We start from the raw sequence: 57,112 nt of genomic DNA, 5'->3' as shown, positions 1-57,112 counted from the left end.
CGACTGGTCATCGGCTGGTGTATGCCATGCAGCTGACGAAGGTGCTCGTTATGGACGAATACTTCAGCCAATTCCCTGAGAAGCATCCCAATCCCTACGGCAGTATCGAGCAACAGTACGGCGACAACATGTACTTTCGCGAGAATGGTCGATGGTTGCGTTTGCCATCGGCTGAGCACAATAGCGTGGAGTCCTTTCGGCAGGATCAGGGCCGCCGTGTTTATCTGGCGCAAGGCGAGAATCACTTTTGGTATTTTGGCGCAGCCAATCCTCTACCTGACCTCTTTGGATTTGCCGATCAGTTTCCATGGCTTATTCAGGGTCAACAGGGCTTTGGATACATTCATGATGCGGAGCGTATACCAGTATTCACTACATGGCTGTCATCACTGGGGCAAAGCGGCCTGCGGGGACAGCCGCGCGATCAGCAAGCTATTTCGACAGATCGCCACCTGATATCAATTGATCCTGAGCCTACCTGGCGCGATGCGCAATCGAATGTGGATCAAAACCAATCAGCCGTGGCCTGTTGCAAACGCATTGCTGCCCGTCCGAGTGTCACCAAGCGGGGCTGTTGAGCAACGTTAGATTGGTGAGTACATCGAACTAGCGCGATGTTTCAGCCGATACACTGCTACTTTTCACACCTCTGAGGTTGTTCGTGCCTCATATAGAGCTGAACACTCGCTGTCCGGTGGATCTGGCACGCGAGACTAGAATCGGTCGATTTGTGCACGTAGTGATCGGCAGGAGTCGGCCAAAAGCAGACTTCGCAGAAGGATTGAAGTTGGATCGTAAGACGCTCGCTTAGCAATCTTCAACCGTGTCACCTTCTGCATTGTTTTTTCTCGCCGTCGCGCTAATCTGAGTTCATCCAGATCCCAGCACATAAAGGATTTCATCCATAGGAGTAACAATGTCAAAACCTCGTGTCTTCATCGGCTCATCCGTTGAGGGACTCAGTGTCGCTTATCCGGTACAGCAGAACTTATTGCACGAAGCGGAAGTCACCATCTGGGATCAAGGAGTTTTTGAGTTATCTCAGACTACGATGGAGAGTTTGACTAAGGTCCTTTCGGAAAGTGACTTCGCTATATTCGTATTTTCACCGGACGATTTGATCCGGATTAGGAATTTAACTGCACCTGCAGTTAGGGATAATGTACTTTTTGAGTTCGGCCTTTTCATCGGAAAACTAGGACGAGAGCGAGTTTTTTTCATTCTGCCATCGGATGGTGATCTACATATCCCTACTGATCTTTTAGGAGTTACGCCTGGTAGATATGAGTCAACACGCGAAGATGGCAGCATGCAGGCGGCTACCGGTTCTGTGTGCTACCAAATCCGGCTCCAGATGAAGAAGCTCGGGATTGCTCCTGGTCGGATTATCGTAGAGGAAAGCACAGAAGGCGGCATAGTAGAGGAATTGGAAAGGCGCGATTGGTTATTCGACTTTGTAGAAGAAAAGTATGACCAAGCCAAGGCTACGCTCCAGAGTGAAGTAGAGAGCATGTCGGGAGAAGCTGCGCTTACCAGAAAAGCTTGGATTCTTTACTGCGAGTTCAAGCTAAGTAACGATGACAACATCGATGCATTAACAAACTACGCCAACGAGCACTTTGAGTTTTCAGGTGTTCAATCCATTGTCGCAACATTCCTTCGCTGGGAAGGCAACGCCAGCAAAGCAATCGAACTCTTGTCTGCCGTCCAGGAAACAAGGCCGAAGGATTCCGAAATTGCTATGGCGCTTACGCTGTGTCATTCGGATGAAACTGACAGTGCTAATGCAATCGCTGAACTGCAGCGTATTGGACCGGATGATTTTCCAGAAGTAGCCATCCGTTTGGCTGAGACCCTTGAGCGAGAGGAAAACACGAACGAAGCATTATCAGTTATTCTGCGTTGCTACGCGAAGCACCCAAGCCACAAGGGGCTTCGATTCAAGTACGCCCGCTTGGCTCAGGAGCTTGGCCAAGATCATATTGGGGCACACTTACTTGATCGCCTGACACATGAGGACCCCAGCTCAATTGAATATTGGGGATATCTTGGGAACTCCTGCCTCCAACTCGACCTATACGATAAAGCGCTATATTCCTATCGTAGAGCAGAAAAGCTAATGAATGCAGAGAGCTCTTCGCAGTGGATAACCGCTAACATAGGTAACTTACTGATTAATAAAGACCTGCCAACTGAGGCGTGTGAATACTTGGAGCGTGCAGTCAAGTTTGAGCCTCACTCTGAGTACGGCCATGAAAGATTAGCTTCTGCTTTAAGAAAAAAGGTTTCCGAGGCCAAAGAGTTCAAGAAGAAATGCACCGAAGGACAACGCCAGGTGCGTGAAGCTATAAAAAAGGTTCTCAATCCTTCGGCTATTGAATCCGATGCCCCGCGCGGCCTGCTGAGCAACTTGCTTCTGACTAGCTCACCTCCCTCAAAATGACTGCTCTGGGTCGATTGCTGCTCTCCCGATTAACCGCAATTGGCTGATTACCGTCGCCCACGAATGACTGCTTTCGGCCATATCCTTCTGGTAGCGGTACAACGTACCCGCGCGATAACCCAGGTATAATCACGAATTGGGTGTGGTTGCCGATTATAGAAATGGGTGATGCAGTGAGTGAAGCGAAAAATGAATAGTTATATGAATTTATTAAGGGCTTCTATATGGAAGCTGCATTAATCGGGATGATTGGCGTGATCATCGGGATATTTTTTAATGAGTTTATAAGAAGAGCAAATCGAATTGAAAGTTATGCCCAAAAGACGTTCGACAAACGTCTTGAAATATTTAATGAGCTTTATCAGCGTGTTTCCGAGTGCGGATCCCTCGGCCAACGAGTAATCAGCGAAATTGAGTTGCCTTCAGAAGAGCGATATGAGTTGATAAGTGATGCGATTATAGAATTTGCAGGATGGTGCGACAACCATGGTCTATATTTGCCCGAAGAGGTAAGCCTTCATTGCATGACACTGCTGATGGGGGTAGAAGAAATTCCGGACATTGAAGACGAGAATCAGAAGCTGGAGCGAATTAAGAATTTCCAAACGCAATTGCGGTATGCGAAAGAAATGATAAGAAAAGAATCGGGCATAGAGGATATAAATAAAACATTCGCATCCATGACCAAAGCCAAATATAGCAGCCCAATAATCGAATACTATCGTGCACAAAAGAAAGCAATGCTTAAATCAAAACAGCAAAAAAACATCAAGTGATGGATTTAATTATAAAAAACTAATCACCGCACACTATTAGGAGAAAAATATGATTTACGTAGACTCATCGGGGCGGATTACAAAAGGCAATTCAGAGCTCGAGCGTATTCTTTTAGAAAAATCTGACTGCAAGTACATTGAGGATGCACTTCCCAAACTAAAGTACCATCCAGCGATAAAAATCGGGAAGGAATTCGTGGCATTGCTGGAGCTTTTCATTCACGAAGATCCGGAAGACAGTCTTTCGGCCATTGCATTTGTGACTCTAGGTGAGTTCTACGAAACATATTTCATCGAGACTCGCCATGCCGCACTACTTTTTTTAAAAGAATTCACCCCAACTATCAAGTCCGTATGTGAACTAAGCAGTGGCGATGAGGAGTTAGAGGATTAATTCACTGTGGGGAGGCAGGTTAGGAGGAAGTAGCCTGATCCTAAAAAAGTAAAGGCGCCTTCGGGCGCCTTGTTCTTACTTATCCTACATAGTTCTATATCAATGGGCTTTGTCGCTGCTGGGTATGAATCGCCCCGGGTTTCGTAGACACTTCTAAGCCTCAACATAGGCCTGCTAGGGCACCCTTTGCAACAACTGCTTTGACAGCTAGCGCTCACTTGCAAGCATCCGCTTATGGCGAAAGCTGACGGCCACGGCTGACCGATATTGGCCGGATACGGTCGTTCCTGAGCGGCCCCCATCAGCCAAAAGCAGCGTCATTTCTTCTTTCCTTTTCTGGTATTTATGAGTGAATTTCGCGACTTCTTAAATTGAAACTTTGCACGAGGAGTAATGCGAGAAATGTTCTTTTTTGAGTTTTCAATATGGTTACGCACGCTAGAAGAGAAATCCTGAATAACCATATTCATAATTAAAAGATCGGCGCTTTCTGTCTCTACGCAGAGTTCCGCAATCAATGTTGATAGAGACCCTGCGACATAGTCTATCGCTACTTCACATCCGAATGCAGGTGAAACCTCGCCAACATATTCAATATCCATCCCCAAACTAATTCTCGTTAGGGCAGCTAGCGCGCCTCCGTGATTTGCACTGCTAGCATGCTGATAGCCTTTCCTCAACATTCCCATTTCAGCAAAATCTTCAAGCTCTCGAAAGGTCACTCTTGTGCGACCTAGCTCTACTGCTGCCCACCCCAGGTCTTTAGCAAAAGATGGGCCGAATATTTCTACTAGTTGCGACTTCTGCTTTTTTAGCGAAATTAGATATTGTTGGTCAGCTTTATTATTGGTTTTGTGAACCCCCTCCCTGCTACCTGACTCAACCAATCTTAACTCTTCAATTATGCTGTGTGCTAAGTACATTTGCGCACACTTATCAGATTGTTTGCTCAAGAAAATCGCAATAATACAAATTTCATGAATCGTTCGCCACCTCGCTAATGCACCATCAGCATACCCAGCGCGAGCCAGTGCGATGATTTCACCAACCACACTATATAATCGTAAAACTATTCTATTCAACGCGAGCGCGGTATTCACATTGGCGTATGGCCCGCTCTTAATTCCAAATGCAGCTCCGTCCCACTCAACAACTAAGTGTCTTAGCATATTTAATTGATTTACAGCTTTCTTCCAAAGTTTTTCAACTGTGCTTGCGCGCAACTCCTGAATTTTATCAAGATATTCAGTGTGCTCCACTGCTTTGTTCAGTAGCTCCCCGCCAACTAAGTCGGCCATTTTTTCCAATGTAATCTGTACCGCCTGCGGCAAAGCTTCAGTTATCTCAGTCCCAACTTCTTTAATTGTACATTTTAGATCATCAAAAATCGTTGTGATCGTGGATTGTACGTCTTCCTTCGTCGTGCCAAGTGAGCATGGGATGTCTAGATCAATATTAATCTCGCCATGCTCTGAATTAATAACGGCATTTATTAACGCCTTCAGATCCGACTCATCACAATTCAAGCCCAGTCGTTCAACTGACCTAGACATAGCCAGCGGCAAAATATTCTCGGGAGCTACGGTTTGCTCTATCGCCTTATCAAATTCGTCCTGCATTCCAGACGGTTTTTTCACTGTCGACTTCCGTTTCAAATAAGAATAATTCATTGCCCCCAAACAAGCAGAAAGGGCGCACTCACCCGTCATGATGACGATAATGACGGTGAAGAGTCCACGGCTATTGAAAATCCACGTCCACAATTGGCCCGAAGGTTCCGCTCTCAAAGGTCCGCTTTTGGCCGATAGGTGCCCTTGGTCAAATGTCTTTACGGCCTGTGCAATCAAGTGACTTGCGCACAAAAAAACCACCTGTCCTAGAACAGGTGGCTCTTGGTAACAACGGAAAAGGCGGTCTCGTTAACGAATAAACGCGACCGCGGCGAAGAGAATCGCCATCGCGACGAAAAGCATCACGCCGATATTCATAAGAAGGCTTACCTCAACCCGGGATAGTTCTGCCCGAAATTGCGCTATGTCGGGCTCGGATTTTCCAGCAGATAAATGCACATGAGAGTCCATGGCTTGGATAACTGCTTCGATTTGCTGCTCAGGCACGTTGATAGCCTTCAGGGCTCTATACATTGCCAGTCGATTTTTCATCAAGGCCTCCAAAAACAAAGAAAGGCCTGCCCCAGGACGGGGGGAGGCCCGTCGTGGGTGGGATGGGGGTAGCTTGCTTCCTTCGACACTCATGTCGACTGTCCGCGCTGCCGGAAGCGATGCGGTCATTGGGCGGATCCTGCGGAAAACCGCAGCACCGTCTTGATGATCCTGACGGCTGGTATGCACTCGTGAAAGTGCTCCCACGAAAATTTTCTGTCAATTCACAAACCGGCTACCGAGTGTTCCCTGATGTTGGGTAATAGCGCCGGACATTTATTGATTTACAGGCGTCGAATGCGCGTCCTCTAGACAGGGCACGCCTGCCACCCTTTGCCTTTCATCACCTGCGCCGCCAGGTCTCCAGCGCCCCTAGGGCCGGCCAGGATTTCTCGCATGTTGGCAATGTGTGGCCGACCAATTTCGCGCCATGCCGAGCGCACTGATGGCTTCTTGAGCGCTTCTGCGCGAACGCGGGGTGTGGGCGGCATTGCAACTGGCTCGCCAGCCGGATGCTGTTTTTTGCGGCCGGCCCACAAGTGAAACTCGCCGACCAAAACACGCTTCACCAGGGCGAAGAAATAGGCGACGACATTGCGTACTGTGCCGCTTTGGCTGCGTGCCTGTAGTTCGTCCAGCACGTCCTGGCGATGGTGTGACGGCAACCGTTTCAAGGCCGCCAGCATGTCTCGTTGCTGGTCTGCTTTGGCGCTGACCAGGCATGGCGGCAATGCCAAGAGCGCTGATGGTGAATCGCTTTCCTCACGCGTATGCGCACGGTACGTACGTTCTTTTTTGTATAAATACGTCTTATACGTACGGTGTTGCTCTTGAGGTATCTGGCGGGTCTGTTTGGTCTGCTGTGTAACGGTCGATCTGTTTGCGGAAGCAGTAGGTGCGGATGTTCGATTGGACCTAGAACGCTTTCGCGATGGCGCGGAGGGCGGTTGTTCATCGTCTTTGCTCCGTTGCTCCCGAATGGCAATGGGGGGAGGCTCAGGCGTCTGCTCAGAAGTCGCTAGAACGTGCTCGGCAAGGTGCTTGATTTGTTTGTTCTCATGGCCGATGCAGGTAGCCATAAGCTCCTCCAAGCTGTCGTCGAGAGCACAAGCTTCATGGAAGCTTAGGGCGCGCTCATTGACCCGATACAGCACGCTTTGAACATTGCCAGTCAGGAGATCGCAATGGTGCCTTACGAAGCTGATCCATCCTGTAAGCCGCAGTACCGCTAAAGCGCGCCAAGCCGTGGCAGCGCCAGCTCGCTGCCCACAGGGAGTACACGTGAGGTAGCGGCGCAGCTGCCCCATATTCACTAGCGGACTGAGGCCATCAGTGGTGCGAAGCATGAGCAAGACCTGCCAGCCATTGCGCTCCAATGGGGTAAGGCGCTGATCGAGCGTGAGCGACATCAAGGTGGTGAGTAGAGCATTTTGGTCTTGCGAGTTTTGGTGAGTGCGTAGGTCTACCATGAGATGACTCCGAGGTATGGGCCACGACGGCCCGTTCCTCTGCATCTCATCGCGTATCAACCTTCGTGTAAGTCAACAATACGATTTGCATCACCACCGGGTTTATTGCTGTTTCGCATCAGCCGATGACTGTCCTTCATCAGCGTATGGCGACGACTTTCCGATCACTGCTTTCGATTGTTGCTGAGACCGAGAGATTGCCGGTAGCTGCTCCCTGGATGTGTTCACTCCACCACTGCATCATCGGTCGTCTGCGATCAATGTAGTCCGCTCGGTTATAGGCGCTACGTACCTCGTCCTTATCGACGTGGGCAAGTGCAACTTCGATCAGCTCTGGATCCCAACCCTTTTCATTGAGGATGGTGCTCGCCATCGAGCGCATTCCATGGCTGACCAGTCGCCCTTCGAAACCCATCCGTTTCAACGCCATGTTGGCGGTCTGGCTGTTGCAATGGGTGCGAGGATTACGGTCGGCGGGAAACACGTACTCCCGGTGTCCGCTGTAAGGCTTGATGGCTTCCAGGAGCGCCAAGGCTTGCTCCGTGAGCGGGATGATGTGTGTGCGCCGTTTCTTCATGCGCTCCGCTGGAATCGTCCAGATCTTCTTCTTGAAGTCGATGTCAGTCCATCGAGTGGTCGCAGCTTCTGCTGGCCGAGTCATCGTGTGGAGCTGCCATTCGATGAGGCACCGGGTGGTTCTTTTGATGCTGGCGTTGGCAATCGTCACCATGAGTTCATTCAGCTCATCGGGTGGCAATGCCGCCATGTTTTTCTTCTTTGGTTTTTTGAAGACCGATCGAATTCCGCTCAAGGGGTTGGCGTGAATGAGTCCGTAGTTCACCCCGTAAGTCATGATTTCGTTGAGGCGTTGGGTCAGGCGCTTGACCGTTTCCAAGCTGCCTTTGGTTTCAAGTGGCCGAAGCAACTTGATGACCTGAGGCGCGCTGATTTCAGAAATTGGGGTCGCGTGTAGATCCGGGAAGATGTGCAACGTGAGCGAGCGCCAAATGTCTTCAGCGTAGGCGGTTGTCACGGAATCTTTCTTCAGTTCAAACCAGGCTGTCGCGACGTTTTGAAAGGTGTGCTCTGTCGCAGCTTTTTTCGCTTGGCGATCTGCATCGCGTTGCTCTTTCGGGTCCAGTCCTTGGGCAACCAGCTCCCTGGCTTCAACCGTGCGTTTTCGCGCATGAGCCAGGCTGAGTTCTGGGAACGTCCCCAGTCCCATGTTGATCCGTTTCTTGGTCACGGGGTGGATGTAGTTGAAATTCCAAAGCCTCGAACCGTTGGTTCGGACTCGTAACTGAAGGCCGTCGCCGTCGGTCAACGTGTAGTCTTTATCCTTGGGCTTGGCGGCTTTGATTTTCAGGTCTGAAAGGCGTGTGGCTCGGGCTCCCATGGGTACTCCAGCGCTGTTTGTGTATTCCAAAATTTACCAGTCACGCGCTTGGAATACGCCTTGGAATACATTTCAAAATGGATCTGCCTGAAGCGCTGTGGAGCCCAATGGCCCTGAAACCCCCGTATTTACTGGATTTCAGGCACAAAAAAAGACGTCCGTGGACGTCTTTAGATGATGAAGTGGTGGAGCCGGGGGGATTTGAACCCCCGTCCGCCAGTGCTCCGCTGTCGGTACTACATGCGTAGCCGTGTCTATTAAGTTAACCCTCAGCGACCCGACGGGCAGGGTGCTTTGGGCGAGTTGTGTAAGTTTTAGCCGCTTCGTCCACAACGTACTGCACGGCGATTCTGTTCTATATGACAATCATTTCGGGTTTACAGACATCCCCTGATGATTGCTGGGCCCGAAGGCACCAGGAGTGCATGTCAGCTGCAATTAAGCAGCGAGAGCAGCACCGTATTGGTCGTCATTGGCAACTATAAGAAGTTGCAACAGTGGATTTACGACTTCTGTTACCAAGTCGGCATGCACCTAAAGTTTCGTCACCGGCGTCGAATCCTAATCGGCCCCGAACTCATTGCCCGGTACATCTGCTTGGGCAACAAGCCTGCGCAGTGTACGCCAAACGGCTGGCGAAGGCCAACCCGAAGGTTGGCCTTGCCGTGTCAGTTACGTGTCGGATTGCGAATCTGCATTTTCGTGATCAGCGACGAAGTGATCTCGACGCAATCCTTGTCGTTGCCCGCAGCCTGGGCGGCCTGGGCTTTTTCCTGGGCATCCTTGACGTTGTTCATGGACGACTCGGGAATGGACGGTTGACTGGTAACAAAATCCTTGATGGTTTGAAGATTCCCGGCACAAAGATCTTTGTCTGCCGCAAACACCGGCGACGTCAGCAGGGCACCAGCGATGAACAATCCAGCCATTGCAGAAAGCTTCATGGGTATCTCCTTGAACAGTTGGTCTCGGTGCTGCCGGACGATCTGGCGGCGATGCCGAGGTCGTAACAGGCCGCGTTCGTATCGCGCCTGATCAATCGACCGCGCCGGCGCACAGGAATTCGGTTTTTTTTACGTTGCGACCAAGCAAACTTGCGCTAAATAACGCCGACCCACAGCCTGAGCGACCCGCGGATTATTTCTTGGTGTCGCCCGTCGATTTCTCGATGAGCAGAAGAGTCTGCTGGGTTTCCGCCAGGCAGTCGTCAATCCGGCCCTGGGCCTTGAGGCCTTGGGCTTTGTTGAGGCTGGCGGAAACCCGCGAATTCAGCTCCGGTGACGTTTGATATTGCGTGCTGGCGCTTTGGATTTTTTGCAGGTTCGCTTCGCACAGGTCGGCAGGCTTGCCATCGGCGAACGAAGTGGACGCCATCATCGAGGCAGTAACGAACAGGCCTAACAGTACAGAATGCTTCATGAGTATCTCCTTGCACTGAGGAATCCAGACGTTCGCTGACCGTCACATCAGGCCAGCGAAAGGCGGAACAGCCCCGTGTGTTCGAGGCCTGTTCTGTGGACTGCCGTCGCGTCGAAGGGTTCTGTTTTTCTTCAGCAGGCCTTGGCCCGGGTCACCCGATCCACCAGGTAAACCAGACCGTGGTAATCGATCCCGCCATGCTGGGTCAGGCCGATTTCGCACGTGCGGCTGGTGGAAATTCCTTCACTGCAATGCTGCACCGCGTCCTTGAGCGTGCGCAGGGCGTGGCTGTTCAGTTCCGGCGTGGTAAAGCCCTTGTCGCCGGCAAATCCACAGCAGTGAATGCCTTCGGGAATGACCACGGTTTTGCTGCACTTGCGCGCCACATCGATCAGCGCCTGGCTTTCGCCCAGATGCTGCGTGCTGCATGTCACATGCACGGCAATCGGTGCTTCCTGAGGGGTGAATTCCAGCCGATCCAGCAAATGCGTACGAATGAAGCGCACCGGATCGTACAGATCCAGGCGGGTCTCTGCGACATCCTGCACCAGGCGCAACGTGCATGGACTGGTGTCGCAATAGATCGGATCGAGGCCGCCGCGACTGGCCTGCAGCAACGCGCCGATCAGCTCCTGCCGCTTGTGCTCGGCCTGCTCCGCATAGCCTTTGGAGGCGAAGGGCTGGCCGCAGCAGAGGTTGTCCTGATTGTCGGGAAACACCACCTGGTAACCGGCCTTTTCCAGCAGTCCGCGGGTTTTGTCATAGAGCGACATCTGCTCCTTGTCGCCCGCTGCCGGCCCCATGACCCGCGACACGCAGGCCGCCAGATACACCACACGCGGACGCTCGTCCGCCTCGCTCGGGCTGAAGCGAATGGCTTTTTCCGGCTGCGGCATCGCGTTGCTCCACAGCGGAACCTGGCCCTTGGACAAACGATTCAGGGTCGCGGTAAGTTTCGCCAGACGCGGCGCCCCCAACAGCATCCGCGCACCGTTGGCCACGTGCAGGGTGAAGCGTGCGCCTTGCAGGGTCGTGGCGAAATTTCCTTCGATCCAGTTGGCCGTTTTCGTATGCGTGGCGGTGCGAGCGCGGAGCTTTTTCACCAGCTCACCGGTATTGATGCCGACGGGGCAACGTTGCGCACACAGGCCGGTCGCGGCGCAGGTGTCGATGCCTTGGTACTCGTAGGCTTTTTCCAGTTCAGTGGTGTCGATGCCGGCGCGTTTGCGCGCCTGGATGTCGCGCCAGATCACGATGCGCTGGCGTGGACTGAGGGTCAGGCCTTTCGATGGGCAGACCGGTTCGCAGAATCCGCACTCGATGCACTTGTCGACTATCTCGTCGGCGGCCGGCAGCGGTTTCAGGTGCTTGAGGTGGATCTGCGGGTCTTCGCTGAGGATCACGTCCGGATTGAGAATGCCGTTGGGGTCGAGCAGGCGTTTGAGCTGCCACATCAGTTGATAGGCGTCGCTGCCCCATTCCAATTCCACGAACGGCGCCATGTTGCGCCCGGTGCCGTGTTCGGCCTTGAGCGATCCGCCGAACTCCACGGCCACCAGTTGCGCCACGTCGTCCATGAACGCCTGGTAGCGGGCGACTTCTTCCGGGTTGTTGAAGCCTTGGGTGAAGACGAAGTGCAGATTGCCTTCCAGTGCGTGTCCGAAAAGGATCGCTTCGTCGTAGGCATGTTTGTCGAACAACTCAATCAGACGATTGACGCCGATTGCCAGTTGTTCGACCGGGAAGGTCACGTCTTCGATGATCACCGTGGTGCCGGTTTTGCGCACCGCGCCGACGGCGGGGAAGGTGTCCTTGCGGATGGCCCAGAGCTTGGCGTTTTCCACAGGGTCTTCGCTGAAGTCGACCTGTTTTTCCACCGGGAAACTGCTGAGCGACGCCATGATCTGCGCCAGTTGCTCCTGCAGCAAGGTAGACGACGCGGCGCGGGATTCAATGAGCAACGCGCAGGCATTATTCGACAACTGCTGTACGAAATCCGGCATGCCCGGTTTGTCCTGCACCGAGCGCAGGCTGCGTCGATCCAGCAGTTCGACGGCCGATACCGGTTGGCTTTTCAGCACGGTCACGGCGTTGCAGCAGGTTTCCACATCAGGGAAAACGATCAGTGCCGACGCCTTGTGCGGGTGGTCGATCACCGTGTCGTACGTCACCGCACTGATGAAGCCGAGGGTGCCTTCGGAGCCGACCAGCAGGTGGCTGAGGATATCCACAGGTTCGTCGAAATCCACCAGGGCGTTCAGCGACAGGCCGGTGGTATTTTTCAGACGGTATTTGTGGCGAATTCTGGCAGCCAGTTCGGCATTGGCGCGGGTCTCGCGACCCAGTGTTGCCAGGCGTTGCAGCAGGTCGCCGTGGCTGGCGCGGAAAGCGGCGACACTGGCGCTGTCTTCGGTATCCAGGCGTGTGCCGTCGGCCAGCACCAGGCGAATCCCGGCCAAGGTGTGATAGGTGTTTTGCGCGGTGCCACAGCACATGCCGCTGGCGTTGTTGGCGACGATGCCGCCGATCTTGCAGGCGTTGATCGACGCCGGATCCGGGCCGATCTTGCGCCCGAACGGCGCGAGCCAGGCATTGGCCTGCGCGCCGATCACGCCGGGTTGCAGACGAATCTGCATGCCCTCGCCGCGAATTTCGCGGGCGTTCCAGTTGTCACCCAGCACGATCAGCACCGAGTCGCTGATCGCCTGCCCGGACAGGCTGGTGCCGGCGGCGCGGAAAGTCACCGGCACGCGGTCGCGCTGGGCCAGTTGCAGCAGTGCCACCACTTCGTCTTCGGATTCGACGCGGATCACCAGTTGGGGAATCAGCCGATAAAAACTGGCGTCGGTGCCGAAGGCCAGGGTCGACAGCGGATCGTCGAAGCGGCGATCGGCGGGAATCAATTGCTGCGCATCACGCAGGAAAGCGGCCGGTAAGGTCATTGGTCCTCCAGGATCAACACCACTAGGTCTTTCGGGCCGTGGGCGCCGTAGGCCAGCACTTGCTCGATGTCAGCGGTTTTCGACGGGCCCGACACCAGCAGCGCGTTGGTCGGCATGCCTTGCGCCCACTCGAATTCCTGCTGCACCTGATAGAAGTTGTCGCGGATCTGGCTGGCCTTGAGCAGGGCGAAATGCACCGGCGGCACCAGGCTCATCAGCCGTGGCTCTTCGCGGGTCGGCCAGAGAATCAGACTGCCCGTGGCGGCAATCGCACCGACGGTGCCGGTGAGGCTGGCCGGGGTGTCGTTGAACAGTTCGGCTTTCCAGTCTTCCATCGGCCGCTCGTAGGATTTCAGCGCCGGCAGATCAGGATTGTTCGCCCAGTGTTGTGTGATCAGCTGACCGTGAGGCGTGGTCGGTGCGATCAGCAGGCTCGGCAACTGGCGGTCGCGCAGCAACTGCGCGAGCAGCGCCGGCCAGTCTGCGCCGGACGTCAGGTGGATCTCGGTGTGCACCGCTTCCATCAGTTTGCGCAATTGCGGGATGCGTTGCTCGGCGCTGTAGGTGTATGGCTGCGTCACCAGATCGACGTCGAAGTTGTCGGCGATTGGCGTGGCGCCGGTCAGACTTTTCCGAAGCTTGGCGAGGATGTTTTGCTTGGCGCTCATCAGCGGTCTCCCTGTTTGGCCAGATGCTCGCGGGCCAGGTCATGCAATGAGCGGGCGGCGGGTTTCGGTGCACTGTGGTTTTGCGTCCACGGCCCGACATCGCTTGGCGTCAGGGCGCGCAGGCGCGTGGCGAAGAAGCCGAACAGGCGGTACAGCGTCGGCGAGCTGTTGAGTTTCGCCCAGGCGTTCCAGATGAAACGTTCCTTGCGCGAATACTTGCTGCCCTGGCCGCGCATCACTTGATTCGGGCTGTCCGGAGCCTTGACGTTTTCCTCGCGCAGGCGCCGCAACAGCGCCGGGATCGGAATCTTCACCGGGCACACTTCACCGCAGGCGCCGCACAGCGACGAAGCGCTGGGGTGGTCGGGCACCTTGGCCAGGCCGACCATGTGCGGGGTGATGATTTTGCCGATCGGCCCCGGGTACACCTCGCCATAGGTGTGGCCACCGACACGGGTGTAGACCGGGCAATGATTCATGCAGGCGCCGCAGCGGATGCAGTTGAGGGTCTGGCGCAGTTCGCTGTCGGCAAAGGCCTGGCTGCGACCGTTGTCGAGCAGCACCAAGTGCACTTCCTGCGGGCCGTCGAGCTCATGCGCCTTGCGCGGCCCGGAGATCATGTTGACGTAGGTGGTGATCGGAATGCCCAGCGCCGAGCGGGTCAGCAGCGACAGCAGCGGCACTACGTCGCGCAGGTTTTCCACAACCTTTTCGATGCCGGTGACGGCGATGTGCACCGGTGGCACGGTGGTGGTCATGCGCCCGTTGCCTTCGTTTTCCACCAGCAGCAGGGTGCCGGTTTCGGCGACGGCGAAGTTGACGCCGGAAACGCCGATGTCCGCTTCGAAGAATTTCTGCCGCAGGACCCTGCGGCCGATCTGAATGAGTTGGTCAACGTCCTTGGTGTATTCCACGCCAAGTTTGTCGTGGAACAAGGACGCGACCTGACCGGCATTCTTGTGGATCGCCGGCATAATGATGTGTGAAGGCTTCTCGTGGTCGAGCTGGACGATGTATTCCCCCATGTCGGACTCCAGACATTCAATGTCCCGAGCCTCGAGGAAATGGTTCATCTCCATCTCTTCGCTGACCATCGATTTGCCCTTGATCACTTGCCGCGCCTCGTGAGCGCGGATGATCGAAAGAACGATGCCATTGGCCTCGTCCACCGTTTCCGCCCAGTGCACTGTCACACCGTTGCGGGTCAGGTTCTGTTCCAGTTGCTCGAGCAGGTCGGGCAACTTGGAGAGCGCACGCGCCCTGATCGAGTTGCCCAGGGCGCGCAGCTGTTCTCTTTCCTGTGGGTCGCTGAAAGCCACGGCCCGCTTGGTCATCAGTGAATCCATGGCAGTACGGAAGTTGTTCCGTAACTGCGGGTCACCCAAGGCGTTGTGCGCCCGGGTGCGGAAGTCTTCTTCTACGGCAACCGTAGGAATAATCGTCGAGGTGCTCATTGCGCACCTCCGGTTCGTTGCCACAGAAAGCTGGCGAGATGTTGCCCGCGCAGCGCTTCTTTTTGTTTCTCCAATGCGCCGTTGATGTTCATCAAACAGCCGCAGTCGGCACTCAGCACTTTGTGCGCGCCGGATTCCTTCAGGGCGCGGGTCTTGTCGGCCACCATCGCGCCGGAAATGTCCGGCATACGGACGCTGAAAGTCCCACCGAAGCCACAGCATTCGCTTTCGTGGTCATGGTTGACCCGTTCCACATTGCTCAACTGCGCCAACAACTCGCGGCCGTGCAGGTGGGTGTTCATTTCCCGCCGCGCCGAACACGAAGTGTGCAGCGCCACTTTCACCGGCTCGCCGCTGTCCTTGAGCTGCACCTTGCAGACAAACAGCAGGAACTCGGCCAGTTCATAGGTGCGGGCCGCCAGGGCCTGCACCTGTTGCAACGTTTGCGGCTCGTCCTTGAACAAGTCGGCGTAGTGCTCGCGCAGCATGCCCGCGCAGGACCCGGACGGCACCACCACCGGATAGTCACCGGCAAACAGCGCCAGTTGCGAGCGCGCCACTGTCCGCGCCTGCTCGGTGTAACCCGAGGTGTAGGCCGGTTGTCCGCAGCAGCTCTGCCCTTGCGGGTAATCGACGCGGATGCCTTCGCGTTCCAGCAAGTGGATCGCGTCCATCCCGGCTTCGGGGTAGAACAGGTCGACCACGCACGTACCGAACAGGTAGACCCGCGACGGCTTCTCGCTGGGGTATTGCCGGGGCTCGGGCAGTGGCGGGGCGACGCGGGTCGCGTTCGGCACAGCGTTGTAAAAAAGCTCGCTCATCAGGCGTGTCTCCGGGTGGGCCCGGTTATCCGTCTGTGGCGGCCGCTGAATATAGAGCGTGTGGCTTTCAGCAGCCTTACAGACCGGGTTGTGAATTGCTGACGCCGGAATCACCTACCGGCGTCGGTTATTTCCATGTCGCTTGTCGTCTTAGTGCACCAGCATGCCGGTGAACCAGTAGGCCTGCGCCAGCGTGATCAGGCCAACGATCGTTGCAAAGAATAGGCTGTGCTTGAGGGTGAAGCGGAACAGATCCGATTCCTTGCCCACCAGACCGGTCGCGGCGCAGGCCACGGCGATCGATTGCGGGGAAATCATTTTGCCGGTGACGCCGCCGCTGGTGTTCGCCGCGACCAACAGCGTGTCGTTGACGCCGATCTGATGTGCGGTGGTGGCCTGCAGCGAACTGAACAGGGCGTTGGACGAGGTATCCGAGCCGGTGAGGAACACGCCCAGCCAGCCCAGGAATGGCGAGAAGAACGGAAACGCGGCGCCGGTCGCCGCCAGCACCAGGGCCATGGTCGAAGACATGCCCGAGTAGTTGGTGACGAAGGCGAACGCCAGCACCATGCCGATCGACAGGATAGGCCAGCGCAGTTCGTAGAAGGTCTCTTTCAAAGTGGTCAGACCAGTTTTGAAATTGATCTTCAGCACCAGCATCGAGATCAGCGCGGAAAAGAAAATCGCGGTGCCGGTCGCGGAGATCGGGTCGAGTTTGAACACCGCCGGGATGGCCGTCGGGGTGGCGACGATCGGCGCGGTCTTGATCACCAGTTGATCGAGGTGCGGGATGGCAAAGTTGAACACCCAGGCGTACATCGCGCCGCCAGCGGCGAACATCGCCTTGAATGGCTTGAGCGTCCAGATCGTCACCAGCACGGTGAGGATCAGGAACGGCGACCACGCCTTGAAAATTTCCCCCAGGCTGTAGGGCGAAGCCACGGTGGTGCGCTTCTGGCCGAAACCGCCGACGCTGGCGCTCACCACCGAGGCCGATACGGCGCCGGCAATGTGTTGGCCGGCGGCACGTTTTGGCTGCCAGACCTTCAGGAACAGGGTCAGGGCAATCAGGCTGGCCAGGGCCGAGGTGATGTCCGGCAGTTCCGGGCCGATGAAGTTCGAGGTGAAGTACTGGGTCACGGCGAAGCTCAGGCCAGCGACCAGGGCGGCCGGCCAGGTTTCGCGAACGCCGCGCAGGCCGTCCATCATGAACACCAGCCAGAACGGTACGAACAGCGACAGCAGGGGCAGTTGGCGACCGGTCATGGCGCCGATCTTGAAGGCGTCGATGCCGGTGACCTGGCCCGCGACGATGATCGGAATCCCCAGGGCACCGAAGGCCACGGGCGCGGTGTTGGCAATCAGGCACAGGCCGGCGGCGTACAGCGGGTTGAAGCCCAGGCCGACCAGCAGTGCGGCGGTGATGGCCACTGGCGCACCGAAGCCGGCCGCCCCTTCGAGGAACGCGCCGAAGCAGAAACCGATCAGCAATACCTGCAGGCGCTGGTCATCGGTGATCGACAGCACCGAGCTGCGGATGACTTCGAACTGACCACTCTTGACCGTCAGTTTGTACAGGAACACCGCTGCGACAATGATCCAGGCAATCGGCCACAGGCCATAGGCAAAGCCATACCCGGCGGCAGCGAGAGCCATGTCGACCGGCATGTGGAACGCGAAGATCGCCACCAGGATCGCCAGGGCCAGCGTGATGCTGCCGGCGACATGACCTTTGAGGCGGAACACCGCCAGGGCGAGAAAGAAAAATACGATGGGGGTGACGGCCGCGAGTGCGGACACGCCGAGACTGCCGAGCGGGCTGTAGAGCTGTTGCCAGGTTTGCATATGGGGTGGCCCCTAATTGTTGTTGGTCAGGCACTGTCAGCGTTTTTGGATAATTGGTAATACCAATTTACAATCGCTGTCGGCTAGGGTAAAAGCCTTGGTGGCGGTGTGTCAATTTGCCGCCCTAAAACTTTTGTCGAACAAGCGGTGCAGACCGCATCTGATCCGGTTTGGGCGGGTGCGCGCTGGCAGGTGTCGGCAAGGCGCCGATAGGCCAGAATAGAGAGCCCGGCGAGCGGTCGGGATCGTGGAGAAATCAGTTATGGGGTTTGATCAGATTCGTCAGCGCCGTTTGTCTGACGATATTGTCGAGCGCCTCGAGGGGATGATCCTCGAGGGCACATTGAAGTCCGGCGAGCGCTTGCCGGCCGAGCGCACGCTGGCCGAGCAGTTCGGCGTATCACGTCCGTCGTTGCGCGAGGCAATTCAGAAACTGGCGGCGAAAGGTCTGCTGGTCAGTCGCCAGGGCGGCGGCAACTATGTGGTGGAATCCCTCGGCTCGACCTTCAGTGATCCGCTGCTGCAATTGCTCGAGAGCAATCCGGAAGCGCAACGCGACTTGCTGGAATTTCGGCACACGCTGGAGGCATCGTGCGCCTATTACGCGGCATTACGCGCCACCGATGTCGATCGCGAACGCCTGACTGCCGCGTTCGAGGAACTGCAGGATTGTTATTCACGGCATGACGAAGTCAGTCGGGCGGAAGAGGGCGCGGCGGATGCGAAATTCCACCTGGCCATTGCTGAAGCCAGTCACAACGCTGTGCTGCTGCACACCATCCGTGGCCTGTTCGATCTGCTCAAGCGCAACGTGGTGACCAACATCGGCGGCATGTACAAGCAGCGCACGGAAACCCGCGACATGCTGATCACTCAGCATCGCGAACTGTATCTGGCGATTATCGAGGGGCGTGCGGAGCAGGCGCGGGAAGTCTCCAGTAGGCACATTCTGTATGTGCAGGAAGTGCTCGAGGAAGTGCGGCAAGAGGTGCAGCGCGTGGCTCGGGCGGAGCGGCGCAAGGGGATGTAGCTTTCAGAAGCACAAAGATCGCAGCCTGCGGCAGTTCCTCCAGGGAAATTCTCATTCCCGTGCGGGCGCTGCCGCAGGCTGCGATCTTTGCTGTCAGGGGCGGAAGGTCAGTCTTCCTTGCCCTTGTTGCGCACCGCGCGCTGCAATTCACGACCGGCGTCGCGTTCGCGCTCGGTATCACGCTTGTCGTATTCCTTCTTGCCCTTGCCCAGAGCAATCTCGCACTTGACCATGTGCTTGCTCCAGTAGAAGGACAGGCAGACGCAGGCGTAACCCTTCTGTTGCACGGCAGCGGCGAGTTTTTCCAGCTCGCGTTTGTTGAGCAGCAGTTTGCGCGTGCGCACCGGATCGGCGATGACGTGAGTGCTGGCGGTCATCAGTGGCGTGATGTGACTGCCGAGCAGCCAGGCTTCGCCATCCTTGAGCAGCACGTAACTGTCGACCAGTTGCAGCTTGCTCGCCCGCAGACTTTTTACTTCCCAGCCGGCCAGGACCAGACCAGCCTCGAACTTGTGCTCGATGAAGTAATCGTGTCGCGCCTTTTTGTTCTGCGCGATGGTCCCTGTTGGGTGTTTCTTCTGTTTAGCCATAGGGGCGGCATTATATGGAGATAAACCGTCCTCGGCTACGGTGATGCTGCGTGCTTGAGCAGGTTGAGTGAATCCCGGACAATGCGGCCTCTTTTTCTAACGCTTGGGCGTGATAAACGATGTCGACAGACAAGGTTTCTGTCCACGGCAGTTGGGCTAGCCGCTGGGTTTTCATATTCGCCGCGACCGGTTCGGCCGTGGGTTTGGGCAGCATCTGGAAATTCCCCTACATGGTCGGGGTCTACGGTGGCGGCGCCTTCGTGCTGATGTTCCTGGCCTGTATCGCGCTGATCGGTATCCCGGTGATGCTCGCGGAAACCCTGATCGGACGCCGTGCGCGGCAGAGTCCGGCCAACGCCCTCAAGGTGCTGGCGCTGGAGGCCGGGCATTCGCCGAAGTGGTCGTGGGGCGCGTTTGCCGGGATGATCACGGCGTTGCTGATCCTGTCTTTCTATAGTGTGGTCGGCGGCTGGTCGCTGGACTACATCATCGATATGGGCCGCGGCGACTTCCAGGGCGCGACCGCCGAACAGGTCGGCGCGTATTTCGGCAATGTCATCGCCGATCCCTGGCGCCTGACGCTCTGGCACACGGTGTTCATGCTGCTGTCGGCCGTGGTGATCGCCAAAGGTGTGGTGGCCGGGCTTGAGCGCAGTCTGCGCATCATGATGCCGCTGCTGTTCGTGATGGTCCTGGTGCTGCTGGGCTACAGCATGACCACCGGGCACTTCATGGAAGGCGTGCATTTCATGTTCGACTTCCACCCGGAAAAAGTCCTCGACGGCTTGTTGCCGGCGATGGGGCATGCATTCTTTTCGCTCAGCGTTGGTGTGGGCTCGATCATGATCTACGGCGCCTACATGACCAAGGAAGCCTCGTTGTCCGGCACCGTGGTCGGGGTGGCGTTGCTCGACACCTTCGTTTCGCTGGTGGCCGGTCTGGCGTTGTTTCCGATTGTGTTTGCCGGTGGCTTGAACCCGAGCGAAGGCCCGGGCCTGATGTTCGTCAGCCTGCCATTTGCCTTTGGTAACGTGGTTTTCGGCCAGTTGATGGGCGTGGTGTTCTTCGTCCTGGTGGCGATCGCGGCCTGGAGTTCGGCGATTTCGCTGCTTGAGCCGATGGTCGCCTATCTGGTCGAGCGGACTAAAATCAGTCGTGGCTGGGTGACATTCTGGCTGGCTTTCATCTGCTGGTTCGTCGGTCTGGGCACCGTGTTTTCCTTCAATATCTGGAAGCAAGCCAAATTTTTCGTGAACGATGACGGCCTGTTCCACCTCTACCAATGGGGCGCGGCAGGCGGTCTGGACTTCTTCGGGGTGATCGACTTCTTCACTTCGCGGATCATGTTGCCACTCGGCGGACTGTGCTTTGTGCTGTTCGCTGGCTGGGTGATGGGTCGTGAAGCGGTACGTGACGAATTGTCGATCCGCAGCCCGGCGTTGTTCGCCCTGTCCTTGTTCTTGATGCGCTATGTGGCGCCAATCGGCATTCTTGTGGTGTTTGCCGCCCAGCTCTGGAAGTGACGCTTACATGACGACACATATTCAACGATCAGCGCTGCTGCCGTATCCGGCGCAGTTCCTCTACGACCTGGTCAACGACGTGGCGCGCTATCCGGAATTTCTGCCGTGGTGTTCCGCGGCCGAGGTGCTGGAGAGCACCCCTGAGCACATGCGCGCCAGTGTCGGCGTGGCGAAGGGCGGGCTGAGCCAGCATTTCGTCACGCGCAATACCCTGGTGCCGGGGCAGTCGATCGAAATGAACCTGGAGGAGGGGCCGTTCAACCAGTTGCACGGTGTCTGGGTCTTCAAGGCGTTGAATGAAAAGGCCTGCAAGATCAGCCTCGACCTGTCCTTCGACTACGCCGGGCCGCTGGTGCGCGCGACCCTCGGGCCGCTGTTCAATCAGGCGGCCAATACGCTGGTGGATGCGTTCTGCCAGCGGGCCAAGCAAATGCATGGTTGAGCCGATGATCGAGGTCGAGGTGGTATACGCCGCCGTGGATCGTCAGGTGTTGCGTACGGTCAGTGTGGCCGAGGGTTCCACGGTGCGCGCGGCGTTGCTGGCGTCCGGGATTGGCTCGGAGTTTCCCGAGTTGGACTTGAGCGCGTGCCCATTGGGGATCTTCGGCAAGGTGATCGCTGATGCAGATGTGCGGCCGATTCAGGACGGCGATCGTATCGAGATCTACCGACCCCTGTTGGCCGATCCAAAGGAAGTGCGGCGCTTGCGTGCTGCCAGGGCGGCCGAGGCGAAAGCCCGCAATCAGTAGATTGCTCGAACGGCAGGCAATAAAAAACCCGGAATGTCCGGGTTTTTTATTACGTCGCAAATTATTGCGGCGAGGTTTCCAGCGGTTCTGGTGTTGGCACCGGAACGGTTTCCACACCATCCACGTCCTTCTGGATCTGATCCAGCAAAGAACCTGGCTTGGCCGGTTTTTCCGGTGTTGGCTTCTCGGCGTTTTCAGCGGGAGCGGTGACGTTAGTGCCACTGTCCTTGCCGAGAATGGCTTCGTCACGGCTCACGCCCGGCATGAAGTCACCGGACAGGCTGACAAGCTGGTCGTTTGAGTTGAAAATTACACTCATGCGTTCCTGTTGGCGTTCACCGCCACCAGGCTGCAGGCTGTACAAGTAATCCCAGCGGTCCGGATGGAACGTGTCGGCAAGCAGGGGGTTGCCCATGATAAACCGTACTTGCCGGCGGGTCATTCCCGGGCGTAACTGGTCTATCATGTCCTGCGTGACGACATTGCCCTGCTGGATGTCGATTTTGTAAACCCCGGGGAATGAACAACCGGCGAGTGCGAGCAGTCCCACAAAGGTGAAACTGGTTAGCAAGAGCTTGGTGTTTTGCATCGGTGGGCGACTTCCACTATCTTGGCTGGGACAACGTAAACGCCGATCATACCCGCATTAAGAGAAGCTGCGAAGCAGCATCGCGAGAAAGCTGACCATGGTTGAAAATAGCGAACTACGCAAAGCCGGCCTCAAAGTGACCCTGCCACGGGTCAAGATCCTGCAAATGCTCGACTCTACCGAGCAACGCCACATGAGTGCCGAGGACGTCTACAAGGCGTTGATGGAAGCTGGCGAGGACGTCGGTCTGGCCACGGTTTACCGTGTTCTGACCCAGTTCGAAGCGGCTGGCCTCGTGGTCCGCCACAACTTCGACGGCGGCCACGCGGTATTCGAATTGGCCGACGGTGGCCACCACGACCATATGGTCAATGTGGAGTCGGGTGAAGTCATCGAATTCTTCGACGAAGAAATCGAAAAACTTCAAAAATCGATCGTGGAGAAGCATGGCTTCGAAATGGTTGATCACAACCTGGTGCTGTACGTCCGCAAGAAAAAGTAAGCATGTCGCGCGAATTTTCGGTTCGCGAAACGAACGAAGGCGACCCAAGGGTCGCCTTCGTGCTATCTGCGCTTCATCAGGCTTTTGCCGTTACCACCATCTTTTTGGCATGGGCCAGGGACTCTTTGGTCAGGTCGATGCCGCCGAGCATGCGTGCCACTTCTTCTATACGGTCGTTTTTGCTCAGTCTGGAGACCGCCGTGTGAGTGGCCTGTTCGCCGCGCACCTTGTGCACAAATAAATGTTGATGGCCCTGGGCGGCCACTTGCGGTAGGTGCGTGACGGTCAGAACCTGTCCGCGCTCCCCGAGGCGGCGTAGCAACTGGCCGACAATCTCTGCGGTCGGGCCGCCAATGCCCACGTCGACCTCGTCAAACACCAGGGTCGGTACGCGGGAGGTCTGTGCAGTGATGACCTGGATCGCCAGGCTGATTCGCGACAGCTCACCCCCCGAAGCGACTTTTGCCAACGCTTTCAAAGGTTGGCCGGGGTTGGCGCTGACCAGCAGTTCCACCTGTTCCAGCCCGTTGGGCAGCAACTCGTCGCCGCTGTTGGGGCGCAGCTCGATGGTGAAGCGACCACCGGGCATGCCCAGGCGCTGGATTTCCTGTTCCACGGCGCTGGCAAGTTTGCCTGCTGCCTGTTGGCGCAGATCGCTCAGCTCCCGGGCCTTCTCCTGATAATGGCGGGCATACGACGCCAGTTCTTCGGCCAGGCGTTCGATCGATTCATCGTTGGCATTCAGGGTTTCGATTTCATCCAGCAGCTTCTGCTGCATTTGCGCCAGTTCGGTCGGCTGGATCCGGTGCTTGCGTGCCATGGTGTAGATGGTATCGAGGCGTTCTTCCAGGTATTGCAGGCGCGCTGGATCGGCATCGAAGTTGTCGAGGAAGCGATTGAGCTCGCCGACAGCTTCTTCGACCTGAATTTGCGCGCTGGTCAGCAGGCTGCTGGCTTCGCCCAGGGCGCCAATCGAACTGTTCACGCTCGACAGGCGGTTGAGGCTGGCGGTCAGGGCATTCAGCACATTGCCGGAATCGCTTTCGCTGCACTGCTCGACCACTTGCCGGCAGATACCCAGCAGGGTTTCGGCGTTGGTCAGGTTCTTGTGTTCCTGCTCCAGTTGCTCGAGTTCGTTTTCGCCGAGGCCGAGGCTTTCCAGCTCTTCCAGCTGGTAACTGAGCAATTGGTGGCGGGCGCGCTGTTCGTCACCGGAGTTGGAGAGGCGCTCGAGTTCCTGGCGGGTCTGGCGCCAGCGCTGCGAGGCCAGTTGCACCTGGCGGGCGAGGTCGGTGGCGCCGGCATATTCGTCGAGCAGACGGCGGTGAGTGTCGGTCTTGAGCAGCGACTGGTGTTCGTGCTGGCTGTGGATATCGATCAGCAGTTCGCCCAATGCCTTCAGGTCGCCGAGCGGGCAGGGCGTGCCGTTGATGTAGCCGCGCGAACGGCCTTCGGAAGTGATGACCCGGCGCAGGATGCACGGCCCGTCGTTTTCCAGGTCGCGCTCGGCCAGCCAGGCGCTGGCTTCGGGGATGTCGACGAGGTCGAAGGTCGCCAGGATATCGGCCTTGTCGGCGCCCGGGCGGACGACGCCGCTGTCGGCGCGATCGCCGAGGGTCAGGCCCAGGGCGTCGAGCATGATCGACTTGCCGGCGCCGGTTTCCCCTGTGATCACGCTCATCCCGCGATCGAGTTCGAGATCGAGATGTTCAACGATGGCGTAGTTGTGTACGGACAGGTGCACCAGCATAAAGGCCGCTCCCAGGCTTTAGTTCTGGTTATTTATACAGTGTTTTGTTTCGAGCTGACAATGCCCCTGCTTAGCTCGATTTGCTTGAGCCGGGCAAATGCTTATCGCGCCCGGGAATGACAATGCAGCACTTTTTTGTAGGGTTAATGATTGCCAGCCCTTGAAGCCTGATTTTGCGGCCCCATATACCCGGACAGAAGCGTGAGTCGAGCTCGCGGACGATATTGAAAGGAGAATTCTATGGCTGACGAACAGACAGTAGATACGCAAAACCCAGAAGCCAATCAGGCGCCCGAGACTTCGGGTGACGACCTGGCGACCCGTGTACAAGTGCTCGAAGAGCAGTTGGCCGCCGCGCAGGATCAGTCTCTGCGTGTAGCTGCCGATCTGCAGAACGTCCGTCGCCGCGCCGAGCAGGATGTCGAGAAGGCACACAAGTTTGCCCTGGAAAAATTCGCCGGCGACCTGCTGCCGATCGTCGACAGCCTGGAGCGCGGCCTCGAGCTGTCGAGCCCGGACGACGAAAGCATCCGGCCGATGCGCGAAGGCATCGAGCTGACCCTGAAGATGTTCCACGACACCCTCAAGCGCTATCAGCTCGAAGCGATCGATCCGCATGGCGAACCGTTCAACGCCGTTCATCATCAGGCGATGGCCATGCAGGAAAGCGCCGACGTCGAGCCGAACAGCGTGCTCAAGGTGTTCCAGAAGGGTTACCAACTCAACGGTCGCCTGTTGCGTCCGGCCATGGTCGTGGTCAGCAAGGCGCCGGCGCCAATTTCGCCTTCGATTGACGAGAAGGCTTGAAATTAGCCGCAAGGCCCCCATTTAGAAGTCAAGCGTTTAAGTATTACCGCAGTTAGCCACCACTGCTGCGGCAACAAAATCCAAAGTTTCGGGAGAGTGAACATGGGCAAAATTATCGGTATCGACCTGGGGACTACCAACTCCTGCGTCTCCGTGCTGGAAAACGGCAAGGCCAAAGTGATTGAAAACGCTGAAGGCGCGCGCACCACGCCGTCGATCATCGCGTACGCCAACGATGGCGAAATTCTGGTAGGCCAGTCCGCCAAGCGTCAGGCGGTGACCAACCCGCACAACACCCTGTACGCGGTGAAGCGTCTGATCGGCCGTCGTTTCGACGAAGAAGTCGTGCAGAAAGACATTCAGATGGTCCCTTACAAGATCGTCAAGGCCGACAACAATGACGCCTGGGTAGAAGTGAACGGCCAGAAAATGGCGCCGCCACAAATCTCGGCTGAAATCCTGAAGAAAATGAAGAAGACCGCCGAAGACTACCTCGGCGAGCCTGTGACCGAAGCGGTGATCACCGTTCCGGCCTACTTCAACGACAGCCAGCGTCAGGCCACCAAGGACGCCGGTCGCATCGCCGGTCTGGACGTTAAACGTATCATCAACGAACCAACCGCAGCGGCTCTGGCCTACGGTATGGACAAAGCCAAGGGCGATCACACCGTGATCGTTTACGACCTGGGTGGCGGTACGTTCGACGTTTCCGTGATCGAGATCGCTGAAGTTGACGGCGAGCACCAGTTCGAAGTGTTGGCCACCAACGGTGACACCTTCCTCGGCGGTGAAGACTTCGACATTCGTCTGATCGACTACCTCGTCGACGAATTCAAGAAAGAAACCGGCATGAACCTCAAGGGTGACCCGCTGGCCATGCAGCGTCTGAAAGAAGCTGCCGAAAAAGCCAAGATCGAGCTGTCGTCCGCGCAGTCGACCGACGTCAACCTGCCGTACATCACTGCAGACGCCACCGGTCCTAAGCACCTGAACGTGAAGATCTCGCGTGCCAAGCTCGAAGCCCTGGTCGAAGACCTGGTTCAGCGCACCATCGAGCCTTGCCGCATCGCCATGAAAGACGCCGGTATCGACGTTGGCGCGATCAACGACGTGATCCTGGTCGGCGGTCAGACCCGTATGCCGCTGGTACAGAAGCTGGTAACCGATTTCTTCGGTAAAGAAGCACGTAAAGACGTCAACCCGGACGAAGCCGTTGCCATGGGTGCTGCAATCCAGGGCGCCGTTCTGGCCGGTGACGTGAAGGACGTTCTGCTGCTCGACGTCAGCCCGCTGACCCTGGGTATCGAAACCATGGGTGGCGTGATGACTGCGCTGATCGAGAAAAACACCACGATTCCTACCAAGAAATCGCAAGTGTTCTCGACTGCCGACGACAACCAGGGCGCCGTGACCATTCACGTCCTGCAAGGTGAGCGCAAGCAAGCCGCACAGAACAAGTCCCTGGGCAAGTTCGACCTGGCCGACATTCCACCTGCTCCACGTGGCGTGCCGCAGATCGAAGTGACCTTCGACATCGACGCCAACGGCATCCTGCACGTCGGCGCGAAAGACAAGGCTACCGGCAAGACCCAGTCGATCGTGATCAAGGCCAACTCCGGTCTGTCCGACGAGGAAATCGAACGCATGGTGCGTGACGCCGAGGCGAATGCCGAGGAAGACCGCAAGTTCGAAGAGCTGGCCGCTGCCCGTAACCAGGGTGATGCACTGGTTCACTCGACGCGCAAAATGGTCACCGACGCTGGCGACAAGGTCAGCGCAGAAGAGAAGACTGCAATCGAGGCTGCTGTGGTTGCCCTGGAAGCCGCTGTCAAAGGCGACGACAAGGCTGCCATCGAAGCGAAGATCGAAGAACTGTCGAAAGTCTCCGCTCCGGTTGCCCAGAAGATGTACGCCGAACAGGCTCAGCCTGCCGAAGGCGCGGCACCGCACGACGAGAAAGCTGAAAAGGCTGACGATGTTGTCGATGCCGAGTTCGAAGAAGTCAAAGACCACAAGTAAGTTGTTGGTCGGCCGGTTGACTGCCTTGCGGCGGTGACTGGTAGGATGTCGCCGCGCGGGAGCTTGCTCCCGCGTTGGCGTATCTGGAATACGTGAATTTTTACAACATGCGACAACGCGCGCGTGTTGCTGGTATGGCCGGGAATGCTCCTGCTTTTCGCGCCGCAAGTACCACAAGTGACAAAGACCAGGATCGTTGAATTGACGTGAGTTGGGTCCGGGCCTGTATTGGGGCTCAACGAGTTTGGCCATCCTCAGGAGGGGTTTGCCGAACGTCCTCAAGAGTGCAAAGACTTATGGCAAAGCGTGACTATTACGAAGTGTTGGGTGTTGAGCGTGGCGCAAGTGATGCAGACTTGAAGAAGGCCTATCGTCGTCTGGCGATGAAGCATCACCCGGACCGTAATCCCGACGACAAAGCGTCGGAAGAACTGTTCAAAGAGGCCAACGAGGCCTACGAAGTATTGTCCGATTCGAGCAAGCGCGCGGCGTACGACCAGTACGGTCATGCCGGTGTCGACCCAAGCATGGGTGGCGGCGGTGCCGGCTTCGGCGGGCAGAATTTCTCTGACATCTTTGGTGATGTCTTCAGTGACTTCTTTGGTGGCGGTCGCGGCGGTTCCCGTGGCGGCGCCCAGCGTGGCAGCGACCTGCGCTACACCCTGGAGCTGAACCTGGAAGAAGCGGTGCGTGGTACGACGGTAAATATCCGCGTTCCGACACTGGTCAACTGCAAGCCGTGCGACGGTTCCGGCGCCAAGAAAGGCTCGTCGCCATCGACCTGCCCGACCTGCGGTGGCATCGGCCAGGTACGCATGCAGCAAGGTTTCTTCTCGGTGCAGCAGACCTGCCCGCGCTGCCATGGCCAGGGCAAGATCATTTCCGACCCGTGCGATTCGTGCCACGGCGACGGCCGCATCGAAGAGTACAAGACCCTTTCCGTGAAAGTCCCGGCAGGCGTTGATACCGGCGACCGCATTCGGCTGTCCGGCGAAGGCGAGGCGGGCACCCAGGGTGGTCCGACCGGCGACCTGTACGTGGTGATCAACGTGCGCGAGCACGACATCTTCCAGCGCGACGGCAAACACCTGTTCTGCGAAGTGCCGATCAGCTTCGTCGACGCTGCGCTGGGTGGCGAGCTGGAGATTCCGACCCTCGATGGCCGGGTCAAACTGAAAATCCCCGAAGGCACCCAGACCGGCAAGCAGTTCCGCGTCCGCGGCAAAGGCGTGGCGCCGGTGCGTGGCGGTGGTGCAGGCGACCTGATGTGCCGTGTGGCGGTCGAGACGCCGGTCAACCTCAATCGTCGTCAGCGTGAATTGCTCGAGGAGTTCCGCAGTTCGCTGGCGGACGACAACAGCCATTCGCCGAAAACCACCGGTTGGTTCGACGGCGTGAAGCGCTTCTTCGGCGATCTGTAAGGAGTCGGCATGCGACGTATAGCTGTGATGGGCGCCGCCGGGCGCATGGGCAAGATCCTGGTCGAGGCCGTGCAGCAACGCGCGCCGCTGACCGGTTTGACGGCGGCAGTCGTTCGTCCTGGCAGCACGCTGATCGGGGTGGACGCCGGCGAGCTGGCTTCGCTCGGTCGCATCGGTGTGCCACTGTCCGGCAATCTGGAGTCGGTGGCCGAAGAGTTCGACGTACTGATCGATTTCACCCTGCCGGAAGTCATGCTGAAAAACCTGGCGTTCTGCCGCAAGGCGGGCAAGGCCATGGTCATCGGCACGACCGGTCTGGACGCCGCGCAGAAGCAGTTGCTGGTCGAGGCGGGCAAGGATATTCCGATCGTCTTCGCCGCCAACTTCAGCGTTGGGGTCAACCTGTCGCTGAAGCTGCTTGAAATGACGGCGCGGGTGTTGGGTGATGATGCGGACATCGAGATCATCGAGGCGCATCACCGGCACAAGATCGACGCGCCGTCGGGCACGGCCCTGCGCATGGGTGAGGTGATCGCCGAGGCGCTGGATCGTGATCTGCAGAAGGTCGCGGTGTATGGTCGCGAAGGTCACACCGGTGCGCGTGAGCGCGAAACCATCGGTTTCGCCACGGTGCGCGGCGGCGACGTGGTCGGTGATCACACCGTGCTGTTCGCCTGCGAGGGCGAGCGTCTGGAGATCACCCACAAGGCGTCCAGTCGCATGACCTTCGCCAAGGGGGCCGTGCGTGCGGCGCTGTGGCTGGATGGTCGCGAAGCGGGTCTGTATGACATGCAGGATGTGCTCGACCTGCGTTGAGCCCTGCCCAAATCCGGTGCAAATGCCTTGTTTGCACCGGATTTTTTCCACCGAGCGACGCCCTGTCGCATTCTCCGGCCTTTAAGGCTCTTTAGCGGTGGACCGAAAATCCCTTTTTCTGTAAGCTACAGCTTTAGTGTGTCCACTAAAAGCGCGCAGAATAATTCAGTGAAGAAGCGGGGTGACGTGTCCATACGTCACTCCGCTTTTTTACAACCTGCGATTGCCCTTTCATGCGTTATTTACGGGAGGTCTTCTTGACTAAGCCAGCCATACTCGCCCTTGCTGATGGCAGCATTTTTCGCGGCGAAGCCATTGGAGCCGACGGTCAGACCGTTGGTGAGGTGGTGTTCAACACCGCAATGACCGGCTATCAGGAAATCCTTACCGATCCTTCCTACGCCCAACAGATCGTTACCCTGACCTATCCGCATATCGGCAACACCGGCACCACGCCGGAAGACGCCGAGTCCGATCGTGTCTGGTCCGCTGGTCTGGTCATCCGCGACCTGCCGCTGGTAGCGAGCAACTGGCGTAACACGATGTCCCTGTCCGATTACCTGAAGGCCAACAACGTCGTGGCCATCGCCGGTATCGACACCCGTCGCCTGACCCGCATCCTGCGTGAAAAGGGCGCCCAGAACGGCTGCATCATGGCCGGTGACAACATCTCCGAAGAAGCTGCAATCGCCGCCGCGCAAGGCTTCCCGGGCCTGAAGGGCATGGATCTGGCGAAGGTCGTCAGCACCAAAGAGCAATACGAATGGCGCTCCACTGTCTGGGACCTGAAGACCGACAGCCATGCGACCATCGAGGCTTCCGAGCTGCCGTACCACGTGGTTGCCTACGACTACGGCGTCAAGCTGAACATCCTGCGCATGCTGGTCGAGCGCGGCTGCCGCGTCACCGTGGTGCCGGCGCAAACCCCGGCGGCCGACGTCCTGGCCCTGAAGCCGGACGGCGTGTTCCTGTCCAACGGCCCTGGTGACCCGGAGCCGTGCGACTACGCGATCAAGGCAATCAAGGACGTGCTGGAAACCGACATCCCGGTATTCGGCATCTGCCTCGGTCACCAGCTGCTGGCCCTGGCCTCCGGCGCCAAGACCCTGAAAATGGGCCACGGCCACCACGGTGCCAACCACCCGGTGCAGGATCTGGACACCGGTGTCGTGATGATCACCAGCCAGAACCACGGTTTCGCGGTTGACGAAGCGACCCTGCCGGCCAACGTCCGCGCGATTCACAAATCGCTGTTCGACGGCACCCTGCAAGGCATCGAGCGCACCGACAAGAGCGCGTTCAGCTTCCAGGGTCACCCTGAAGCGAGCCCGGGCCCGAACGATGTGGCGCCCCTGTTTGACCGCTTCATCAACGAGATGGCCAAGCGACGCTAAGCGTTCGCCTTGAGACTGTAGCGAGAAGCCCTCGAGGGCGGCCCCGACACCGGTGGCGCCCCTCAGGGCTTCAGAAATCGATCAAGACGGCTTGCCGACTGACCTGCGGATTTGAGTGACAAACCCATGCCAAAACGTACAGACATTAAAAGCATCCTGATTCTCGGCGCTGGCCCGATCGTTATCGGCCAGGCCTGCGAATTCGACTACTCCGGCGCCCAGGCCTGCAAAGCCCTGCGCGAAGAGGGTTACCGCGTCATCCTGGTGAACTCCAACCCGGCCACCATCATGACCGACCCGGCCATGGCCGACGCCACCTACATCGAACCGATCAAATGGCAGACCGTGGCCAAGATCATCGAGAAAGAGCGTCCGGACGCACTGCTGCCGACCATGGGCGGCCAGACCGCACTGAACTGCGCCCTGGACCTGGAGCGCGAAGGCGTCCTGGAAAAATTCGGCGTGGAAATGATCGGCGCCAACGCCGACACCATCGACAAGGCTGAAGACCGTTCGCGTTTCGACAAGGCGATGAAGTCGATCGGCCTGGAATGCCCGCGTTCCGGTATCGCCCACAGCATGGAAGAAGCCAACGCCGTCCTCGAGCGCCTGGGCTTCCCGTGCATCATCCGTCCGTCCTTCACCATGGGCGGCACCGGTGGCGGTATTGCCTACAACCGTGAAGAGTTCGAAGAAATCTGCGCCCGTGGTCTGGACCTGTCGCCGACCAAAGAGCTGCTGATCGACGAATCCCTGATCGGCTGGAAAGAATATGAAATGGAAGTTGTCCGCGACAAAAAGGACAACTGCATCATCGTCTGCTCGATCGAAAACTTCGACCCGATGGGCGTGCACACCGGCGACTCGATCACCGTGGCCCCAGCCCAGACCCTGACCGACAAGGAATACCAGATCCTGCGTAACGCCTCGCTGGCGGTACTGCGCGAAATCGGCGTCGAAACCGGCGGTTCCAACGTGCAGTTCGGTATCTGCCCGGACACCGGCCGCATGGTCGTGATCGAGATGAACCCGCGCGTATCGCGGTCGTCGGCCCTGGCCTCGAAAGCCACCGGTTTCCCGATCGCCAAGGTCGCAGCCAAACTGGCTGTCGGCTACACCCTCGACGAACTGTCGAACGACATCACCGGCGGCAAGACCCCGGCGTCCTTCGAACCGTCCATCGACTATGTGGTAACCAAGCTGCCGCGCTTCGCTTTCGAGAAGTTCGCCAACGCTGACGCGCGCCTGACCACGCAGATGAAGTCGGTGGGTGAAGTCATGGCCATCGGCCGTACCTTCCAGGAATCCCTGCAGAAAGCCCTGCGCGGCCTGGAAGTGGGCGTCTGCGGTCTGGACGAGAAGGTCGACCTGAGCAATCCGGACAGCATGAGCGTGCTCAAGCGTGAGCTGACCGTGCCGGGTGCCGAGCGTATCTGGTACGTGGCTGACGCCTTCCGCGCCGGCATGAGCGTCGAAGAAATCTTCGCCATGAACATGATCGATCCGTGGTTCCTGGTGCAGATCGAAGATCTGATCAAGGACGAAGAGAAGGTCAAGACCCTCGGTCTGTCGGCGATCGACCGCGACCTGATGTTCCGTCTCAAGCGCAAGGGCTTCTCCGACCAGCGTCTGGCCAAGCTGCTGGGCGTTACCGAGAAAAACCTGCGTACTCACCGCCACAAGCTGGAAGTGTTCCCGGTCTACAAGCGCGTCGACACCTGCGCCGCCGAATTCGCCACCGACACCGCGTACCTGTATTCGACCTACGAGGAAGAGTGCGAAGCCGCGCCGTCCGGTCGCGACAAGATCATCATCCTCGGTGGTGGCCCGAACCGTATCGGCCAGGGCATCGAGTTCGACTACTGCTGCGTACACGCGGCACTGGCGCTGCGCGATGACGGTTACGAGACCATCATGGTCAACTGCAACCCGGAAACCGTTTCCACCGACTACGACACGTCCGACCGCCTGTACTTCGAGCCGGTCACCCTGGAAGACGTGCTGGAAATCGTCCGCGTCGAGAAGCCCAAAGGCGTGATCGTCCAGTACGGCGGCCAGACTCCGCTGAAACTGGCGCGTGCCCTCGAAGCGGCCGGCGTGCCGATCATCGGTACCAGCCCTGACGCCATCGACCGTGCCGAAGACCGCGAGCGCTTCCAGCAAATGGTCGAGCGCCTGAACCTGCGTCAGCCGCCGAACGCTACCGTGCGCAGCGAAGACGAAGCCGTTCGTGCTGCGGCGAAGATCGGTTATCCGCTGGTCGTGCGTCCGTCCTACGTACTGGGCGGCCGGGCGATGGAAATCGTCTACAAGGAAGAAGAACTCAAGCGTTACCTGCGTGACGCGGTGCAAGTGTCCAACGACAGCCCGGTGCTGCTCGACCACTTCCTCAACTGCGCCATCGAGATGGACGTGGATGCGGTCTGCGACGGCAAGGACGTGGTGATCGGCGCAATCATGCAGCACATCGAGCAGGCCGGCGTTCACTCCGGTGACTCCGCGTGCTCGCTGCCGCCGTACTCGCTGCCGGCGCACATCCAGGACGAGATGCGCGAACAGGTCAAGAAAATGGCCCTGGAACTGGGCGTGGTCGGCCTGATGAACGTACAGCTGGCGCTGCAGGGCGAAGACATCTACGTCATCGAGGTCAACCCGCGCGCTTCCCGTACCGTGCCGTTCGTATCCAAGTGCATCGGTGTGTCCCTGGCCATGATCGCGGCTCGCGTGATGGCCGGTAAGACCCTGAAGGAAATCGGCTTCACCAAGGAAATCATCCCGAACTTCTACAGCGTGAAAGAGGCGGTGTTCCCGTTCGCCAAATTCCCGGGTGTTGACCCGATCCTCGGCCCGGAGATGAAGTCCACCGGTGAAGTGATGGGCGTCGGCGACACCTTCGGCGAAGCCTTTGCCAAAGCCCAGATGGGTGCCAGCGAAGTGCTGCCGACCGGCGGTACCGCGTTCATCAGCGTGCGTGACGATGACAAGCCACTGGTTGCAGGCGTGGCGCGTGATCTGATCAACTTGGGCTTCGAAGTGGTCGCCACTGCCGGCACTGCCAAGCTGATCGAAGCCGCAGGCCTGAAAGTGCGCCGCGTGAACAAGGTGACCGAAGGTCGTCCGCACGTGGTCGACATGATCAAGAACGACGAAGTCACTCTGATCATCAACACCACCGAAGGTCGCCAGTCGATCGCCGACTCTTATTCCATTCGTCGTAACGCCTTGCAGCACAAGATTTACTGCACCACCACCATCGCTGCTGGCGAAGCTATCTGTGAAGCGCTGAAGTTCGGTCCCGAGAAGACCGTGCGCCGCTTGCAGGATCTACACGCAGGATTGAAGGCATGAATAAATACCCAATGACCGTCCAGGGCGCCAAGGCTCTGGAAGAAGAGCACGCTCACCTGACCAAGGTCGTTCGTCCGAAGCTCAGCCAGGACATCGGTACGGCCCGCGAGTTGGGTGACCTGAAAGAAAACGCCGAATACCATGCCGCCCGCGAACAGCAAGGCATGGTCGAGGCGCGGATTCGTGACATCGAAGGTCGCATGCAGAATGCGGTGATCATCGATGTGACGACCATCCCGCACACCGGCAAAGTGATTTTCGGCACCACCGTTGAAATCGCCAACGTCGAGACCGATGAAAGCGTCACTTACCAGATCGTTGGTGAGGATGAGGCGGACATCAAGCTCGGCAAGATTTCGGTCGGCTCGCCGATCGCCCGCGCCTTGATTGCCAAGGAAGAGGGCGACACCGTCGTCGTGAAAACGCCCGGCGGCGATATCGAGTATGAGATTGTCGAAGTCCGTCACATCTGAAGGAGGGCGCCCGCTGCGTGCGGGCGCCGTGCTCTGGCAGCTGGCCCAGATGTTGTGGGTCGGCGGCTTGTGGCTGGTGCATCTCGGTTTGCGGCCGGTGCTGGGCAGGATTGGCCTGGCGCCACTGCTGATCGACGAGGTCGCCAGTGCGTTTGAAGTGCTGGTGGTGGGATTCGCCGCCGTGTGCGTGATATTTCAGGCTTTGGTGCTGGTACAGGCCGAAGGCCTTGCCAGTCTATGGCGGGATTTTCGCGGGCAGGTGCTGCTGATGGCCTTGTATGCGTGTGCGATGTTTGTCGCCGTGCTTGTCGGCTGGCCGGAAGCGCAGCGCTGGCAGGAGTTCAGCTTTCTGGTTCTGGGCTTTTCCGGGTTGGTGCTGGTGCTGCAACCGGTACCGGGGTGGAGTGGCAGGGTGCGCGAAGCACACCCTTGACCCTTGCCATCACTTGAAGCGATGGACGTTCGACAGCTGCTTGTTGACGCTGAAGTTCTTGCGGTAGATCAGTGCCATCTTGCCGATGACCTGTACCAGATCCGCCTTGCCCACTTTGCACAGCTCTGCAATGGACGCCAGGCGCGCCTCGCGATCGAGGATGTTGAGCTTGATCTTGATCAGCTCGTGATCCGCCAATGCGCGTTCAAGTTCGGCTAACACACCTTCAGTCAAACCATTGTCAGCCACCGTCAAAACGGGTTTCAGATGGTGGCCAATGGATTTGTACTGTTTCTTCTGCTCTGGAGTGAGCGGCATAATCTGACCCTTTCGTCTGGATTCTGTAAAATGGCGGCCATTTTACCCGAGGGTTCGTGGATCCGCCCAATAAATCACGACCCTAATCATCGAGGTGCCCAATGGCGCGTTCCAAGACAAGCCTTGGTTGGCTGAAAAGACATGTCAACGATCCCTACGTGAAGCAGGCGCAGAAGGATGGCTACCGCTCGCGTGCGAGTTACAAGCTTCTGGAGGTCCAGGAGAAATACAAACTGATCCGCGCCGGCATGAGCGTTGTCGACCTCGGTGCGGCGCCTGGTGGCTGGTCGCAGGTCACGAGCCGCTTGATCGGCGGGCAGGGGCGCCTGATCGCTTCGGACATCCTCGAAATGGACAGCATCCCGGACGTGACTTTCATCCAGGGTGACTTTACCCAGGACGAAGTGCTCGCGCGGATCCTGGAAGCCGTGGGTAATTCGCAGGTTGACCTTGTGATTTCCGATATGGCCCCCAATATGAGTGGTACGCCTGCCGTAGATATGCCGAAAGCCATGTTTCTGTGCGAGCTGGCGCTTGACCTGGCAGAGCGTATTCTCAAGCCGGGTGGCAATTTCCTGATCAAGATTTTTCAGGGCGAAGGCTTCGATACTTATTTGAAGGACGCTCGCAAGAAGTTCGACAAGATCCAGATGATCAAGCCGGACTCCTCCCGCGACAGTTCCCGCGAGCAGTACATGCTGGCTTGGGGCTACCGCGGCCGTAGTGAGTAAAACGAGGTTTTTTTGCGCGGTGATAGGTTTTTCGTATTTCGCCTCGCGTGCATAAGCGAATATTGTGTAGAAAGTGTTTCACAAAGGGTTACAGACGGCGCCTGCCAGAGCCGTAGGTAATGTAGTAAGTTAGGCCGGTGAATATCATGCGAAGCGCGCGCCAGTAGCGGAGCTTGCTTCAGAGGGTAGTTAATTGAACGATATGGCAAAGAATCTGATCCTGTGGTTGATCATCGCAGCTGTCCTGGTGACGGTGATGAACAACTTCTCCAGCCCTAACGAGCCGCAGACCCTCAACTATTCCGACTTCATCCAGCAGGTCAAGGATGGCAAGGTCGAGCGCGTAGCGGTTGATGGCTACGTGATTACCGGCAAACGCAATGACGGCGACAGCTTCAAGACCATTCGTCCGGCGATCCAGGACAATGGCCTGATCGGCGACCTGGTCGACAACCACGTCGTGGTCGAAGGCAAGCAGCCTGAACAGCAAAGCATCTGGACCCAGCTCCTGGTTGCCAGCTTCCCGATCCTGGTGATCATCGCCGTGTTCATGTTCTTCATGCGCCAGATGCAAGGTGGTGCAGGCGGCAAGGGCGGGCCGATGAGCTTCGGCAAGAGCAAGGCGCGCCTGCTCTCCGAAGACCAGGTGAAAACCACCCTGGCTGACGTTGCCGGTTGCGACGAAGCCAAGGAAGAAGTCGGCGAGCTGGTCGAGTTCCTCCGTGATCCGGGCAAGTTCCAGCGTCTGGGTGGCCGTATTCCTCGTGGTGTGCTGATGGTCGGCCCACCGGGTACCGGTAAGACCTTGCTGGCGAAAGCGATTGCCGGTGAAGCGAAGGTGCCTTTCTTCACCATTTCCGGTTCCGATTTCGTCGAAATGTTCGTCGGTGTCGGTGCCAGCCGTGTTCGCGACATGTTCGAACAGGCGAAGAAGCATGCGCCATGCATCATCTTCATCGACGAAATCGACGCCGTCGGTCGCCATCGTGGCGCCGGCATGGGTGGCGGTCACGACGAGCGTGAGCAGACTCTGAACCAGTTGCTGGTTGAGATGGACGGCTTCGAAATGAACGACGGCATCATTGTGATCGCCGCAACCAACCGTCCTGACGTACTCGACCCGGCGCTGCTGCGTCCGGGCCGTTTCGACCGCCAGGTAGTGGTGGGTCTGCCGGACATCCGCGGTCGTGAACAGATTCTCAAAGTGCACATGCGCAAGGTGCCGATGGGAGACGACGTTGCTCCGGCGGTTATCGCCCGCGGTACTCCGGGTTTCTCCGGTGCCGACCTGGCAAACCTGGTCAACGAGGCATCGCTGTTTGCGGCTCGTGCCGGCAAGCGCATCGTCGAGATGAAGGAATTCGAGCTGGCCAAGGACAAGATCATGATGGGCGCCGAGCGCAAATCCATGGTCATGTCGGAAAAAGAAAAGCAGAACACCGCTTATCACGAAGCTGGCCACGCCATTGTCGGTCGCGTCGTGCCTGAGCATGATCCGGTCTACAAGGTATCGATCATCCCGCGCGGTCGTGCGCTGGGTGTGACCATGTTCCTTCCGGAAGAAGACCGTTACAGTCTGTCCAAGCGCGCACTGATCAGCCAGATCTGCTCGCTGTACGGCGGTCGTATCGCCGAAGAAATGACCCTGGGCTTCGACGGTGTGACCACCGGCGCCTCCAACGACATCATGCGTGCCAGCCAGATCGCACGGAACATGGTGACCAAGTGGGGCCTGTCGGAAAAACTCGGTCCGCTGATGTATGCCGAAGAAGAAGGCGAAGTGTTCCTTGGTCGCGGTGGCGGCGGTCAGAACGCCAGTTTCTCTGGCGAGACAGCCAAGTTGATCGACTCCGAAGTGCGCAGCATCATCGACCAGTGCTACGGCACGGCCAAGCAGATCCTTACGGACAACCGTGACAAGCTCGACGCCATGGCGGATGCGCTGATGAAGTACGAGACGATTGATGCCGAGCAGATCGACGACATCATGGCCGGTCGCACGCCTCGTGAGCCGCGTGATTGGTCGGGTGGCACCGGGACTGGCACGCCTCCGGTTGTTCGGGATGAGCGTCCGGAAACACCGATTGGCGGTCCGGCTGCTGACGTTTAAGGTTTGAAATGACTTCTGTACAGTCCCTGACCCGGTTGCCTTGCGGCAACCGGGTTCTTGATTTGGCCCAGACGCATGTCATGGGTATTCTCAATGTCACTCCCGATTCTTTCTCCGATGGCGGCCGTTACAGCCAGCTCGACGCGGCCTTGCGCCATGCCGAAGCGATGGTGGCGGCAGGCGCGACGCTGATTGATGTGGGGGGCGAGTCGACCCGGCCGGGCGCGCGTGCAGTATCGCCGCTGGAGGAGCTGGAGCGCGTTGCTCCCATCGTCGAGCTGATCGCTCGCGAGCTGGATGTGATTATCTCGGTCGATACCTCGACCCCGGCAGTCATGCGCGAAACCGCACGACTGGGGGCCGGGTTGATCAATGATGTTCGCTCCTTGCGTCGAGACGGCGCCCTGGATGCCGCGGCAGCTACTGGCTTGCCGGTCTGCCTCATGCACATGCTCGGTGAACCTGGCGACATGCAGGATGATCCGCGCTATGAGGATGTCACGCGGGAGGTGGGCGAGTTTCTTGTCGAGCGCATGGCGGTCTGTGAATCGGCAGGTATCCCGGCCGAGCGAATCGTGCTTGATCCTGGGTTCGGCTTCGCCAAGACCCTGCAGCACAATCTAAGCTTGTTCAAACATATGGAGGCCCTGCATGCGCTGGGCCGGCCATTGCTGGTCGGCGTATCACGCAAAAGCATGATCGGTCACGCCCTCAATCGTCCGGTGGGCGAGCGCCTGCATGGTGGCTTGGCGCTGGCAGCACTGGCGTCGGTGAAAGGTGCGCGTATATTACGCGTCCATGATGTGGCGGAAACGGTGGACGTGGTGCGGATGCTCGCAGCCGTGGAATCAGCCGAATAAGAATGATGGAGCAATTATGAGCAAGAAATACTTTGGTACTGACGGCATTCGTGGTCGCGTCGGTGAATACCCGATCACTCCGGACTTCATGCTCAAGCTCGGCTGGGCAGCGGGCATGGCCTTCCGCAAGATGGGCGCATGCAAAGTCCTGGTCGGCAAGGACACGCGGATTTCCGGATACATGTTCGAGTCCGCCCTCGAAGCGGGGCTGACCTCCGCCGGTGCCGACGTGATGCTGCTGGGGCCGATGCCAACGCCGGCGATTGCCTATCTGTCGCGCACGTTCCAGGCCGAAGCCGGCATCGTGATCAGCGCGTCGCACAATCCGCATGACGATAACGGTATCAAGTTCTTCTCCGGCAAAGGCACCAAGTTGCCGGACGATCTGGAGTTGATGATCGAAGAGTTGCTCGATGCTCCGATGACCGTCGTCGAATCGAGCAAGATTGGCAAAGTGTCGCGCATCAACGATGCGTCTGGCCGCTACATCGAATTCTGCAAGAGCAGTGTGCCGACCGGGACGACTTTCTCTGGCCTTAAGGTGGTCATCGATTGCGCCCATGGTGCTACGTATAAAGTTGCCCCGAGCGTCTTCCGCGAGCTGGGTGCCGAAGTGGTGGTGCTGTCGGCGCAGCCTAACGGGCTGAACATCAACGACAACTGCGGCTCGACCCACATGGGTCAACTGCAGGCTGCCGTGCTGGCCGAACATGCCGATCTCGGCATCGCGTTCGATGGCGACGGTGACCGGGTGCTGATGGTCGATCACACCGGTGCAATCGTCGATGGTGACGAGCTGCTGTTCATCATTGCGCGGGATCTGCAAGAGCGTGGCAAGTTGCAGGGTGGCGTCGTCGGTACGCTGATGAGCAACCTGGGGCTGGAGCTCGCACTGGCCGAGCTTTCAATTCCGTTCATCCGCGCCAATGTCGGTGACCGTTATGTGATTGCCGAGCTGCTGGAGCGCAACTGGCTGGTAGGGGGTGAGAATTCGGGGCATATCGTTTGCTTCAACCACACCACTACCGGTGATGCGATCATTGCCGCGCTGCAGGTGCTGATGGCGCTCAAGGCGCGCAACGAAGGTCTGGCGCAAACCCGACAGGCGCTGCGCAAGTGCCCTCAGGTGCTGATCAATGTGCGTTTCGGTGGCGGTGCAAACCCGCTCGAGCATCCGGCTGTCAAGGAAGCCAGTGCCCGTGTCACGCAGGCCATGGCCGGTCGTGGTCGCGTGCTGTTGCGCAAGTCCGGGACAGAGCCTCTGGTGCGTGTGATGGTCGAAGGCGAGGACGAAACCCAGGTTCGTGGCTATGCCGAAGAACTGGCAAAACTGGTAACTGAAGTTTCTGCCTGATTCGGCTTGCCAGCCTTGATTGTGTTGGGTAACATCTGCGCCCACTTTGACCGACGAGGTACAGCATGCGTCGCCCTATGGTAGCTGGTAACTGGAAGATGCACGGTACCCGCGCCAGCGTCGCTGAGCTGATCAACGGCCTTCGTCATCTGGCCTTGCCAAGCGGTGTTGATGTCGCGGTATTCCCGCCTTGCTTGTATATCAATCAAGTGATTGATGGCTTGAAAGGCAAGTCGATTTCGGTCGGCGCGCAGAATTCTGCGGTGGAATCCATGCAAGGTGCTTTGACGGGCGAGATTGCGCCGAGTCAGTTGGTGGATGCAGGTTGTTCCCTGGTGCTTGTCGGGCACTCCGAACGCCGCCAGATCATGGGCGAGCGAGATGGGATGCTGAATCGCAAGTTCGCAGCGGCACAGGCATGTGGCTTGATTCCGGTGTTGTGTGTAGGGGAGACCCTCGAGCAGCGCGAAGCCGGAAAAACTCTTGAGGTTGTCGGGCGTCAGCTGGGCAGCATCATCGAGGAGCTGGGTGTCGGTGCCTTTGCCAAGGCAGTGATCGCTTACGAGCCGGTCTGGGCCATTGGTACCGGACTGACTGCAACGCCGCAGCAGGCTCAGGATGTGCACAAGGCCATTCGCGAGCAGCTGGCGGCAGAGAATTCTGAGGTCGCACGAGGTGTGCGGCTTCTATACGGCGGCAGCGTGAAGGCGGCCAATGCGGTCGAACTGTTCGGCATGCCGGATATCGATGGGGGGCTCATTGGTGGAGCTTCCCTGAATGCAGATGAGTTCGGTGCGATTTGTCGCGCCGCGGGAAACTGAAAAAATGCTGGAAACAGTCGTAGTCGTTTTTCATCTGCTGGGTGCATTGGGCGTAGTAGCTCTGGTTTTGCTGCAGCAGGGTAAAGGTGCGGACGCTGGCGCGTCTTTCGGAGCAGGTGCTTCAAATACTGTGTTCGGAAGCCAAGGTTCCTCTACCTTTCTTAGTAAGTTTACTGCTATACTTGCCGCCGGTTTCTTCATAACCAGCTTGGGGTTAGGTTACTTTGCTAAAGAGAAGGCTCACCAGCTGACTCAAGCAGGATTGCCAAACCCGGCAGTGTTGGAAGTTCCAAAGCAACAACCGGCTTCTGATGATGTCCCGGTGCTTCAAGAGCAAAAGTCGGCTACTCCAGCGACTGACGTACCTCCAGCTCAAGAGCAGAAGTAAGAAGGGTTTCAAACGTAGTTTTGCCGAGGTGGTGGAATTGGTAGACACGCAACCTTGAGGTGGTTGTGCCCATAGGGTGTAGGGGTTCGAGTCCCCTTCTCGGTACCAATTAGTCAGGAGAGCCCGCTGTTGCGGGCTTTCTTGCAGGTGGAAGGTTACATTGACCCTATAAGGGATCGGTCGTATACTTCCGCCCCAGCTTTGTCGCGGGGTGGAGCAGTCTGGTAGCTCGTCGGGCTCATAACCCGAAGGTCGTCGGTTCAAATCCGGCCCCCGCAACCAGTTTAAGGAGCCCCTTTTAAGGGGCTTTTTGTTAGCTGGACACTTTCAACGCCGCTGTTCGACGGCGTTTCAAGGATGGGCGTTTCGCCCATTTTTTTATTTTGCAAAGCATGCACATATCATGCACTAGGGGGTTCAGGTGTCGAGCAAGCTAGAAGAGTTGCAGGCCTTGCTGGCCCCGGTGGTCGTGGCCCTGGGCTATGAATGCTGGGGTATCGAGTTCTCGGCTCAGGGTCGTCACTCGATGTTGCGCGTTTATATCGATAAAGAGGGCGGCGTGCTGGTGGACGATTGCGCCATTGTCAGCCGTCAGATCAGCGGTGTGCTGGATGTTGAAGATCCAATTTCCGTTGAATACACCCTCGAAGTTTCCTCGCCTGGCATGGAGCGCCCGCTGTTCACTCTTGAGCAGTTTGCAAAATTTGCCGGTGAACAAGTGAAGATCAAGCTGCGCTCGCCTTTTGAAGGTCGACGCAACTTTCAGGGCCTTCTGCGCGGTGTAGAAGAGCAGGACGTCGTGGTGCAGGTAGATGACCATGAATTCCTGTTGCCGATCGATATGATCGACAAGGCCAACATTATTCCCAGTTTTGACTGAGACGCGGATCCCGCGGATCCAATGGCTTGCGAAAGGCGAGGCGTACGATGAGCAAAGAAGTACTGCTGGTTGTTGAGTCGGTATCCAATGAAAAGGGCGTACCGGCAAGCGTAATTTTTGAAGCGCTGGAGCTGGCTCTGGCCACTGCTACCAAAAAGCGTTTTGAAGACGAAGTTGACCTGCGTGTGGAAATCAACCGCCACACCGGTTCTTACGAAACATTCCGTCGCTGGACGGTCGTCGAAGAGAATGATCTTGACGATCCGGCCATCGAAACCTGGCCGAGCAAGGTTGCCGAAACGCATCCTGGCGCCAAGGTTGGCGACGTTGTTGAAGAAAAAATCGAATCCATCGAGTTCGGCCGCATCGCCGCACAGACTGCCAAGCAAGTCATCGTGCAGAAAGTGCGTGAAGCCGAGCGCGCTCAAGTGGTTGACGCTTATCGCGAGCGCCTGGGAGAAATCATCTCCGGCACCGTGAAGAAAGTGACTCGCGACAACGTGATCGTCGATCTGGGTAACAACGCCGAAGCGTTGCTGGCCCGTGAAGACATCATTTCTCGCGAAACCTTCCGTGTCGGCGTGCGTCTGCGTGCGCTGCTCAAGGAAATCCGCACCGAGAACCGCGGCCCGCAGCTGATCCTGTCGCGTACCGCGCCGGAAATGCTGATCGAGCTGTTCCGTATCGAAGTGCCGGAAATCGCTGAAGGCCTGATCGAAGTAATGGCGGCGTCCCGTGATCCGGGTTCGCGTGCCAAGATCGCTGTCCGTTCCAAGGACAAACGCATCGACCCGCAGGGCGCGTGCATCGGTATGCGCGGTTCGCGCGTCCAGGCCGTGTCGGGCGAGTTGGGTGGCGAACGTGTCGATATCGTCCTGTGGGACGATAACCCGGCGCAGTTCGTGATCAATGCCATGTCGCCGGCAGAAGTGGCGGCCATTATCGTTGACGAAGATGCCCATGCCATGGACATCGCCGTTGGCGCAGACAATCTGGCTCAGGCCATCGGTCGCGGTGGTCAGAACGTACGTCTGGCCAGCCAGTTGACTGGCTGGACCCTGAACGTGATGACCGAATCGGACATCCAGGCTAAGCAGCAAGCAGAAACCGGCGACATCCTGCGCAACTTCATCGACGAGCTGGAAGTCGACGAAGAACTGGCTCAGGTGCTGGTAGATGAAGGCTTCACCAGCCTGGAAGAGATTGCCTACGTACCGTTGGAAGAAATGCTCAACATCGACGGCTTTGACGAAGACATCGTCAACGAGCTTCGTGCTCGCGCCAAGGATCGCTTGTTGACCAAAGCCATCGCTACTGAGGAAAAGCTGGCAGACGCCCATCCGGCCGAAGACCTGCTCTCGCTTGAGGGTATGGACAAGGATTTGGCGATGGAACTGGCGGTGCGCGGCGTAATTACCCGCGAAGACCTGGCCGAGCAGTCTATTGACGACCTGCTCGACATCGACGGCATTGACGATGATCGTGCCGGCAAGTTGATCATGGCCGCCCGAGCCCACTGGTTCGAGTAATTAGGCGCGGCCTGAGGAGAGAAGTGCATGACGCAAGTCACGGTGAAACAACTGGCCGATGAGGTCAAAACACCGGTAGAGCGCCTGTTGCAGCAGATGCGTGAGGCAGGTCTGCCGCACACCGCCGCCGAAGAAAATGTGACTGACAGTGAGAAGCAATCCCTGCTGACTCACTTGAAGAGCAGTCACAAGGCGAAAGTGGAAGAACCACGCAAGATCACGCTGCAGCGTAAAACCACCAGCACCCTGCGTGTGGCTGGCAGCAAAAGCATCAGCGTTGAAGTCCGCAAGAAGAAAGTTTTCGTACAACGCAGCCCGGAAGAAATCGAAGCCGAGCGCAAGCGTGAACTGGATGAGCGTCGCGCAGTAGAAAATGCTGCCCGTCAGAAGGCTGAAGAAGAAGCCAAGCAACGCGCCGAAGAAGAAGCGCGTCGCCAGCCTGCTGCTGCGCCGGCCGCTACCGTTGACGCTGTTGCAGCGCCTGCTGCGGTTGCCGAACCTGTGCGTGAAGCTGCGCCGGTCGTGGCGCCAGCACCGGCTGCCGACACTCGCAAGCGTGACGAACAGCGCCGTCCGGACAAGCCACGTGCCGACGACAACAACCGTCGCGGCGGCGGTGATGGCGAGCGTAAAAACGCTCCGCATCGCGCTTCGGTCAAGGAAAAAGCGCCGGCGCCACGTGTGGCACCACGCACTACCGACGAAGAAAGCGACGGTTTCCGTCGTGGTGGTCGCGGCAAGGCCAAGCTGAAGAAACGCAACGCCCACGGTTTCCAGAGCCCGACCGGCCCTGTCGTGCGTGAAGTGAAGATCGGCGAAACCATCACTGTTGGCGATCTCGCCCAGCAGATGTCGGTCAAGGCTGCCGAAATCATCAAGTTCATGTTCAAGCTGGGTACACCGGCCACCATCAACCAGGTACTGGATCAGGAAACTGCCCAACTGGTTGCCGAAGAACTGGGCCACAAAGTGACCCTGGTCAGCGACACCGCCCTGGAAGATTCCCTGGCCGAGTCCCTGAAGTTCGAAGGTGAAGCGGTTCCTCGTGCGCCAGTCGTGACCGTAATGGGCCACGTTGACCACGGTAAGACCTCGCTGCTCGACTACATCCGTCGTGCCAAGGTAGCTGCTGGCGAAGCCGGTGGCATCACCCAGCACATCGGTGCCTACCACGTTGAAACCGAACGCGGCATGGTCACCTTCCTCGATACCCCGGGCCACGCCGCGTTTACCGCAATGCGTGCCCGTGGTGCCAAGGCGACCGACATCGTGATCCTGGTGGTTGCGGCGGACGACGGCGTGATGCCACAGACCATCGAAGCTGTTCAGCACGCTCAGGCTGCTGGCGTTCCGCTGGTGGTGGCAGTGAACAAAATCGACAAGCCGGGCGCCGATCTCGATCGTATCCGCAGCGAACTGTCGGTTCACGGCGTGACCTCCGAAGACTGGGGTGGCGACACGCCATTCGTACCGGTTTCGGCGAAAATGGGTACCGGCGTTGACGAGCTGCTCGAAGCCGTCCTGCTGCAGGCCGAAGTTCTCGAACTGACCGCCACTCCTTCGGCTCCTGGCCGTGGTGTCGTGGTTGAATCGCGTCTCGACAAGGGCCGTGGCCCGGTGGCGACCGTGCTGGTTCAGGACGGTACGCTGCGTCAAGGCGACATGGTGCTGGTCGGCTCGAACTATGGCCGCGTGCGCGCCATGCTCGACGAGAACGGCAAGCCGATCAAGGAAGCAGGTCCGGCCATTCCGGTCGAGATCCTCGGCCTGGACGGTACACCGGACGCTGGCGACGAGATGAGTGTGGTTGCCGACGAGAAGAAAGCCCGTGAAGTGGCGCTGTTCCGTCAAGGCAAGTTCCGCGAAGTCAAACTGGCTCGCGCTCACGCCGGCAAGCTGGAAAACATCTTCGAAAGCATGGGTCAGGAAGAGAAGAAGACGCTCAACATCGTCCTCAAATCCGACGTCCGTGGTTCGCTGGAAGCTTTGCAGGGCGCTTTGAACGGCCTGGGCAACGACGAAGTGCAAGTGCGCGTGGTCGGTGGCGGTGTCGGTGGTATCACCGAATCCGACGCCAACCTGGCACTGGCTTCCAACGCTGTACTGTTCGGCTTCAACGTGCGTGCCGATGCTGGCGCACGGAAGATCGTCGAGCAGGAAGGTCTGGACATGCGTTACTACAACGTGATCTACGACATCATCGAAGACGTCAAGAAAGCCCTGACCGGCATGCTCGGCAGCGATGTTCGCGAGAACATCCTGGGTGTGGCCGAAGTGCGTGACGTGTTCCGTTCGCCGAAGTTCGGCGCGATTGCCGGTTGCATGGTGATCGAAGGTGTCGTTCACCGTAACCGTCCGATCCGTGTACTGCGTGAAGACATCGTTATCTTCGAAGGCGAGCTGGAATCCCTGCGCCGCTTCAAGGATGACGCTTCCGAAGTACGTGCCGGCATGGAATGCGGTATCGGCGTGAAGAGCTACAACGACGTCAAAGTCGGCGACAAGATCGAAGTCTTCGAGAAGGTTCAGGTTGCTCGTAGCCTCTGACTCGCGCACTTCAAGGGCCACGTCGAGCCGCCGCATGCAGATGCGCGGCACGGCGTCAGGACTCTAAACGCAACGCCCGGTCTGGCATTTGTCAGGCCGGGCGTTTGCCGCTTTCAGACCTTGCGGGTTTCACCGCGGGGCAGTAACAGGTAACAAATCATGGCAAAAGAATACAGCCGTACCCAACGTATCGGCGATCAGATGCAGCGTGAGCTGGCCCAGCTGATCCGTCGTGAAGTCAAAGACCCGCGCGTCGGCCTGGTCACCATCACCGCCGTGGAAGTCAGCCGTGACGTCGGTCACGCGAAGATCTTCATCACCGTGATGGGGCAGGACAACGCCGAAGACATCGCGCAAAGCATCAAGGTGCTCAATGCGGCCGCAGGTTTCCTGCGCATGCAGCTGGCCCGTGAAATGAAGTTGCGCAGCGTGCCGCAACTGCACTTCCACTACGACGAAAGCGTCGTACGGGGTGCGCACCTGTCGGCCCTGATCGAGCGCGCCGTGGCTGAAGACAATCAGCACGTGGCGGCTGCACCTGAAGACACCAAGGAGTAACTCGGTGGCTCAGGTCAAACGTATCCGTCGTAACGTCAGCGGTATCATCCTGCTCGACAAGCCGCTAGGGTTCACCTCCAACGCCGCGTTGCAGAAGGTTCGCTGGCTGCTCAATGCCGAGAAGGCCGGGCACACCGGCAGCCTCGACCCGCTGGCCACCGGCGTGCTGCCGCTGTGCTTCGGCGAGGCGACCAAGTTCTCGCAATACCTGCTCGATTCCGACAAGGGTTATGAAACCCTGGCGCAACTGGGCAAGACCACTACCACGGCGGATGCCGAGGGCGAGGTTTTGCAGGAGCGCCCGGTGACCGTTGGTCGCGCAGATATCGAAGCGGTTCTGCCGAAATTTCGCGGTCAAATCAGCCAGATACCGCCTATGTACTCGGCCCTCAAGCGTGACGGGCAGCCGCTGTACAAGCTGGCGCGTGCAGGCGAAGTAGTGGAGCGCGAACCGCGTTCTGTTACTATTGCGCGCTTGGAATTGCTGGCCTTCGAAGGCGATACTGCGCGACTCGCGGTGGATTGCAGCAAGGGCACCTATATCCGCACCCTGGTGGAGGATATCGGTGAGCAACTCGGTTGTGGTGCGTACGTCGCGGAATTGCGCCGTACCCAGGCCGGGCCTTTTACCCTGGCGCAGACCGTGACCCTCGAAGAGCTGGAAGCGGTACATGCCGAAGGCGGCAACGAAGCGGTCGACCGCTTCCTGATGCCATCGGACAGCGGCCTGCAGGATTGGCCACTGTTGCAGTTCTCGGAAGCGAGCGCGTTCTACTGGCTCAACGGCCAGCCAGTACGGGCCCCGGAAGCGCCGAAGTTCGGCATGGTGCGGGTACAGGATCACAATGGTCGCTTCATCGGTATCGGTGAAGTGAGCGAAGACGGGCGCATCGCGCCGCGTCGACTGATTCGGTCAGAATGACCGAACGAGTGTGGCTGTTAACAGGCACGGTCACTACTCATTTATAGATACAGGGATTTGTCCCTGGCCTGTTGAAACCGTTTCTTTGAAACAGTTTCCTGATAAAAGGATTGCCTCATGGCTCTCGACGTTCAAGAAAAAGCTCAAATCGTTGCCGACTACCAGCAAGCTGTTGGTGATACTGGTTCGCCAGAAGTGCAAGTTGCACTGCTGACCGCCAACATCAACAAACTGCAAGGTCACTTCAAGGCCAACGGTAAAGACCACCACTCCCGTCGTGGTCTGATCCGCATGGTAAACCAGCGTCGTAAGCTGCTGGACTACCTGAAAGGCAAAGACCTGAGCCGTTACAGCGCTCTGATCGGTCGCCTGGGTCTGCGTCGCTAATCAGCGATTGCGCCATGAGGTTGGTTGTCTGTCAGACGTCAGCGGTTTTCCGCCGGCGTCCGGCAGGCTTCCAGCCTCAAGTTTTATCTGGATACACGTTTTACCCCGGACGATGGGGCGGGCCGATTCCCGACATTGCCCAAGAATTTCGCAAGAAAACCAGTTCCCCCAAGAGCCACAAAGAAGGTAGGACACCGTGAACCCGGTAATCAAAAAATTCCAGTTCGGTCAGTCGACCGTTACCCTCGAGACCGGCCGTATCGCCCGTCAGGCCTCCGGCGCAGTATTGGTCACCGTTGACGACGACGTCAGCGTATTGGTGACCGTCGTCGGTGCCAAGCAAGCCGATCCGGGCAAGGGCTTTTTCCCTCTGTCCGTTCACTACCAGGAAAAGACCTACGCTGCCGGTAAGATCCCTGGCGGTTTCTTCAAGCGCGAAGGCCGTCCTTCCGAGAAAGAAACCCTGACTTCCCGACTGATCGACCGTCCGATCCGTCCGCTGTTCCCAGAAGGTTTCATGAACGAAGTGCAGGTTGTCTGCACCGTCGTTTCCACCAGCAAGAAGACCGATCCGGACATCGCTGCGATGATCGGTACCTCGGCTGCCCTGGCTATCTCGGGCATTCCGTTCGACGGCCCGATCGGCGCCGCTCGCGTGGCTTTCCACGAAAGCACCGGCTACCTGCTGAACCCGACCTACGAGCAGCAAGCTGCTTCGAGCCTGGACATGGTCGTTGCCGGTACTTCCGACGCTGTACTGATGGTTGAATCGGAAGCCAAAGAGCTGACCGAAGACCAGATGCTGGGCGCGGTCCTGTTCGCTCACGACGAATTCCAGGTGGTGATCAACGCCGTCAAGGAACTCGCTGCCGAAGCTGCCAAGCCAACCTGGACCTGGGCTCCGGCTCCGGAAGCCACCGAGCTGCTGGGCGCGATCCGTGCCGAGTTCGGCGAAGCGATCTCCCAGGCTTACACCATCACCGTCAAGGCTGACCGCTACGCACGTCTGGGCGAGCTGAAAGACCAGGTCGTTGCCAAGCTGTCCGGCGAAGAAGGCCAGCCTTCGGCCGCTGAAGTCAAAGCCGCTTTCGGTGAAATCGAATACCGCACCGTCCGCGAAAACATCGTTAACGGCAAGCCACGTATCGACGGCCGCGACACCCGCACCGTACGTCCGCTGAACATCGAAGTCGGCGTGCTGCCGAAGACTCACGGTTCGGCGCTGTTCACCCGTGGTGAAACCCAGGCCCTGGTCGTCGCGACACTGGGCACTGCCCGTGACGCACAGCTGCTGGACACCCTGGAAGGCGAGAAAAAAGACCCGTTCATGCTGCACTACAACTTCCCGCCGTTCTCGGTAGGCGAGTGTGGTCGCATGGGTGGCGCCGGTCGCCGTGAAATCGGTCACGGTCGTCTGGCCCGTCGTTCGGTTTCGGCCATGCTGCCGGCCGCTGACGTGTTCCCGTACACCATCCGTGTGGTTTCGGAAATCACCGAATCCAACGGTTCCAGCTCGATGGCTTCCGTCTGCGGCGCTTCCCTGGCCCTGATGGACGCGGGTGTACCGATGAAGGCGCCGGTTGCCGGTATCGCCATGGGTCTGGTTAAAGAAGGCGAGAAGTTCGCCGTCCTGACCGACATCCTGGGTGACGAAGACCACCTCGGCGACATGGACTTCAAAGTAGCCGGTACCGCCAAAGGCGTTACTGCGCTGCAGATGGACATCAAGATCAAGGGCATCACCGAAGAGATCATGGAAATCGCTCTGGGCCAAGCCCTGGAAGCGCGCCTGAACATCCTCGGCCAGATGAACCAGATTATCGGCCAGTCGCGTACCGAACTGTCGGCCAACGCTCCGACCATGATCGCGATGAAGATCGACACCGACAAGATCCGTGACGTTATCGGTAAAGGTGGCGCGACCATCCGTGCGATCTGCGAAGAGACCAAGGCGTCGATCGACATCGAAGACGACGGTTCGATCAAGATCTTCGGCGAAACCAAGGAAGCGGCTGAAGCAGCACGTCAGCGCGTTCTGGGTATCACCGCAGAGGCCGAGATCGGCAAGATCTACGTCGGCAAGGTTGAGCGCATCGTCGACTTCGGCGCATTCGTCAACATCCTGCCAGGCAAGGACGGTCTGGTGCACATCTCGATGCTGAGCGACGCTCGCGTAGAGAAAGTGACCGACATCCTCAAAGAAGGCCAGGAAGTGGAAGTGCTGGTACTGGACGTGGACAACCGCGGCCGTATCAAGCTGTCCATCAAAGACGTGGCAGCGGCCAAGGCTTCGGGCGTTTAATCACCCCGTCGCGTTAGCGCAATGAAAAGGCCCCGCCGTGAAAACGACGGGGCCTTTTTTTGTCCGCACGCTTTTGCTGTCGTGGCCAGGTTGCCGGACGCCGAGACCGGTGCTAGGTTTAGCCCACCGCCCGTGTAGCTCAGCCGGTAGAGCAGCGCACTCGTAACGCGAAGGTCGCAGGTTCGATTCCTGTCTCGGGCACCATCCCCCTTATTTCACCTTGCGACTCAACTCCTCGACGGTGCGCTTGAGCTGGTCCATCGCGCGATCCTGATCGCTGATTTTCTGCTTCAGGCTGGCGATCTCGCTGCTGCTGGCGCTTGAGCTGGAGCCGTTGTTGCGCTTGAGGTCTTCCACCTGGCGGCCGAGGGTGTCCAACTGGCGGTCCTGTTCCTTGACCTTGCTCTTCAACTCGTCGGTTTCCCTGGCGCTGGAATTTGAGTTCGAGCCGCTGCTGCGCTTGAGCTCTTCGATCTGTCGCGATTGCTCGCTGATCGTGTCGCGCATCTTTTTCAGTTCATCGATGCTGATCTCGCTGCGCACGACCACGTCCTTGTCGTAGTCGCGGTGGATCACCGGGACCTTGTCGCCGAACGAGGGGCTGCTGTTGCTCAGCTCCAGCGCCAGGGCATTTCCCGGCAGGGCCAAGGCAGCGAGCAGGGCGGTCACTGCGGTGGTGGAAAGAACAGCAGAAAGCTTCGAAGCGCTACGCATCACTGGGATTCCTTGTCAGTCATGGCGACGTGCCGATATAGCACATCGCTATGACTGGCCAGGCGGATTTATGTTCCCCCAGGTCAGCTTTTTGTGGGAGAGATGTAAAGAGCCGTGTAATTCGTCATGCAAACGTCCTATATTCGTTGCCTGCATGAGCATCGCCCAGCAGTTTTCAGATGATCCCGAATGGTTCTGAAGGCCGGATTAACCGCGTCAGAGAGATCCTTGATGATCCAGATCCATCTTCCATTCCCATGATCAGCGAGAACGACATGACCGTGAAAGAATTGACCCAAGAGCAAAGACACGAACAGGCGCTGGAGAAGTACAAGCTCGACGCCCCGCAACTGCTGGAAGAGATCAAGGACCTGAGTGCCGATGATCAGAAGGACCAGATCCAGTGGGCGTTCGAAGACGAAGCCGAAGCCCAGGGCTTGCAGCCCTGGGAGCTGACCCTCAAGTACACCTGCACGCCGGAGGAGTTCGAGGCCAAGCGCCTGGAGCTGCACCGCGAAGCTGCCGAGGTCCTGGGCGTCGAGTGGGACGAATACTGCGAGATGAACAATCTGGTGGTTTGACAGCAACCAAGAGCGGCAAGCTGCGAGTCGGAGCCTGGGCGCTCTCGCTGGCAACTTGTCGCTCGTCGCTGGCCAGCGCTGCTCAGATGCTCAGGCGCATCGACAGGTCCACCGCTTTCACATCCTTGGTCATGGCGCCAATCGAGATGTAGTCCACCCCGGTCTGGGCGATGGGCAGCAACGTGCTTTCGTTGATGCCACCGCTGGCCTCCAGTTTTGCCTTGCCGCCGTTCAGGCGCACCGCTTCGCGCATGTCGTCCAGGCTCAGTTCGTCGAGCATGATGATGTCGGCACCGGCCGCCAGCGCTTCCTTGAGCTCATCCAGGCTTTCCACTTCGATTTCCACCGGCTTGCCCGGGGCGATCTTGTGCGCGGCGGCGATGGCCTGGGCGATGCCGCCACTGGCCGCGATGTGGTTTTCCTTGATCAGGAAGGCATCGTAGAGGCCGATGCGGTGGTTGTGGCAGCCGCCGCAGGTGACGGCGTACTTCTGCGCCAGACGCAGGCCCGGCAGGGTCTTGCGGGTGTCGAGCAGCTTGACCTGGGTTTCGGCGACGAAGTCGGCCAGGTACTGCGCGCGCGTCGCCACGCCGGACAGCAACTGCAGGAAGTTCAGCGCGCTGCGTTCACCGGTGAGCAGCGAGCGGGCCGGGCCTTCCAGGTGAAACAGCGGCTGATTGGGGCTGACCCGCTCACCATCGCGCACCTGCCAATGGACCGCGACCCGCGGATCGAGTTGGCGAAACACCGTGTCGACCCACGCCGTGCCACTGATGACGGCGGCATCGCGGGTAATGATGGTGGCTTTGGCCAGGCGTTCGGCCGGGATCAGTTGCGCAGTGATGTCGCCGCTGCCGACGTCTTCGAGCAACGCACGGCGCACGTTGGCTTCGATTTCGGCGGTCAAATCGGCGAGACGTAGATTCGGCATAACGGGCTCCACAAACAAAGTGGCCCGATTATAGGGGCATGGCAGCGGGCAACCCAAGGCGAGAACGCGTCTGCCAAACTGCATCCGGTCGAATTCCTGTGAGTAAAAGCCGTTCGGTTGTGGTCACTGCAGGGTGTCCGGGCATAGGGGAAACCCTGACGCCTCTGGCGCCGCGGACATCTTTTGCAAGATAATCCGCCTTGCATTTGACGTCATAGCTTTGACGTCTCCTGCCGTGCCGACCCACGGAACCTGCCCTCGCGGCCCCCCAGAAGAATCACCGTTTCAGGAGGCTTGGATGCACAACGACGGGAATGTAGTGCCTTTGCGCAAGGCCACTACCGATCAGGCGACTCATTCGCCGCTCGCCCGCCTGCCTGTGATTCTGCTTCAGGTTCGCGACAAGGCCGCGCAGCAGTTGCGCCACGGTTTGCAGGAACTGTTCGATAACGCCGACGACACCCTGTTCGAAATGGCCGACCGGGCACGCAACGACGTCGAGCAGAACATCTTTTTCGAAGCCATGCGCGACCTGCGCCTCAAGCGCAAGAACATCGAGCGCGGCTTTCTCGAGCAATTCTTCGAAGCCTTTGTCGGCCTCACCCAATACGACCCCACGCAGAACACGTTGCCGCATCCATTGGTGTACGAGGACACGGCGCCGCGCACCGACGACATGGAGCGCAGCGTCGCCATCGAGACCATGGTCGGGCGGGTCCTCAAGCGTGACGGTTTCGCCCTCGATCAGTTGACCGCACGGCTCAACGCGCTGCTGGGGGAAAGCTTCGACGACCAGCACAACCCGCTGGGGCCGGCGCTGCTCTGCGAATTCTTCCTGCAGGCCGGGCGTAATCTCGGGGTGGAGATCAAGGTCAAGCTGATCCTGCTCAAACTGTTCGAGCGCTATGTGCTGGCCAATACCGATCGGCTCTACGCCGAAGCCAATCAACTGCTCAGCGCCACCGGCGTGTTGCCCGACCTGAAGCCGCCACCGGCGCGCCGGGCCAGCGACCAGGCGGCCGCCAGCGTGCGTGATGAGGCAAATGCCAGCGAGCATTCGCAGACCGACGAAGGGGTTCAGGAATTGCTGCAGCACGTACGCGGCAGTGTCGCGCCGACCCTGGAGCCCAGCGTAGCCGCACAGCCGATTACCACCCGTGACCTGTTGCGCCTGCTCTCGCACTTGCAGCAGTACGTGCCAGCGCTCAGTGCTGCGCCGGACGACTTCGATCTGCGCAATCAGCTCGAGCAGTTGCTGACCCGGGTCAGCGTGAAAAGCGGCAAGTCACGGGTGGTCGGCGGCGCCGACGAGGACGTGATCAATCTGATCGCCATGGTCTTCGAATGCATCCTCGACGACCGCAACCTGCCGGACTCGCTCAAGACCCTGATCGCGCGCCTGCAGATTCCGATGCTCAAGGTCGCCGTGCTCGACAAGAGTTTCTTCAGCCGCAGCAGCCACCCGGCACGACGCCTGCTCAACGAAATCGCCGATGCCGCGCTGGGTTGGGGCGATTGCGACGGCGATGGGCGCGACAGCCTGTACCTGCGCATCGAACAGGTGGTGCAGCGCCTGCTGACCGATTTCGTCGATGACCCGGCGATCTTCTCCGAGTTGCTGGCGGATTTCCTTGCCTTCACCAGTGACGAGCGGCGCCGCAGCGAATTGCTCGAACAGCGTCTGCGCGACGCCGAGGAAGGCCGGGCGAAGACCGAGCTGGCTCGCCAGCGTGTCGAACAGGTGCTGAATCAGGCGCTGCTGGGCAAAGTGCTGCCGCCAGCGGTGCTGACATTCGTCCAGGACGCCTGGAGCAAGGTCTTGCTGCTGACCTGCCTCAAGCACGGCGATCAGTGCGCCGAATGGCAGGCCGACGTGCAGACCATGCAGCAACTGATCTGGAGCGTGCAGCGCCACGACGATCCGCAAGCCAGCCTGCGCCTGCTCGCGCTGGTGCCGGGCCTGCTGAAATCGCTGCGCGACGGCTTGAGCAGTTCGGCGTTCGATCCGTTTGCCACCAGCGAATTTTTCAGCGAGCTGGAAACCCTGCATGTGCGTCTCCTGGAAAACGCCGAAGGCGCCGAGCCGCCGGCGATGGTCGAGGTGTCGCAGCAGATCGTCCTGCGCCTGGCCGACGAAGGTACGCCGCCAGCGGCGGTGCGCCTGCCCCATGATGACGCCGGCCTGCGCCAGGTCGAGCAACTGCGTCTCGGCAGCTGGGTCGCTTTTGAGGAAGACGAAGAACATACCTTGCGCTGCAAACTGGCGGCCATCATCGAGGCCACCGGCAAGTACGTGTTTGTCGATCGCACCGGGATGAAAGTACTGGAGCACAGCCGCACCAGCCTGGCGCTGGCGTTTCGCCGTGGCGCGGCGCGGGCGCTGGACGACACGTTGCTGTTCGACCGCGCCCTGGAGTCGGTGCTGGGCAATCTGCGGCGACTCAATCGCGGCAAGTGATCGCGCGCCGGGGGCCGATCGCGGCATACTGGGCGCCAACACAGTCGGCGTTGAAGGAATCGGTATGCAGTTGGATCCCGCTAGCGGGTGGTGTCAGGGGGTGCAGGTCTGCCCGTCGCCCAACTTCAATGAGCGCCCGGCGGGCGAAATCTCCCTGTTGGTGATCCACAACATCAGCCTGCCGCCGGCGCAGTTCGCCACCGGCAAGGTGCAGGAATTTTTCCAGAATCGTCTGGATGTCACCGAGCATCCTTACTTTGCCGGGATCGCCGACCTGCGCGTGTCGGCGCATTTTCTGATCGAACGTGACGGCAAGGTCACCCAGTTTGTCTCCTGTCTTGAGCGTGCGTGGCATGCCGGCGTCTCGAGTTTCGAGGGGCGCGAAACCTGTAACGATTTTTCCGTGGGCATCGAGCTCGAGGGCACCGATGATCTGCCGTTCACCGATGCGCAGTACCGGGCGCTGATCGCGCTGACCCGCCAGTTGCAGGCGACGTTTCCGGCCATCACCGGCGAGCGCATCTGCGGTCACAGCGACATTGCGCCCGGGCGCAAGACCGATCCCGGGCCGGCATTCGACTGGGCACGCTATCGCGCGGCCCTGGCACAAGAGGAAGGACAATGAGTTTTCTGGTGTTACTGCTGGCGCTGTGGATCGAGAAGTTTTCGGCCCTGCGCCATCGGGTTCAACGCGATGGCGGATGGATTGGCGAACTGCACAAGCTTGAAAGCGGGCGTCTGGCCACACAGCCGTGGCTGGTGCTGACGGTTCTGGTGTTGCTGCCGGTGGCGTTGCTCGGCTTGCTGCTGTTGGTGCTGGAACCGGTGGCCTATGGCCTGCTGGCGTTGCCGGTGCATCTGCTGGTGGTGATTTACAGTCTCGGCCGTGGCGATCTGCTCGGTGGCCTCGGGCCGTTCCGCGACGCCTGGCGCCGCGAAGACCTGCAAGCCGCCGCGCACGTAGCCAAGCGGGACCTGGACATCTGCGCCGACAGCGGCGAGCAACTGCTCGAACAGGTGCAGGGCCATCTGCTGTGGCAGGCCTACCAGAGCTTCTTTGCGGTGATTTTCTGGTATTTCCTGCTGGGCCCGGTCGCGGCGCTGAGCTATCGCTTGCTGGCGCTGGCCGAGGAACACGCGCAGAACCCGGCCGTGGCTGAGCGGGCCGGGCAATTGCGCCACGCCTTCGACTGGGTGCCGGTGCGCCTGCTGGCGGCCAGCCTGGCGCTGGTCGGCAACTTCGTTGCGGTGAGCCGGGTGATGCTCCACGAGCTGCTCAACTGGAACATCAGCGCAGCACAACTGATCAACAAGGTCGGTCTGGCCGCCGGGGAAATTCCGCCGGCGGCGGTCGGTCCGGAAGGCATCAACACCCTCGATTGCCTGTGGGAGCTGCTGCTGCGCGCCGCGGTGCTGTGGTATGCCGGATTCGCCTTGTGGACCGTGCTGGTGCACTGATTCAGTTTGTCGAGCACAACCTCGCCGCCT

The 57,112-nt window shown here is 58.6% G+C and carries 51 protein-coding genes, 3 tRNA genes and 1 other RNA gene (1 of these 55 cut by a window edge); 37 read left to right on the top strand and 18 right to left on the bottom strand.

Translation table 11 applies throughout. The annotated features are described in order from the left end of the window. From QRN70_RS11945 to QRN70_RS11930, 4 genes are all read left to right on the top strand, one after another. Positions 1–578: the 3' portion of an Nmad2 family putative nucleotide modification protein gene (locus tag QRN70_RS11945; protein ID WP_285417889.1), read on the top strand. The gene continues 148 nt to the left of window position 1, outside the view; 578 of the gene's 726 nt are visible here — the last part of the coding sequence; its start codon lies beyond the left edge, outside the window; the stop codon is at positions 576–578. 338 nt (positions 579–916) lie between these two features. Beyond that, complete coding sequence (locus QRN70_RS11940; RefSeq protein ID WP_285417887.1) at positions 917–2,443, top strand: TIR domain-containing protein; 1,527 nt, start codon at positions 917–919, stop codon at positions 2,441–2,443. Positions 2,444–2,667: 224 nt separating this feature from the next. Further along, positions 2,668–3,219, top strand: coding sequence for a hypothetical protein (locus tag QRN70_RS11935; RefSeq protein WP_285417886.1), 552 nt, complete (start codon positions 2,668–2,670; stop codon positions 3,217–3,219). A 49-nt stretch (positions 3,220–3,268) separates the two neighbouring features. Next, on the top strand, positions 3,269–3,613 hold the full coding sequence (locus QRN70_RS11930) for a hypothetical protein (RefSeq protein ID WP_285417884.1): 345 nt from the start codon (positions 3,269–3,271) through the stop codon (positions 3,611–3,613). A gap of 317 nt (positions 3,614–3,930) precedes the next feature. Here the strand turns inward: QRN70_RS11930 and QRN70_RS11925 are convergent, their stop codons facing one another. The 12 genes from QRN70_RS11925 to QRN70_RS11870 form a co-directional block, all read right to left on the bottom strand. Continuing rightward, positions 3,931–5,250, bottom strand: a complete 1,320-nt coding sequence (locus tag QRN70_RS11925; RefSeq protein ID WP_285417882.1) for a DUF5677 domain-containing protein — start codon at positions 5,248–5,250, stop codon at positions 3,931–3,933. A gap of 282 nt (positions 5,251–5,532) precedes the next feature. After that, on the bottom strand, positions 5,533–5,775 hold the full coding sequence (locus tag QRN70_RS11920; protein WP_285417880.1) for a hypothetical protein: 243 nt from the start codon (positions 5,773–5,775) through the stop codon (positions 5,533–5,535). A 308-nt stretch (positions 5,776–6,083) separates the two neighbouring features. Next, positions 6,084–7,184: an STY4528 family pathogenicity island replication protein gene (locus tag QRN70_RS11915; protein WP_285418085.1), complete on the bottom strand. Its 1,101-nt coding sequence runs from the start codon at positions 7,182–7,184 to the stop codon at positions 6,084–6,086. A gap of 199 nt (positions 7,185–7,383) precedes the next feature. Then, positions 7,384–8,640 (bottom strand): integrase domain-containing protein, encoded by a 1,257-nt coding sequence (locus tag QRN70_RS11910; protein ID WP_285417879.1) that lies wholly within the window; start codon positions 8,638–8,640, stop codon positions 7,384–7,386. 183 nt (positions 8,641–8,823) lie between these two features. Further along, positions 8,824–9,213, bottom strand: a transfer-messenger RNA (tmRNA) gene (gene ssrA / locus QRN70_RS11905). A 95-nt stretch (positions 9,214–9,308) separates the two neighbouring features. Next, positions 9,309–9,584: a PA2433 domain-containing protein gene (locus tag QRN70_RS11900; protein ID WP_285417878.1), complete on the bottom strand. Its 276-nt coding sequence runs from the start codon at positions 9,582–9,584 to the stop codon at positions 9,309–9,311. Between the two features lie 193 nt (positions 9,585–9,777). Next, positions 9,778–10,059 carry a PA2433 domain-containing protein gene (locus QRN70_RS11895; RefSeq protein ID WP_285417876.1) on the bottom strand — a complete coding sequence of 94 codons (282 nt, stop codon included), beginning with the start codon at positions 10,057–10,059 and terminating at the stop codon, positions 9,778–9,780. A 131-nt stretch (positions 10,060–10,190) separates the two neighbouring features. Beyond that, positions 10,191–13,001, bottom strand: coding sequence for an FAD-binding and (Fe-S)-binding domain-containing protein (locus QRN70_RS11890; RefSeq protein ID WP_285417875.1), 2,811 nt, complete (start codon positions 12,999–13,001; stop codon positions 10,191–10,193). After that, entirely contained in the window at positions 12,998–13,669 is a 672-nt protein-coding gene (locus QRN70_RS11885) for a LutC/YkgG family protein (protein ID WP_285417873.1), read from the bottom strand. The genes QRN70_RS11890 and QRN70_RS11885 overlap by 4 nt, the downstream gene beginning before the upstream one ends. Next, positions 13,669–15,123 (bottom strand): LutB/LldF family L-lactate oxidation iron-sulfur protein, encoded by a 1,455-nt coding sequence (locus QRN70_RS11880; RefSeq protein ID WP_285417872.1) that lies wholly within the window; start codon positions 15,121–15,123, stop codon positions 13,669–13,671. Before QRN70_RS11880 ends, QRN70_RS11885 begins: the two co-directional genes overlap by 1 nt. Beyond that, positions 15,120–15,944, bottom strand: coding sequence for a (Fe-S)-binding protein (locus QRN70_RS11875; RefSeq protein WP_285417871.1), 825 nt, complete (start codon positions 15,942–15,944; stop codon positions 15,120–15,122). The genes QRN70_RS11880 and QRN70_RS11875 overlap by 4 nt, the downstream gene beginning before the upstream one ends. A 150-nt stretch (positions 15,945–16,094) precedes the next feature. After that, a complete protein-coding gene (locus QRN70_RS11870; protein ID WP_285417869.1) occupies positions 16,095–17,789 on the bottom strand; it encodes a lactate permease LctP family transporter in 1,695 nt (564 codons plus the stop codon). A 262-nt stretch (positions 17,790–18,051) separates the two neighbouring features. Here QRN70_RS11870 and QRN70_RS11865 point away from each other — a divergent pair, with 262 nt between their 5' ends. Then, on the top strand, positions 18,052–18,819 hold the full coding sequence (locus tag QRN70_RS11865) for an FCD domain-containing protein (protein WP_285417867.1): 768 nt from the start codon (positions 18,052–18,054) through the stop codon (positions 18,817–18,819). Between the two features lie 107 nt (positions 18,820–18,926). Here the strand turns inward: QRN70_RS11865 and smpB are convergent, their stop codons facing one another. Further along, positions 18,927–19,409 carry an SsrA-binding protein SmpB gene (gene smpB / locus QRN70_RS11860; RefSeq protein WP_285417865.1) on the bottom strand — a complete coding sequence of 161 codons (483 nt, stop codon included), beginning with the start codon at positions 19,407–19,409 and terminating at the stop codon, positions 18,927–18,929. A gap of 119 nt (positions 19,410–19,528) precedes the next feature. On the opposite strand from smpB, the gene QRN70_RS11855 reads away from it, so the two are divergent. From QRN70_RS11855 to QRN70_RS11845, 3 genes are read left to right on the top strand one after another with little or no spacing between them, the layout of a single operon-like run. Beyond that, a complete protein-coding gene (locus QRN70_RS11855; RefSeq protein WP_285417864.1) occupies positions 19,529–20,932 on the top strand; it encodes a sodium-dependent transporter in 1,404 nt (467 codons plus the stop codon). 7 nt (positions 20,933–20,939) lie between these two features. Continuing rightward, on the top strand, positions 20,940–21,374 hold the full coding sequence (locus QRN70_RS11850; RefSeq protein WP_285417863.1) for a type II toxin-antitoxin system RatA family toxin: 435 nt from the start codon (positions 20,940–20,942) through the stop codon (positions 21,372–21,374). After that, entirely contained in the window at positions 21,367–21,681 is a 315-nt protein-coding gene (locus QRN70_RS11845; protein ID WP_285417861.1) for an RnfH family protein, read from the top strand. Before QRN70_RS11850 ends, QRN70_RS11845 begins: the two co-directional genes overlap by 8 nt. 61 nt (positions 21,682–21,742) lie before the next feature. Here the strand turns inward: QRN70_RS11845 and QRN70_RS11840 are convergent, their stop codons facing one another. Beyond that, positions 21,743–22,270 carry an outer membrane protein assembly factor BamE gene (locus QRN70_RS11840; protein WP_285417859.1) on the bottom strand — a complete coding sequence of 176 codons (528 nt, stop codon included), beginning with the start codon at positions 22,268–22,270 and terminating at the stop codon, positions 21,743–21,745. Positions 22,271–22,367: 97 nt separating this feature from the next. On the opposite strand from QRN70_RS11840, the gene fur reads away from it, so the two are divergent. Beyond that, entirely contained in the window at positions 22,368–22,772 is a 405-nt protein-coding gene (gene fur / locus QRN70_RS11835; RefSeq protein ID WP_016771770.1) for a ferric iron uptake transcriptional regulator, read from the top strand. Positions 22,773–22,848: 76 nt separating this feature from the next. On the opposite strand, the gene recN is transcribed toward fur, so the two are convergent. Next, the gene (recN, locus tag QRN70_RS11830) at positions 22,849–24,522 is read right to left on the bottom strand and encodes a DNA repair protein RecN (protein ID WP_285417858.1); all 1,674 of its coding nucleotides are present in this window, start codon (positions 24,520–24,522) and stop codon (positions 22,849–22,851) included. Between the two features lie 240 nt (positions 24,523–24,762). Here recN and grpE point away from each other — a divergent pair, with 240 nt between their 5' ends. The 8 genes from grpE to QRN70_RS11790 all read left to right on the top strand — a co-directional run bounded on the left by grpE (position 24,763) and on the right by QRN70_RS11790 (position 35,233). After that, a complete protein-coding gene (gene grpE / locus QRN70_RS11825) occupies positions 24,763–25,329 on the top strand; it encodes a nucleotide exchange factor GrpE (protein ID WP_007961425.1) in 567 nt (188 codons plus the stop codon). Between the two features lie 102 nt (positions 25,330–25,431). After that, positions 25,432–27,348 (top strand): molecular chaperone DnaK, encoded by a 1,917-nt coding sequence (gene dnaK, locus QRN70_RS11820; protein WP_285417857.1) that lies wholly within the window; start codon positions 25,432–25,434, stop codon positions 27,346–27,348. 296 nt (positions 27,349–27,644) lie between these two features. Further along, on the top strand, positions 27,645–28,769 hold the full coding sequence (dnaJ, locus tag QRN70_RS11815; RefSeq protein ID WP_285417855.1) for a molecular chaperone DnaJ: 1,125 nt from the start codon (positions 27,645–27,647) through the stop codon (positions 28,767–28,769). Positions 28,770–28,778: 9 nt separating this feature from the next. Beyond that, positions 28,779–29,585 carry a 4-hydroxy-tetrahydrodipicolinate reductase gene (dapB, locus tag QRN70_RS11810; RefSeq protein WP_285417853.1) on the top strand — a complete coding sequence of 269 codons (807 nt, stop codon included), beginning with the start codon at positions 28,779–28,781 and terminating at the stop codon, positions 29,583–29,585. Between the two features lie 257 nt (positions 29,586–29,842). Next, positions 29,843–30,979 (top strand): glutamine-hydrolyzing carbamoyl-phosphate synthase small subunit, encoded by a 1,137-nt coding sequence (gene carA / locus QRN70_RS11805; RefSeq protein ID WP_285417851.1) that lies wholly within the window; start codon positions 29,843–29,845, stop codon positions 30,977–30,979. A gap of 126 nt (positions 30,980–31,105) precedes the next feature. Then, positions 31,106–34,327 carry a carbamoyl-phosphate synthase large subunit gene (gene carB, locus QRN70_RS11800; RefSeq protein ID WP_285417849.1) on the top strand — a complete coding sequence of 1,074 codons (3,222 nt, stop codon included), beginning with the start codon at positions 31,106–31,108 and terminating at the stop codon, positions 34,325–34,327. Beyond that, a complete protein-coding gene (gene greA / locus QRN70_RS11795) occupies positions 34,324–34,800 on the top strand; it encodes a transcription elongation factor GreA (RefSeq protein WP_085711852.1) in 477 nt (158 codons plus the stop codon). Before carB ends, greA begins: the two co-directional genes overlap by 4 nt. A 28-nt stretch (positions 34,801–34,828) precedes the next feature. Further along, positions 34,829–35,233, top strand: a complete 405-nt coding sequence (locus QRN70_RS11790) for an MFS transporter (RefSeq protein WP_285418083.1) — start codon at positions 34,829–34,831, stop codon at positions 35,231–35,233. A 9-nt stretch (positions 35,234–35,242) separates the two neighbouring features. On the opposite strand, the gene QRN70_RS11785 is transcribed toward QRN70_RS11790, so the two are convergent. After that, positions 35,243–35,551, bottom strand: a complete 309-nt coding sequence (locus QRN70_RS11785; protein WP_085698388.1) for a YhbY family RNA-binding protein — start codon at positions 35,549–35,551, stop codon at positions 35,243–35,245. A gap of 101 nt (positions 35,552–35,652) precedes the next feature. Here QRN70_RS11785 and rlmE point away from each other — a divergent pair, with 101 nt between their 5' ends. The 16 genes from rlmE to QRN70_RS11705 all read left to right on the top strand — a co-directional run bounded on the left by rlmE (position 35,653) and on the right by QRN70_RS11705 (position 51,144). Beyond that, complete coding sequence (gene rlmE, locus QRN70_RS11780) at positions 35,653–36,282, top strand: 23S rRNA (uridine(2552)-2'-O)-methyltransferase RlmE (protein WP_285417847.1); 630 nt, start codon at positions 35,653–35,655, stop codon at positions 36,280–36,282. Between the two features lie 202 nt (positions 36,283–36,484). Then, entirely contained in the window at positions 36,485–38,392 is a 1,908-nt protein-coding gene (gene ftsH / locus QRN70_RS11775; RefSeq protein ID WP_285417845.1) for an ATP-dependent zinc metalloprotease FtsH, read from the top strand. Between the two features lie 8 nt (positions 38,393–38,400). After that, entirely contained in the window at positions 38,401–39,252 is an 852-nt protein-coding gene (folP, locus tag QRN70_RS11770; RefSeq protein ID WP_285417844.1) for a dihydropteroate synthase, read from the top strand. Positions 39,253–39,268: 16 nt separating this feature from the next. Continuing rightward, on the top strand, positions 39,269–40,606 hold the full coding sequence (gene glmM, locus QRN70_RS11765) for a phosphoglucosamine mutase (protein ID WP_285417843.1): 1,338 nt from the start codon (positions 39,269–39,271) through the stop codon (positions 40,604–40,606). Positions 40,607–40,671: 65 nt separating this feature from the next. Next, positions 40,672–41,427, top strand: coding sequence for a triose-phosphate isomerase (tpiA, locus tag QRN70_RS11760; RefSeq protein WP_103303202.1), 756 nt, complete (start codon positions 40,672–40,674; stop codon positions 41,425–41,427). Between the two features lie 4 nt (positions 41,428–41,431). Next, complete coding sequence (gene secG, locus QRN70_RS11755) at positions 41,432–41,815, top strand: preprotein translocase subunit SecG (RefSeq protein WP_011332406.1); 384 nt, start codon at positions 41,432–41,434, stop codon at positions 41,813–41,815. 22 nt (positions 41,816–41,837) lie between these two features. Next, positions 41,838–41,923: transfer RNA gene (locus QRN70_RS11750), tRNA-Leu, on the top strand. A gap of 97 nt (positions 41,924–42,020) precedes the next feature. Beyond that, positions 42,021–42,097, top strand: a tRNA-Met gene (locus QRN70_RS11745). Positions 42,098–42,236: 139 nt separating this feature from the next. After that, positions 42,237–42,695, top strand: coding sequence for a ribosome maturation factor RimP (gene rimP / locus QRN70_RS11740; protein WP_007915250.1), 459 nt, complete (start codon positions 42,237–42,239; stop codon positions 42,693–42,695). A gap of 47 nt (positions 42,696–42,742) precedes the next feature. Then, a complete protein-coding gene (nusA, locus tag QRN70_RS11735; protein WP_003221546.1) occupies positions 42,743–44,224 on the top strand; it encodes a transcription termination factor NusA in 1,482 nt (493 codons plus the stop codon). 27 nt (positions 44,225–44,251) lie between these two features. Next, complete coding sequence (gene infB, locus QRN70_RS11730) at positions 44,252–46,771, top strand: translation initiation factor IF-2 (RefSeq protein ID WP_285417840.1); 2,520 nt, start codon at positions 44,252–44,254, stop codon at positions 46,769–46,771. A gap of 159 nt (positions 46,772–46,930) precedes the next feature. Then, positions 46,931–47,329: a 30S ribosome-binding factor RbfA gene (gene rbfA / locus QRN70_RS11725; protein WP_007961438.1), complete on the top strand. Its 399-nt coding sequence runs from the start codon at positions 46,931–46,933 to the stop codon at positions 47,327–47,329. A 4-nt stretch (positions 47,330–47,333) separates the two neighbouring features. Continuing rightward, positions 47,334–48,251, top strand: a complete 918-nt coding sequence (gene truB, locus QRN70_RS11720) for a tRNA pseudouridine(55) synthase TruB (RefSeq protein ID WP_285417837.1) — start codon at positions 47,334–47,336, stop codon at positions 48,249–48,251. Positions 48,252–48,368: 117 nt separating this feature from the next. After that, complete coding sequence (gene rpsO / locus QRN70_RS11715; protein WP_003221553.1) at positions 48,369–48,638, top strand: 30S ribosomal protein S15; 270 nt, start codon at positions 48,369–48,371, stop codon at positions 48,636–48,638. 196 nt (positions 48,639–48,834) lie between these two features. Next, positions 48,835–50,940, top strand: coding sequence for a polyribonucleotide nucleotidyltransferase (pnp, locus tag QRN70_RS11710; RefSeq protein ID WP_285417835.1), 2,106 nt, complete (start codon positions 48,835–48,837; stop codon positions 50,938–50,940). Between the two features lie 128 nt (positions 50,941–51,068). Next, a tRNA-Thr gene (locus QRN70_RS11705) sits at positions 51,069–51,144 on the top strand. Positions 51,145–51,150: 6 nt separating this feature from the next. On the opposite strand, the gene QRN70_RS11700 is transcribed toward QRN70_RS11705, so the two are convergent. Continuing rightward, a complete protein-coding gene (locus tag QRN70_RS11700) occupies positions 51,151–51,654 on the bottom strand; it encodes a hypothetical protein (RefSeq protein ID WP_285417834.1) in 504 nt (167 codons plus the stop codon). A gap of 275 nt (positions 51,655–51,929) precedes the next feature. Between QRN70_RS11700 and QRN70_RS11695 the strand changes: the two genes are divergently transcribed. Next, positions 51,930–52,235 (top strand): DUF6388 family protein, encoded by a 306-nt coding sequence (locus QRN70_RS11695; RefSeq protein WP_285417833.1) that lies wholly within the window; start codon positions 51,930–51,932, stop codon positions 52,233–52,235. Between the two features lie 82 nt (positions 52,236–52,317). Here the strand turns inward: QRN70_RS11695 and nadC are convergent, their stop codons facing one another. After that, positions 52,318–53,166 (bottom strand): carboxylating nicotinate-nucleotide diphosphorylase, encoded by an 849-nt coding sequence (gene nadC / locus QRN70_RS11690; RefSeq protein WP_285417831.1) that lies wholly within the window; start codon positions 53,164–53,166, stop codon positions 52,318–52,320. Between the two features lie 298 nt (positions 53,167–53,464). Here nadC and QRN70_RS11685 point away from each other — a divergent pair, with 298 nt between their 5' ends. From QRN70_RS11685 to ampE, 3 genes are all read left to right on the top strand, one after another. Continuing rightward, entirely contained in the window at positions 53,465–55,624 is a 2,160-nt protein-coding gene (locus QRN70_RS11685) for a DUF1631 domain-containing protein (RefSeq protein ID WP_285417829.1), read from the top strand. A gap of 64 nt (positions 55,625–55,688) precedes the next feature. Continuing rightward, positions 55,689–56,249 carry a 1,6-anhydro-N-acetylmuramyl-L-alanine amidase AmpD gene (gene ampD, locus QRN70_RS11680; protein WP_285417827.1) on the top strand — a complete coding sequence of 187 codons (561 nt, stop codon included), beginning with the start codon at positions 55,689–55,691 and terminating at the stop codon, positions 56,247–56,249. After that, entirely contained in the window at positions 56,246–57,082 is an 837-nt protein-coding gene (ampE, locus tag QRN70_RS11675; RefSeq protein WP_285417826.1) for a regulatory signaling modulator protein AmpE, read from the top strand. Before ampD ends, ampE begins: the two co-directional genes overlap by 4 nt. Positions 57,083–57,112: the final 30 nt, after the last annotated feature.

This window comes from Pseudomonas sp. efr-133-TYG-5 (assembly GCF_030209175.1).
Taxonomy (GTDB): domain Bacteria; phylum Pseudomonadota; class Gammaproteobacteria; order Pseudomonadales; family Pseudomonadaceae; genus Aquipseudomonas.
Note: the sequence above shows the minus strand (reverse complement) of the source record. Positions and strands in the feature narration are given on the sequence as shown.

What these genes read in the sequence shown, in the direction of transcription:
- rbfA (WP_007961438.1), top strand. Translation starts at nt 46,931, where the DNA reads ATGGCAAAAGAATACAGCCGTACCCAACGTATCGGCGATCAGATGCAG.
- QRN70_RS11935 (WP_285417886.1), top strand. Translation starts at nt 2,668, where the DNA reads ATGGAAGCTGCATTAATCGGGATGATTGGCGTGATCATCGGGATATTT.
- QRN70_RS11695 (WP_285417833.1), top strand. Translation starts at nt 51,930, where the DNA reads ATGACCGTGAAAGAATTGACCCAAGAGCAAAGACACGAACAGGCGCTG.
- QRN70_RS11890 (WP_285417875.1), bottom strand. Translation starts at nt 13,001, where the DNA reads ATGACCTTACCGGCCGCTTTCCTGCGTGATGCGCAGCAATTGATTCCC.
- QRN70_RS11840 (WP_285417859.1), bottom strand. Translation starts at nt 22,270, where the DNA reads ATGCAAAACACCAAGCTCTTGCTAACCAGTTTCACCTTTGTGGGACTG.
- nusA (WP_003221546.1), top strand. Translation starts at nt 42,743, where the DNA reads ATGAGCAAAGAAGTACTGCTGGTTGTTGAGTCGGTATCCAATGAAAAG.
- QRN70_RS11700 (WP_285417834.1), bottom strand. Translation starts at nt 51,654, where the DNA reads ATGCGTAGCGCTTCGAAGCTTTCTGCTGTTCTTTCCACCACCGCAGTG.
- greA (WP_085711852.1), top strand. Translation starts at nt 34,324, where the DNA reads ATGAATAAATACCCAATGACCGTCCAGGGCGCCAAGGCTCTGGAAGAA.
- ampE (WP_285417826.1), top strand. Translation starts at nt 56,246, where the DNA reads ATGAGTTTTCTGGTGTTACTGCTGGCGCTGTGGATCGAGAAGTTTTCG.
- grpE (WP_007961425.1), top strand. Translation starts at nt 24,763, where the DNA reads ATGGCTGACGAACAGACAGTAGATACGCAAAACCCAGAAGCCAATCAG.
- QRN70_RS11870 (WP_285417869.1), bottom strand. Translation starts at nt 17,789, where the DNA reads ATGCAAACCTGGCAACAGCTCTACAGCCCGCTCGGCAGTCTCGGCGTG.
- QRN70_RS11875 (WP_285417871.1), bottom strand. Translation starts at nt 15,944, where the DNA reads ATGAGCGAGCTTTTTTACAACGCTGTGCCGAACGCGACCCGCGTCGCC.
- recN (WP_285417858.1), bottom strand. Translation starts at nt 24,522, where the DNA reads ATGCTGGTGCACCTGTCCGTACACAACTACGCCATCGTTGAACATCTC.
- QRN70_RS11900 (WP_285417878.1), bottom strand. Translation starts at nt 9,584, where the DNA reads ATGAAGCTTTCTGCAATGGCTGGATTGTTCATCGCTGGTGCCCTGCTG.
- dnaK (WP_285417857.1), top strand. Translation starts at nt 25,432, where the DNA reads ATGGGCAAAATTATCGGTATCGACCTGGGGACTACCAACTCCTGCGTC.
- secG (WP_011332406.1), top strand. Translation starts at nt 41,432, where the DNA reads ATGCTGGAAACAGTCGTAGTCGTTTTTCATCTGCTGGGTGCATTGGGC.
- QRN70_RS11920 (WP_285417880.1), bottom strand. Translation starts at nt 5,775, where the DNA reads ATGAAAAATCGACTGGCAATGTATAGAGCCCTGAAGGCTATCAACGTG.
- QRN70_RS11855 (WP_285417864.1), top strand. Translation starts at nt 19,529, where the DNA reads ATGTCGACAGACAAGGTTTCTGTCCACGGCAGTTGGGCTAGCCGCTGG.
- QRN70_RS11940 (WP_285417887.1), top strand. Translation starts at nt 917, where the DNA reads ATGTCAAAACCTCGTGTCTTCATCGGCTCATCCGTTGAGGGACTCAGT.
- QRN70_RS11885 (WP_285417873.1), bottom strand. Translation starts at nt 13,669, where the DNA reads ATGAGCGCCAAGCAAAACATCCTCGCCAAGCTTCGGAAAAGTCTGACC.
- QRN70_RS11930 (WP_285417884.1), top strand. Translation starts at nt 3,269, where the DNA reads ATGATTTACGTAGACTCATCGGGGCGGATTACAAAAGGCAATTCAGAG.
- nadC (WP_285417831.1), bottom strand. Translation starts at nt 53,166, where the DNA reads ATGCCGAATCTACGTCTCGCCGATTTGACCGCCGAAATCGAAGCCAAC.
- infB (WP_285417840.1), top strand. Translation starts at nt 44,252, where the DNA reads ATGACGCAAGTCACGGTGAAACAACTGGCCGATGAGGTCAAAACACCG.
- QRN70_RS11910 (WP_285417879.1), bottom strand. Translation starts at nt 8,640, where the DNA reads ATGGGAGCCCGAGCCACACGCCTTTCAGACCTGAAAATCAAAGCCGCC.
- ampD (WP_285417827.1), top strand. Translation starts at nt 55,689, where the DNA reads ATGCAGTTGGATCCCGCTAGCGGGTGGTGTCAGGGGGTGCAGGTCTGC.
- folP (WP_285417844.1), top strand. Translation starts at nt 38,401, where the DNA reads ATGACTTCTGTACAGTCCCTGACCCGGTTGCCTTGCGGCAACCGGGTT.
- QRN70_RS11865 (WP_285417867.1), top strand. Translation starts at nt 18,052, where the DNA reads ATGGGGTTTGATCAGATTCGTCAGCGCCGTTTGTCTGACGATATTGTC.
- smpB (WP_285417865.1), bottom strand. Translation starts at nt 19,409, where the DNA reads ATGGCTAAACAGAAGAAACACCCAACAGGGACCATCGCGCAGAACAAA.
- carB (WP_285417849.1), top strand. Translation starts at nt 31,106, where the DNA reads ATGCCAAAACGTACAGACATTAAAAGCATCCTGATTCTCGGCGCTGGC.
- ftsH (WP_285417845.1), top strand. Translation starts at nt 36,485, where the DNA reads ATGGCAAAGAATCTGATCCTGTGGTTGATCATCGCAGCTGTCCTGGTG.
- QRN70_RS11845 (WP_285417861.1), top strand. Translation starts at nt 21,367, where the DNA reads ATGGTTGAGCCGATGATCGAGGTCGAGGTGGTATACGCCGCCGTGGAT.
- tpiA (WP_103303202.1), top strand. Translation starts at nt 40,672, where the DNA reads ATGCGTCGCCCTATGGTAGCTGGTAACTGGAAGATGCACGGTACCCGC.
- rlmE (WP_285417847.1), top strand. Translation starts at nt 35,653, where the DNA reads ATGGCGCGTTCCAAGACAAGCCTTGGTTGGCTGAAAAGACATGTCAAC.
- dnaJ (WP_285417855.1), top strand. Translation starts at nt 27,645, where the DNA reads ATGGCAAAGCGTGACTATTACGAAGTGTTGGGTGTTGAGCGTGGCGCA.
- dapB (WP_285417853.1), top strand. Translation starts at nt 28,779, where the DNA reads ATGCGACGTATAGCTGTGATGGGCGCCGCCGGGCGCATGGGCAAGATC.
- QRN70_RS11685 (WP_285417829.1), top strand. Translation starts at nt 53,465, where the DNA reads ATGCACAACGACGGGAATGTAGTGCCTTTGCGCAAGGCCACTACCGAT.
- QRN70_RS11785 (WP_085698388.1), bottom strand. Translation starts at nt 35,551, where the DNA reads ATGCCGCTCACTCCAGAGCAGAAGAAACAGTACAAATCCATTGGCCAC.
- rpsO (WP_003221553.1), top strand. Translation starts at nt 48,369, where the DNA reads ATGGCTCTCGACGTTCAAGAAAAAGCTCAAATCGTTGCCGACTACCAG.
- fur (WP_016771770.1), top strand. Translation starts at nt 22,368, where the DNA reads ATGGTTGAAAATAGCGAACTACGCAAAGCCGGCCTCAAAGTGACCCTG.
- QRN70_RS11880 (WP_285417872.1), bottom strand. Translation starts at nt 15,123, where the DNA reads ATGAGCACCTCGACGATTATTCCTACGGTTGCCGTAGAAGAAGACTTC.
- QRN70_RS11850 (WP_285417863.1), top strand. Translation starts at nt 20,940, where the DNA reads ATGACGACACATATTCAACGATCAGCGCTGCTGCCGTATCCGGCGCAG.
- QRN70_RS11915 (WP_285418085.1), bottom strand. Translation starts at nt 7,184, where the DNA reads ATGTCGCTCACGCTCGATCAGCGCCTTACCCCATTGGAGCGCAATGGC.
- glmM (WP_285417843.1), top strand. Translation starts at nt 39,269, where the DNA reads ATGAGCAAGAAATACTTTGGTACTGACGGCATTCGTGGTCGCGTCGGT.
- QRN70_RS11895 (WP_285417876.1), bottom strand. Translation starts at nt 10,059, where the DNA reads ATGAAGCATTCTGTACTGTTAGGCCTGTTCGTTACTGCCTCGATGATG.